Source organism: Paraburkholderia sp. BGA-UO-ETr-F21 (genome assembly GCF_059567925.1).
This window is the reverse complement of record NZ_JCAQOY010000040.1, coordinates 798,800-856,083: the sequence shown is the minus strand read 5'-3', so window position 1 is coordinate 856,083 and position 57,284 is coordinate 798,800. Positions and strand designations below refer to the sequence as shown.

General features: G+C 64.4%; 50 protein-coding genes and 2 tRNA genes (2 of these 52 running past the window's edge). 18 read left to right on the top strand and 34 right to left on the bottom strand.

Annotated elements, in window-relative coordinates:
- On the top strand, positions 1-727 hold the final stretch of the coding sequence (locus tag AC57B1_RS36300; protein ID WP_408347330.1) for a hypothetical protein. 2,492 nt of this gene lie to the left of the window's left edge; the window shows 727 of its 3,219 coding nt (coding positions 2,493-3,219); its start codon lies beyond the left edge, outside the window; the stop codon is at positions 725-727.
- On the opposite strand, the gene AC57B1_RS36295 is transcribed toward AC57B1_RS36300, so the two are convergent.
- Genes AC57B1_RS36295 through AC57B1_RS36285 form a run of 3 tightly spaced genes read right to left on the bottom strand, consistent with a single transcriptional unit; the run spans position 706 to position 5,260 of the window.
- Positions 706-2,127 (bottom strand): polysaccharide pyruvyl transferase family protein, encoded by a 1,422-nt coding sequence (locus AC57B1_RS36295; protein WP_496420097.1) that lies wholly within the window; start codon positions 2,125-2,127, stop codon positions 706-708. The two genes, AC57B1_RS36300 and AC57B1_RS36295, sit on opposite strands and share 22 nt — an antisense overlap.
- Positions 2,124-4,163: a thiamine pyrophosphate-binding protein gene (locus AC57B1_RS36290; protein ID WP_496420096.1), complete on the bottom strand. Its 2,040-nt coding sequence runs from the start codon at positions 4,161-4,163 to the stop codon at positions 2,124-2,126. The genes AC57B1_RS36295 and AC57B1_RS36290 overlap by 4 nt, the downstream gene beginning before the upstream one ends.
- A complete protein-coding gene (locus tag AC57B1_RS36285) occupies positions 4,163-5,260 on the bottom strand; it encodes an aromatic ring-hydroxylating dioxygenase subunit alpha (protein WP_496420095.1) in 1,098 nt (365 codons plus the stop codon). The genes AC57B1_RS36290 and AC57B1_RS36285 overlap by 1 nt, the downstream gene beginning before the upstream one ends.
- Positions 5,261-5,755: 495 nt before the next feature.
- Here AC57B1_RS36285 and AC57B1_RS36280 point away from each other — a divergent pair, with 495 nt between their 5' ends.
- Positions 5,756-6,814, top strand: coding sequence for a response regulator transcription factor (locus AC57B1_RS36280; protein ID WP_496420094.1), 1,059 nt, complete (start codon positions 5,756-5,758; stop codon positions 6,812-6,814).
- Positions 6,815-6,936: 122 nt separating this feature from the next.
- Here AC57B1_RS36280 and sctC read toward each other — a convergent pair whose 3' ends face one another.
- The 10 genes from sctC to AC57B1_RS36230 form a co-directional block, all read right to left on the bottom strand.
- On the bottom strand, positions 6,937-8,718 hold the full coding sequence (gene sctC / locus AC57B1_RS36275; protein ID WP_091792711.1) for a type III secretion system outer membrane ring subunit SctC: 1,782 nt from the start codon (positions 8,716-8,718) through the stop codon (positions 6,937-6,939).
- 86 nt (positions 8,719-8,804) lie between these two features.
- Positions 8,805-10,280, bottom strand: a complete 1,476-nt coding sequence (locus tag AC57B1_RS36270) for a helix-turn-helix transcriptional regulator (protein ID WP_408347314.1) — start codon at positions 10,278-10,280, stop codon at positions 8,805-8,807.
- A 188-nt stretch (positions 10,281-10,468) separates the two neighbouring features.
- Positions 10,469-11,404 carry a type III secretion system export apparatus subunit SctT gene (gene sctT, locus AC57B1_RS36265; RefSeq protein ID WP_496420093.1) on the bottom strand — a complete coding sequence of 312 codons (936 nt, stop codon included), beginning with the start codon at positions 11,402-11,404 and terminating at the stop codon, positions 10,469-10,471.
- Positions 11,401-11,907, bottom strand: a complete 507-nt coding sequence (locus tag AC57B1_RS36260; RefSeq protein WP_496420092.1) for a type III secretion protein HrpB7 — start codon at positions 11,905-11,907, stop codon at positions 11,401-11,403. Before AC57B1_RS36260 ends, sctT begins: the two co-directional genes overlap by 4 nt.
- 20 nt (positions 11,908-11,927) lie before the next feature.
- The gene (gene sctN / locus AC57B1_RS36255; protein ID WP_408347305.1) at positions 11,928-13,277 is read right to left on the bottom strand and encodes a type III secretion system ATPase SctN; all 1,350 of its coding nucleotides are present in this window, start codon (positions 13,275-13,277) and stop codon (positions 11,928-11,930) included.
- On the bottom strand, positions 13,274-14,095 hold the full coding sequence (gene sctL / locus AC57B1_RS36250; protein ID WP_496420091.1) for a type III secretion system stator protein SctL: 822 nt from the start codon (positions 14,093-14,095) through the stop codon (positions 13,274-13,276). Before sctL ends, sctN begins: the two co-directional genes overlap by 4 nt.
- Complete coding sequence (locus AC57B1_RS36245) at positions 14,080-14,865, bottom strand: type III secretion protein HrpB4 (protein ID WP_496420090.1); 786 nt, start codon at positions 14,863-14,865, stop codon at positions 14,080-14,082. Before AC57B1_RS36245 ends, sctL begins: the two co-directional genes overlap by 16 nt.
- Positions 14,866-14,883: 18 nt before the next feature.
- On the bottom strand, positions 14,884-15,750 hold the full coding sequence (gene sctJ, locus AC57B1_RS36240; protein ID WP_408347822.1) for a type III secretion system inner membrane ring lipoprotein SctJ: 867 nt from the start codon (positions 15,748-15,750) through the stop codon (positions 14,884-14,886).
- A 77-nt stretch (positions 15,751-15,827) separates the two neighbouring features.
- Entirely contained in the window at positions 15,828-16,226 is a 399-nt protein-coding gene (locus AC57B1_RS36235; protein WP_115778165.1) for a type III secretion protein HrpB2, read from the bottom strand.
- Between the two features lie 51 nt (positions 16,227-16,277).
- Positions 16,278-16,880, bottom strand: a complete 603-nt coding sequence (locus AC57B1_RS36230; protein ID WP_496420089.1) for an HrpB1 family type III secretion system apparatus protein — start codon at positions 16,878-16,880, stop codon at positions 16,278-16,280.
- Between the two features lie 303 nt (positions 16,881-17,183).
- On the opposite strand from AC57B1_RS36230, the gene sctU reads away from it, so the two are divergent.
- The 11 genes from sctU (at position 17,184) to AC57B1_RS36175 (ending at position 27,351) form a co-directional block, all read left to right on the top strand.
- Positions 17,184-18,314 carry a type III secretion system export apparatus subunit SctU gene (sctU, locus tag AC57B1_RS36225; RefSeq protein ID WP_496420088.1) on the top strand — a complete coding sequence of 377 codons (1,131 nt, stop codon included), beginning with the start codon at positions 17,184-17,186 and terminating at the stop codon, positions 18,312-18,314.
- A gap of 11 nt (positions 18,315-18,325) precedes the next feature.
- Positions 18,326-20,431: a type III secretion system export apparatus subunit SctV gene (sctV, locus tag AC57B1_RS36220; RefSeq protein ID WP_408300467.1), complete on the top strand. Its 2,106-nt coding sequence runs from the start codon at positions 18,326-18,328 to the stop codon at positions 20,429-20,431.
- A 10-nt stretch (positions 20,432-20,441) separates the two neighbouring features.
- On the top strand, positions 20,442-21,170 hold the full coding sequence (sctP, locus tag AC57B1_RS36215) for a type III secretion system protein SctP (protein WP_496420087.1): 729 nt from the start codon (positions 20,442-20,444) through the stop codon (positions 21,168-21,170).
- A complete protein-coding gene (sctQ, locus tag AC57B1_RS36210) occupies positions 21,167-22,654 on the top strand; it encodes a type III secretion system cytoplasmic ring protein SctQ (protein WP_496420086.1) in 1,488 nt (495 codons plus the stop codon). Before sctP ends, sctQ begins: the two co-directional genes overlap by 4 nt.
- On the top strand, positions 22,638-23,288 hold the full coding sequence (sctR, locus tag AC57B1_RS36205; protein ID WP_091792698.1) for a type III secretion system export apparatus subunit SctR: 651 nt from the start codon (positions 22,638-22,640) through the stop codon (positions 23,286-23,288). The genes sctQ and sctR overlap by 17 nt, the downstream gene beginning before the upstream one ends.
- Before the next feature lie 59 nt (positions 23,289-23,347).
- The gene (sctS, locus tag AC57B1_RS36200; RefSeq protein ID WP_091792697.1) at positions 23,348-23,611 is read left to right on the top strand and encodes a type III secretion system export apparatus subunit SctS; all 264 of its coding nucleotides are present in this window, start codon (positions 23,348-23,350) and stop codon (positions 23,609-23,611) included.
- Between the two features lie 38 nt (positions 23,612-23,649).
- Complete coding sequence (locus AC57B1_RS36195) at positions 23,650-24,681, top strand: hypothetical protein (protein WP_496420085.1); 1,032 nt, start codon at positions 23,650-23,652, stop codon at positions 24,679-24,681.
- A 153-nt stretch (positions 24,682-24,834) separates the two neighbouring features.
- On the top strand, positions 24,835-26,103 hold the full coding sequence (locus tag AC57B1_RS36190; protein WP_408347280.1) for a type III secretion protein: 1,269 nt from the start codon (positions 24,835-24,837) through the stop codon (positions 26,101-26,103).
- Positions 26,104-26,144: 41 nt separating this feature from the next.
- Positions 26,145-26,393, top strand: a complete 249-nt coding sequence (locus AC57B1_RS36185; protein ID WP_408347277.1) for a type III secretion protein — start codon at positions 26,145-26,147, stop codon at positions 26,391-26,393.
- A 160-nt stretch (positions 26,394-26,553) separates the two neighbouring features.
- Entirely contained in the window at positions 26,554-26,721 is a 168-nt protein-coding gene (locus AC57B1_RS36180; protein ID WP_177204927.1) for a hypothetical protein, read from the top strand.
- Between the two features lie 174 nt (positions 26,722-26,895).
- Positions 26,896-27,351 (top strand): CesT family type III secretion system chaperone, encoded by a 456-nt coding sequence (locus tag AC57B1_RS36175; RefSeq protein WP_091792693.1) that lies wholly within the window; start codon positions 26,896-26,898, stop codon positions 27,349-27,351.
- A gap of 7 nt (positions 27,352-27,358) precedes the next feature.
- Here the strand turns inward: AC57B1_RS36175 and AC57B1_RS36170 are convergent, their stop codons facing one another.
- The gene (locus AC57B1_RS36170) at positions 27,359-27,841 is read right to left on the bottom strand and encodes a hypothetical protein (RefSeq protein WP_496420084.1); all 483 of its coding nucleotides are present in this window, start codon (positions 27,839-27,841) and stop codon (positions 27,359-27,361) included.
- 244 nt (positions 27,842-28,085) lie between these two features.
- Between AC57B1_RS36170 and AC57B1_RS36165 the strand changes: the two genes are divergently transcribed.
- The 3 genes from AC57B1_RS36165 (at position 28,086) to AC57B1_RS36155 (ending at position 35,394) form a co-directional block, all read left to right on the top strand.
- The gene (locus tag AC57B1_RS36165) at positions 28,086-28,709 is read left to right on the top strand and encodes a GNAT family N-acetyltransferase (RefSeq protein ID WP_496420083.1); all 624 of its coding nucleotides are present in this window, start codon (positions 28,086-28,088) and stop codon (positions 28,707-28,709) included.
- A gap of 37 nt (positions 28,710-28,746) precedes the next feature.
- The gene (locus AC57B1_RS36160) at positions 28,747-32,028 is read left to right on the top strand and encodes an ATP-binding protein (protein WP_496420082.1); all 3,282 of its coding nucleotides are present in this window, start codon (positions 28,747-28,749) and stop codon (positions 32,026-32,028) included.
- A gap of 81 nt (positions 32,029-32,109) precedes the next feature.
- A complete protein-coding gene (locus AC57B1_RS36155) occupies positions 32,110-35,394 on the top strand; it encodes an autotransporter (RefSeq protein ID WP_496420081.1) in 3,285 nt (1,094 codons plus the stop codon).
- A 141-nt stretch (positions 35,395-35,535) separates the two neighbouring features.
- Here AC57B1_RS36155 and AC57B1_RS36150 read toward each other — a convergent pair.
- From AC57B1_RS36150 to AC57B1_RS36080, 15 genes are all read right to left on the bottom strand, one after another.
- A tRNA-Pro gene (locus AC57B1_RS36150) sits at positions 35,536-35,612 on the bottom strand.
- A 63-nt stretch (positions 35,613-35,675) separates the two neighbouring features.
- Positions 35,676-36,095 (bottom strand): MerR family transcriptional regulator, encoded by a 420-nt coding sequence (locus AC57B1_RS36145; protein ID WP_496420080.1) that lies wholly within the window; start codon positions 36,093-36,095, stop codon positions 35,676-35,678.
- Between the two features lie 46 nt (positions 36,096-36,141).
- A complete protein-coding gene (locus tag AC57B1_RS36140) occupies positions 36,142-36,552 on the bottom strand; it encodes an integration host factor subunit alpha (protein ID WP_091792687.1) in 411 nt (136 codons plus the stop codon).
- A gap of 69 nt (positions 36,553-36,621) precedes the next feature.
- Positions 36,622-39,057, bottom strand: a complete 2,436-nt coding sequence (pheT, locus tag AC57B1_RS36135; protein ID WP_496420079.1) for a phenylalanine--tRNA ligase subunit beta — start codon at positions 39,055-39,057, stop codon at positions 36,622-36,624.
- A gap of 155 nt (positions 39,058-39,212) precedes the next feature.
- Positions 39,213-40,226, bottom strand: coding sequence for a phenylalanine--tRNA ligase subunit alpha (gene pheS, locus AC57B1_RS36130; RefSeq protein WP_007181117.1), 1,014 nt, complete (start codon positions 40,224-40,226; stop codon positions 39,213-39,215).
- A 157-nt stretch (positions 40,227-40,383) separates the two neighbouring features.
- On the bottom strand, positions 40,384-40,743 hold the full coding sequence (gene rplT, locus AC57B1_RS36125) for a 50S ribosomal protein L20 (protein WP_006052502.1): 360 nt from the start codon (positions 40,741-40,743) through the stop codon (positions 40,384-40,386).
- 29 nt (positions 40,744-40,772) lie between these two features.
- Positions 40,773-40,970: a 50S ribosomal protein L35 gene (rpmI, locus tag AC57B1_RS36120; RefSeq protein WP_496420078.1), complete on the bottom strand. Its 198-nt coding sequence runs from the start codon at positions 40,968-40,970 to the stop codon at positions 40,773-40,775.
- Positions 40,971-41,222: 252 nt separating this feature from the next.
- The gene (gene infC / locus AC57B1_RS36115; RefSeq protein WP_074263967.1) at positions 41,223-41,747 is read right to left on the bottom strand and encodes a translation initiation factor IF-3; all 525 of its coding nucleotides are present in this window, start codon (positions 41,745-41,747) and stop codon (positions 41,223-41,225) included.
- A 49-nt stretch (positions 41,748-41,796) separates the two neighbouring features.
- Entirely contained in the window at positions 41,797-43,704 is a 1,908-nt protein-coding gene (gene thrS / locus AC57B1_RS36110; RefSeq protein WP_408347254.1) for a threonine--tRNA ligase, read from the bottom strand.
- Between the two features lie 253 nt (positions 43,705-43,957).
- A tRNA-Val gene (locus tag AC57B1_RS36105) sits at positions 43,958-44,034 on the bottom strand.
- A 131-nt stretch (positions 44,035-44,165) separates the two neighbouring features.
- The gene (locus AC57B1_RS36100) at positions 44,166-46,409 is read right to left on the bottom strand and encodes a RelA/SpoT family protein (protein WP_408347251.1); all 2,244 of its coding nucleotides are present in this window, start codon (positions 46,407-46,409) and stop codon (positions 44,166-44,168) included.
- A gap of 58 nt (positions 46,410-46,467) precedes the next feature.
- A complete protein-coding gene (locus tag AC57B1_RS36095; RefSeq protein WP_091792683.1) occupies positions 46,468-46,821 on the bottom strand; it encodes a RidA family protein in 354 nt (117 codons plus the stop codon).
- A gap of 84 nt (positions 46,822-46,905) precedes the next feature.
- Positions 46,906-47,820 (bottom strand): alpha/beta fold hydrolase, encoded by a 915-nt coding sequence (locus AC57B1_RS36090; RefSeq protein ID WP_496420077.1) that lies wholly within the window; start codon positions 47,818-47,820, stop codon positions 46,906-46,908.
- Positions 47,821-48,099: 279 nt separating this feature from the next.
- Complete coding sequence (locus tag AC57B1_RS36085; protein WP_007181111.1) at positions 48,100-48,741, bottom strand: CoA transferase subunit B; 642 nt, start codon at positions 48,739-48,741, stop codon at positions 48,100-48,102.
- 2 nt (positions 48,742-48,743) lie between these two features.
- Positions 48,744-49,448, bottom strand: a complete 705-nt coding sequence (locus AC57B1_RS36080; RefSeq protein ID WP_028200192.1) for a CoA transferase subunit A — start codon at positions 49,446-49,448, stop codon at positions 48,744-48,746.
- A gap of 244 nt (positions 49,449-49,692) precedes the next feature.
- Between AC57B1_RS36080 and AC57B1_RS36075 the strand changes: the two genes are divergently transcribed.
- Complete coding sequence (locus AC57B1_RS36075; RefSeq protein ID WP_408185789.1) at positions 49,693-50,238, top strand: LuxR C-terminal-related transcriptional regulator; 546 nt, start codon at positions 49,693-49,695, stop codon at positions 50,236-50,238.
- A gap of 45 nt (positions 50,239-50,283) precedes the next feature.
- On the opposite strand, the gene AC57B1_RS36070 is transcribed toward AC57B1_RS36075, so the two are convergent.
- Both AC57B1_RS36070 and AC57B1_RS36065 read right to left on the bottom strand, forming a co-directional pair.
- Complete coding sequence (locus tag AC57B1_RS36070) at positions 50,284-50,715, bottom strand: acyl-CoA thioesterase (RefSeq protein ID WP_091792679.1); 432 nt, start codon at positions 50,713-50,715, stop codon at positions 50,284-50,286.
- Positions 50,716-50,899: 184 nt separating this feature from the next.
- Positions 50,900-51,676 (bottom strand): SDR family oxidoreductase, encoded by a 777-nt coding sequence (locus AC57B1_RS36065; RefSeq protein ID WP_091792678.1) that lies wholly within the window; start codon positions 51,674-51,676, stop codon positions 50,900-50,902.
- A gap of 189 nt (positions 51,677-51,865) precedes the next feature.
- Between AC57B1_RS36065 and AC57B1_RS36060 the strand changes: the two genes are divergently transcribed.
- Positions 51,866-53,539 (top strand): electron transfer flavoprotein-ubiquinone oxidoreductase, encoded by a 1,674-nt coding sequence (locus AC57B1_RS36060; protein ID WP_496420076.1) that lies wholly within the window; start codon positions 51,866-51,868, stop codon positions 53,537-53,539.
- 64 nt (positions 53,540-53,603) lie between these two features.
- Here the strand turns inward: AC57B1_RS36060 and AC57B1_RS36055 are convergent, their stop codons facing one another.
- From AC57B1_RS36055 to AC57B1_RS36045, 3 genes are all read right to left on the bottom strand, one after another.
- A complete protein-coding gene (locus AC57B1_RS36055) occupies positions 53,604-55,082 on the bottom strand; it encodes a tetratricopeptide repeat protein (protein ID WP_496420075.1) in 1,479 nt (492 codons plus the stop codon).
- Positions 55,083-55,136: 54 nt separating this feature from the next.
- Complete coding sequence (gene aroC / locus AC57B1_RS36050; protein WP_091792675.1) at positions 55,137-56,237, bottom strand: chorismate synthase; 1,101 nt, start codon at positions 56,235-56,237, stop codon at positions 55,137-55,139.
- A gap of 280 nt (positions 56,238-56,517) precedes the next feature.
- Positions 56,518-57,284, bottom strand: partial view of an MFS transporter gene (locus AC57B1_RS36045; protein WP_496420074.1) — the 3' end only. 1,171 nt of this gene lie beyond the right edge of the window; 767 of the gene's 1,938 nt are visible here — the last part of the coding sequence; its start codon lies off the right edge, out of view; it ends in the stop codon at positions 56,518-56,520.

The window sequence follows — 57,284 nt, the reverse complement described above, 5'->3', positions numbered from 1 at the left end:
GCTCAGTTCGAGCAAGGCACATGCGACGGATCAGAGCGGCGCGCGCAACGTCGACAAATCGAGCAGCGGGCATCGCTTCGCGGTCAACGGCAGCGCCACGCTGGTGGCGAGCCCGCCGCCCGTGCCGATCGGCAACGTCGGGCCGTTCAACTCACTGTCGTTTTCGAGCGCGCCGCTGGTGGGCTTCGGCACGACCCTGATGCAGACCGGCACCGGTTCGACGCTGCGGCTCTATGAAGAAAGCGGCGACATCGTGCCCGAGCGCACCTATCGCGATACCGAGTTCACGAGCGTCGGCAACTACCTGCAATACATCGACAGTCGCAATGATGAATGGACTCATTCGATGAACGGCGACCAGGCGGCGTTGAACCTGTACCAGACCAAGGTCAAGCTCAACGCGACTCGCGGCAATCAGTACTACGGCGAGCGGCAGCGCATCGTGCCGCAGGCGGCCGCCGAGATCAACGCGTATCGCGGCACGCTGCGCATGTACGAGCAGGGCGGCCGCACGCCGAGCGCCGACGAGCAGAGGGAAATGCTGCGGATTCGCGGCGAGATCGCGCGTCTGCTCGAGTCGCCGGCAAGCTGGACGAATCACGTGCTGTACAGCTACGAGTCGAATTCGGCTTCGCGCACGTCGGGGCTTTCGTATGTCGGCACCGCGCAGGCGGTCAAGCAGGTCAGTGCGCAGCGGGAACTGAGCTATCTGTCGGCCCAGGTTTGATCGAGGCGCGCCGCGCCTTCGAGCACGGCACGCACCCGCTCACCCATCCCGTCAAAGCGGGCGCGTTGCAGGCGCGCATAGTCGCCGTATGCGCCCAGCAACGCGCCGCGCACACCTTCATCCCGCAGCGATGCAATGGCCGCGAGCGCGGCCTGCGCGCCGCCGACGTCATCGCAGGCCGCGCTCCATCGCGCGCAACCCGCCTCGCTCAGCAAGCGCTCGATGCGCGCGTCCATCGACAGCCCGAACACCGGCACGCCATGCGAGATCGCGAGCACTGCCGCGTGATAGCGTGTCGTCACCACACATGCGGCATGCGCGACCGTGGCGGCCACTTCGTCGAGCGTCTGCGGGCCGCGCGCGACGATCTCGATCGGGAACGGCACACGGGCCGCCAGATCGGCGCAGGCGCCGCGATCGAGTTGCTCCATGCCCACCAGCACCGGCGTGTACCCCTGCTCCCTCAAGCCGACAGCAATCCGCGCGAATCGATCCAGATAGGCGTGATAGGCCTCGGCGCGCGACGCGTCCCAGCAGTGGAAATGCAACGGCCCATAGCGCAGCGGCGATACTTCGCCACGCGCGTCGAGCTCACGCGCTCGCGCCGCGTCGGCATGCACCGGCCACCAGAACGGATTGTTGGGACAGAGCACCGCGCGCCGTGGGCCGTGCGGCCCATCGTGCACTGCAGAGTGTGCCCGATAGGTCCACGCGGTATCGGCGCCCGCTTGCGCGCTCACACCGAGCGACGCGAGCTGCGCGCGCGCCGCTTCGTTGCGGCAAATGACTTCTCCGGCCTGCGCGTGGCGTTCGACAAAGCGCGTGAGCGCTGCGCTCATCGTGCCGCTATCGACACCGTACGCAATCGCCGCCCGCCCGTGCGCATGCGCGAGCGCGATTCCGCCGATCAGCACGCCCGCCAACGAGTCGGAAAACTTCGACGTATAGGTCGAGCCCTCCACGTTCAGCACGAGATCGGCGTCGCGCACGGCGGCGTCGAGCGCATCGGGCAGATACGGCAGCGCGGGCATGAGACGCGGCGTGCCGGCAAGCAGCGGATGATCGAAGCAGTCGCCCAGCGCGAACAGCGTGATACGGGGCTCGCGCGGCGCGAGCAGACGACGCAACTGCGCGATCGTCTCGATCGTGCGCAGATCGGCACCGGTATTGCCCGCGCCGCTGTAGCCGAGCAACAGCACGCGCGGCGAGTCGCGCAATGTGTTGCGCGGCGCGTTCCGATTTTCGCCGGGATCGCTGCGCACGGGCGCACGCCGCGCCGCGTCGATGCGTCGCCGCATGTCGTCGAGAAATACCTCGTCTGGCGCGGGAGCGCCCGCATATCGGTTCAGCGCGGCGAGCGACCGCCGCAATGGGCTGTCGGCAAGGTCCCAATCCATCATGCCGCACCTAACGCTTGAGCGAGTTGCTGCATTTGCAGCGCACCGGAGTACGGATCGACCGCCACTTCGACGATCGTCACGCCGGCGTGATCACGCGCCTCCGCGAGCGCCTCGTCCAGCGTGTCTCGCGTCTCGACACGGCGATGCGCCAGCCCGAACGCCTGCGCCAGTGCGCCGATATTGAGCTGGTAAGGATTGCGGATCGTGCGCCGATAGGCCGGTGCTCGCGAGATCGGCAAGAAGTCGAAGATCGCGCCGCCGCCGTTGTCGAGCACGCATAGGCAGGCCGGCGTACTCACACGTTGCGCGCTCGCCAGCGAGGAGAGATCGTGAATCAACGCCTGATCGCCGAGCAGCAACAGACCCGCATCGCGGCGCGCGAGCGCTTCGCCGATGAACGTCGCCAGCGTGCCGTCGATGCCGCTCACGCCGCGGTTCACATAGATAGTCTGGCGCGCGGCACGCACGTCGTAGCCGATATCGGCGTGACGCATCGACATGGAATTGCCGAGATGGACGAAGGCAAAGCCGGGCGCAGCCAGCACGCGATGAACCGCCGACACTTCACCCCAGGGGAGCGCCGCAACGCACGCGCGCCGTTCGCGCGCACCGTAGGCGGCAACGCTCGCCCAGCGGTCACGCCAGGAAAAGGCGACGGGCGCGGCAGGTTTCGCCGCTGTGTTGGGCCAGGCACTGGCACTGGCACTGGCACTGGCACTGGTACTGGTACTGGTACTGGTACTGGAAGTCCGATGTAACGGCACGGGCACGGCCTCGCACAACGCCGCAGCCATCTCATCCAGCGTCGCTGGCGAAGCGGCGACCACCACATCGCGCGGATCCAGCGCCGGGTGCAGATAGTCATGCGCGACACGACAAGGCGCGATCTTGATGGTGGGCACGTCGGCATGCGTTTCGAGGTACGTGTGTAGTACCGGCATGACCGGCGCGAGGCCGAAGCGCACGATCAGTTCCGCACGCGCCGACGCGAGCCGCGCCGCGCCGCCGAATACATCGAATGCGTTGACGATCAATGCGCCCGCCGCGCCTTGCGCAGCCGCTTGCGGCGCCAATGCAAACGGCCCGGAGCGCAGCCCGCTGCCCGCATCGGCGAGCACGGGAAAGCCACTCGCCGCGGCCAGCGCGAAGATCGCCTCGGGTGGCACGCCCGGTTCCGGGCCGACCACGATCAACCCGTCGAGACCGTCACTGAGCGGTCGGCTGCCGCGCCTCGCGAGCACACGCGTCATGACGCGTTCGACGATCAGCGCGGCAGACCTGTCGGATAAGCGGGAGTCGGCGTATAGAGACGCGCTGCGCTCTTGCAAAGCAGTGGGCGCACATGCGCCGCCGTCGGCCTCGGCCCGCGCCGCGCGGACCGTCCCGAGCGACACCGGCTGCGTTTCGAGCGCGTCGTAGACACCGGCCAGCGGAACGTTCAGATGCACTGGACCACGCGTTGGCCGCATCGACGATGGATGCGCGTCGGCGCGTGACAGGCTGTCGCCGAGATCGGGCACGCCCTCGAACATGGCGGCCAGCACGGCCGCGATCTCGCCGCGCGCTCGCTCTACGGCTCGTGCGGAGTCCTCGGGATCGGCCAGGTCCGCCTGTGCGCGCACGAACGCGCGGGTCGCACCGAGATGGTCCGCCGTCTGTCCGAAGCCAGCGCCGCGCAGCCCACGCGGCCGGTCGCACGTCAGTACGACAAGCGCCACACCGCAGGCGTCCGCTTCGGTCAAGGCCGGCAAGACATTGGCAACCGCCGAGCCGGACGTCGTGACGATCGCGACCGGTGCGCCGCTCGCTTTCGCGATCCCGAGTGCGACGAACGCGCCGCTGCGCTCGTCCGTACTGATCATTTCGACGGCGATTCGTGGATGCGCGTCGAGGGCAAGACACATCGCGCTCGCGCGGCCACCGGGACACAACACCGCATGACGCACACCGGCCGCGCTCAACATCTCGACGATGAACTCCACCCATACCGTGTTGAGTGATTCACCGGGCGCCGCGGTGGCGGGAACGGCGCTCATCACACCAACGCTTGCGAAGTGTCCGCCACCGGCGTAATCGCGATCGTGCGCGCCTGCGCAGCGTTCGCCCCTTGCTCCGCCGCAATCAGCCGCTCCATCACGCGTCGTGCGCGAATCGCGCCGGCGTCGATGGGCAGCAGCGCCGGCTGCATCGCCCAGAAGTCGTTGTCGCCGAGATTCTTCTGCTGCGCTTCGAGCATCGGCAAGTCTTCGCACTCGAACGGCTTCATCAGACCTTCGACGGCATAGCGCACCAGACCGCGCGCCGCGTCGCCCATCTCACTGGGCAGACCGAACGCGAAGAAATAGTGTGTCGTGCACTCGGTTTCCGGCGTCAGCCAATGCGCGGACGGCGCGATCAGCCCCGCTTCGCGCGGCATGCCCGCCGCCGTTACGCCGACCACGATGGAGAGCAATCCGGGAGGCGTCCAGCGCACATCCATCCAGCGATCCACCCGCGTGCCGGGTGGAATCCCGAAGCCTTGCGCGACGAACGGCTGCAGCGCTTCGTCGTAAGTGCTGCGGCGAACCCAGACCGTATCTCCGAGACTGCCCGACTGCACGTCGCCGCGTGCAATTGCCTCGCTGCCGAGCGTATCGGGATGGAGGAACTGGAAGTGGCTCAGATCGAGCAGGTTATCGGCGCTCAGCTGATAGTGGGCGCGCGTATGCAGATAACCGTCGTGCGTGACGTTGGTCGCGGGATCGACGAAAGGAAACGACGGCACCAACGCCGCGTCGGCGTGGGCGGGGTCGCCCGGCCAGAACCAGATGGCGCCGTAACGTTCGATCGACGGGTAGGCACGCACCTTCGCGCCCGCCGGCACGCGGCCGTCGCCGTGCGGATTGTGCACGCACTGCCCGCTCGCGTTAAAGCGCAGACCGTGATACGGACATTCGAGCACGCCGTCGACGATACGGCCTTTCGAGAGCGGCGCGAAGCGATGCGCGCAGCGATCGTCGAGCGCGACGGCACGCTGTCCGGCATCGCGATACAGCACTACCGGCCGCCCGAGCAGCGTGCGCGTGAGCGGCAGGTCGGCGCGAACCTCGTGCGCAAAAGCGGCGACATGCCAGGCGTTTAACAGAAAGGACATGAGACCACTCGCAATGGAATCGGCAGAGGAAAAACACGGCGCGGTGCCGCATTGGGCGGCCGCCTCATGCGAGTGTAATTAGCCCGGTCATCCCACAGATTCAACAAAGCTCAGGCAAATGCGAAGCCGCATTCACAAAATGCGCATTCGAGATGCTCAACAAAGATAAATACGGCTTGCGAACCTGAAAGGTGCTGCGAACCTTGCTTCGCATGCGATTCCCGGCGGCCCGGGTCTCTTTTACCCGTTAAGGCAAGCGATAAGGTAATTGATGCCGAATTCGTATTTAGCCGTTCATCTCCCGGCTAATAGCCGCGATCTGTCCGGTTATTGACTGGATTGAAACGATGCGAAACAAATTCCGAATCTTTCATGCTGCTTCAGTGCATGTTAGGGCGAAACAATTCGTTACAGCCCTGATATTTTAAGGACCGTAATTTTCGGGACAAGCAACGCGGTTTGGGAAGCAAACTTATGCATCAATCCCCGGAGGGCATGTTGAAATTCGCCGTGATGACTACCAGCAGCAGCCTGTTCAATCTGATTTGCCAATGCTTTCGCGACGATACGATCGAATGCTGCCGCTTCCTCGATGACGTCGCGCTCTCACGGGCGATCTATCGGGAGGACTATCACGCCATTCTTGTGGACGCGGCAACGGGAATCGACGCGACGCGCGCGGTCTTCGCACGGCGAGCCTGCTATGGCGACCGCCGCGCGCCGTTGATCGTGATCGGCGCGTTTGCCGATCGCGACAGCATCGAGCGCGCTTTCGAAGTCGGCGCCGACGACGTCGTGCTCTCACCGATCGACCAGGGAGAGCTCGAAGTACGCACCTACCAGGCATTGCGCCGCTTTCAGTCGCCGCCACCGTTGCAATCCGAAGATCGGGCCGAACTCGGCCCTTACCGGCTGGACCGGCGTACCGGCACGGTGCTGGTGGACGAACGCGAAATCCGCCTGACGGTTCGTGAGTTCGCCATCGCCTGGCTGCTGTTCTCGCGCGCGGGTGAATATGTGAGCCGCCGGCAGATTGCCGGTGCGATCTGGAGCAGTACGGAAGATATCGTCGGACGCACGCTCGAACAGCACATCTACAAACTGCGCAAGAAGCTGGGGCTGAACGGCGCGTCAGGCGTTCAGCTACGCACGATGTATGCACACGGATATCGCGTCGAGTTGTGCGACGGCAAGCAGGATGCCGATGCCATCATGCCGGTGATCAGCGAGGCCGAGCGGGCCGTCAATGCGATCGAGGCGATCACAGAAGTCGTCGATATCGCTCGCGACGAAGGGAACAGACAAGGCATCCGGCAAACCGCGCGCGTTTCCCGAACGCTCGATGTCCACGAAAAAGACAGTGAAGCCGCTCGCAGCGCGCAACCATGGGCTCAGTATGCCGCCATGTGGCACAGCGGCACCGCGCATATCGTGAACCCGGTTGTGGGCATCGGCACGCGCGGTGCCGAATCGTCGGTAAGCGAGGCTTCGTCGGCCTTGACGTCGTTCCCGATTCCCGCCGCGCTGCTGGGCAGCAACGGGCGGCGGGGCTAATGCACGGGCAAAGGGACGCACACCACCGCTGAGGAAAGCGGGTGTGCCAATCGCAAGTGGGGGCACTTACGACGTCGAACTTGACGCCGCACGTGCCCCCGCGTTCAGCAGCGGCCTTCCGATTACAGATCCAGCACTCGCGGCGACAACAGAAAGACGCGTTCCATATGCGAGCGCTCATCGTTGTTGTAGCGGAACAGTGCGCCGATCAGCGGAATCTTCGATAAGCCCGGCACGCCGGTCACGCCGTTCGAGTTGTTGTCCACGCTATAGCCGGCGATCAACAGGCTCTCGCCCTGGCCGACAAAGGCCTGCGTATTGATCTCGCTGCTGGTGATGACCGGAATGTTGTCGACCTGCTGGCCGGTGAGCTGACCGTCTTCGATATGCACTTCGAGCTTGATGCGCATCTGGCCGTCCTCCTGCACGACCATCGGCAGCACACGCAGCGAGACGCCGGTCGACACGCTGTACAGATCCGCCGACGTATAACCGGACACACGCACGAAGAACTTGGTCTTGTTGTCCATTACGGCTTCGACGTTGTCGAGCGTGGCGACCTTCGGCGACGCATCGATCTTTGCCTTCGAGGTGGTCTGCAACGCGTTGACGCGCGCCATCAGATAACGCCCCGCATCGCCGAGCACGGCGGTAATCGAGGCGCCGACCGGTGTCGCTGAGACCACCGTGGTGCCGTCGGCGAGTGTCGTGGTGCCGAAGTTCGGGTTGATCGAGCCGTTCGCGTAGCTGTTCTGCTGATACGTTCCGGTACCGGTCTGGAAGTCGAGATGACTGTTATGCGCGCGCCAGTCCACGCCGATTTGCGCGAGCACGTCGTCGTCGATTTCTATGATGTGCGCTTCGATCTCGATCAGCTTGGGTCGCGTGTCGAGCTGATCGATCAGCGAAGCGTACTGGTCGATGCGCTGCGGCGTATCGCGGATCAGCACCGAGTTGGTTGTCGGATCGGGCTGCATGATCGGCAAGGTCAGATCGCCGCCGCTCGGTGGGCTCGTCTGCGAAGCGCCAGGCGCATTCGCGTAGCCGACGTTGCCGGTGCTGCCGTAGTTGGACGGCTGCGCATTACCGACCAGCCCGCCGAGCGCCCCACCCTGGCCGTCGGCCATATTGGGCGGCAACGGCGGGTTCAGCTGGCCGCCGCCGCTATTGCCTCCGCCCACGTCGTTCATGGCCGGCACGCGCTGCATGTTCGGCGCTACCGAGGTCTGCGACTGACCGCCGCCCTTCTCCTGCCTGGCGTGATACATGTTCGACAGCACGGTGGCCACACCCGGCACGGTGATCGTGTTGCCGTCGATCTGCACCTTGTGATCGGCGGCCCATGCGTGCTTGAGCTTGAACACGCGAATCACCGAGCCGCTGCGGCGGCTCGCATTGTCGTCGAGGCGTTTTGCGATCTCGCTCACCATCTGCACATACTGCGGCGGACCGTTGACGATCGCCGTGCCCGCGCTCTCGTCGTATACGACCGGGAAGCGCGCGTCGTCGACACTCATGGTATGCAACGCTGCTCGCAGATCGGAAGCGGATGCGTGATCGAGCTTGATCACCTGGTGCGTGACGTCGTTGGCGCTGCTGATCGACAGCACGCTGCCGTCATAGAACCAGACGAAACCGAACGTCGACGCCAGCGTGTCGAGAAAGCGCTGCGGCGACATGTCGAAGCGGCCCGTCACCGCGCCCTGAACATTGCCCGCGATCGACGCGGCCACGCCCTGGCTCGCGGTGAAATCGCGCAGCACGTCTTTGAGATCCTTGCCTTCGACGGCGATATGCACCGTCGTACCGCGCCACCGCACGGGCGCCGCACTGGCGGGTTGCAGCGTGCTCAACGTGAGGGACGCCGCGAGCCACGCGGCGCAGAACAGCGTCTTCGATTTCATGGAGTCGACTGTGTGAGGGTGATGGAAAAAGCCGCGAGCGCCGCAGCGCAACCGGAGCAGCAACCCGTGCCGCAAGCACGGCGGCGCTATCGCTCGAGCGTCTCGGACGGCGCTTCATGAAACTGCTTGCGATAACCGTTGACGAGCGTCGAGCGGTTTTGCACGCCCCATTTACTCGCGGCGCCCAACACGCCGCGATCGCTCGAATACGACCGGTCGGTGAGTTCCGCGCGAATCCGCTCCATGCGTTGACGCCGGATCAGTTCGGTCGGCGACAGGCCGAGGAAATTCTTGAACGCGCTTTGCAACGCGCGCTCGGTCACGCCGATCTCTGCCGCTACTTCGCGGACCGACAGATCACGCCGGTCGAGGTTGTCGAGCACGTAGCTGTACGCGCGGCGATACTTGGCAGGCAGACGCGCGCCGACATCGTCGAGCTGGGGCGAGGCCTTCGCGCCGCGCTGCAGGAACGGCGCGCGCGTTTGCGAATCTTCGCGCAGGCATTGCATGGCCACGAGCGCATAGCGGCTATAGAGTTGCAGCGACTCCTGCGCGCGGCCTTCGGCCTGGCGCGTTTTGGCGCTGCAGTAGAGATATTCGAGCTGACGGTGGCCGGTGGTGCCGTTGCGGCCGATCTGATGCAGCGGTTCGAGAATCGAGCAGGCCAGATGAGGCGCCGCGCCCGCCAGCGTCGCCAGCGCGATTTCAAGGCGCAGCGTGCGCTGATAGTCGCCGATTCCCTGCTCGCGCGACCAGTGCAGATGCTGCTGCAATGCGCCGATCGCGTCACGATCCGCGCAGGCGGCCAGACGCAGTTGCTGCAGGTAGTCGATGCGCGCGCGCAGCAGCGGCGAGCGCACGCCGAACACCGCGCGCGCGAGACTGTCCACGCTTGCATCGGCGCCCCGGCCCGGCCGTGGCACGCGTTCGCTCGACAAGCCCGATTGCCAGTAGACATGATCGCGCAACGCCGTCGCGTTGCGCACTTCCATCTGCACGGCGAGGTCGAAGCGCAGCGTGCCGAGCAATGCATGCCAATGACCCGCTGCATCGCCGAGATCGCGCTCCACCCGTTCGACGAGATCGTCGATGGCGTCGGCGGCTTCACTCGTGCGGCCCAGTTCGTAGAGCACGCAGACAATGCCGAAGTGCGCTTCCACGGCGCGCGCCGGTTCGATGCCGGGCTCATCGGCCACACGTGAAAAGCACGCCAGCGCAGTGCCGAGACGATGCCGGAAAAACGCCTGCCAGGCGGCGTTGCGGCACGACGCGGTACGAATGGCATGCTTGGACGAGCGACTCAGCTTTTGCGAACGACGGTAGTTCTCCTCGGCCTCGACTTCGATGCCGAGCATCAGTTGCATGTCGGCGTGCAGTTGCAGCGCATGCGGGGCGAATTCGGCGTGACCCGCTTCGTCGGCCCAGCGACTCGCGAGCTGACTCGCGGCGTTCAGCTTGCCGTCGAGCAACGTCTCGAGAAAACGGCTGGACAATGCCGGGTGAGCAGACGGTGCGGGCGTCGCGAGCGCGGATACCACGGGGAAGTAAAGCATCGAGAACATGGACGACTCCTCTGAGTGCGGGAACGCGTCGCAGGCGACATGCGCGATGCGTCGAGTGGAGTCAATGTAGCGAGCCGCCTGAAGCGAAGTTTCAATTAATCTGATATTTGCGGCGCATTTGAGAAGGTTTGAGTTTTGCATCGATGCGGCCGCGCAGCCGCGTTTCGCCACGCATTCTCAACGCAAGCTCAAGGCTTGCCTGACGGCGTCGCAAGGTTCGGCGTGCTCGATGCATTCGGTGCGTTCGGTGCGTTCGGTGCGTTCGGTGCGTTCGGTGCGTTCGGTGCGTTCGGTGTCGCCGAAGGAGCCGGCGTTTTCGTCATTTCGTTCAGTACGCGAAACTGCGCTTCGAGACCGCGCAAGGTCACCTGATCGCGCACCTGGTCGACAAAGATGCCGACGAATAGCGCCAGCATCAACACCGTCACCGCGCCCTTGACCGGCTGACTGAGTGTCATCAGATCGAGCTTCGAGGCGGACTTCGCGGCAAAGCCGAAGGCGAAATCGACCAGCAGCAGAATGAACATCATCGGCGCGGCGAGCTTGGCAATGGTTTGCATCAGCGTGTCGGTCTGCGTGAGCACGAACGATTCGAGTATGTTCGATACGTTCGGCCCCGCCGACACGATCGGCCACCAGTGATACGACTCGTACAGCGTGCCGAGCAGAAAGGTCATGCCGCCGAGCGCCCAGAACGCGACGGCGGCGATCTGTCCGAGCAGCGTGGCGGTCGGCGTCGATTGCTCCTGACGGGTGGGATTGGTGATCTGCACGTTGTTATAGCCGGTCAGGTCGTCGATATAGGTGCCCGCGCCCTCCGCGACCCAGAACACGACCGAGGCCGCAAAGCCGATCACGAGTCCGATCAGCGCTTCACGCAACCCCACTTCCAGCAGCATGACGCCGTGCAGCGATTGCATGAACGCGACGGGCTGACCGTAAGCGACATAGGCGCTGAACAGCACCACCACGGCATTGCGCACCACGCCTTGCAGCAAACCGTCCGCGGTAGGCGGGAAGATGAACATCACGATGAACAGGCGCAGCGAGCACACGCCGATCAACGTGATGTAGCCGACGAGCAGCGTGCCGAGTTGCGGCAGCGCGGAAAAGATGTCGTTCATGGGTGCGCTCCGCGCGCCTGAAAACGTCGCGCCAGCGCGGTTTCTTCAGCCTCCTCGTCGCTCGCGTCGCTGGCGGCATTGTCCTGAACGCGGCGAATGTCGCGAATCCGCTCGCCGCATAAATCGATGCGCCCTTGATTCAGCGCGATGTCACGTTGCGTCTGCGCGATCGCGGTGCTATTGGTCTTTACCGCGGCTTCGGCCTGCGCGAGTTCCGTTTCGAGTAGGCGCAACCGGTCGCTCACCACGCCGATATACAAACGGCAGTTGTTCAGATCGTCGAGCGAGAACGGCTCGCTGCCCGTCATCATGCCGTCCATGCGATGCTGGTAGAACTGCAGCACGCCAGCCTCGTGCGCGTGTTGCTCGGCCTTGGCATCACGCGCGGCTTCGAGTTGAAGTTGCACCTTGCGCTGCGCCGCGAGCGTCGCGCGCAAGGTTTCGTCAAGACGCCGGCGCCGCGTGCACGATCGCTCGAGCGCGACGATGCGCCGCTGCTGCATGCCCATCGATCCTGCGGCCATCAGCCGAGCCCGCTCAGTTCGTACAGCAGCGCTTCGGTATCGCCCGGCGCGGCGTAGTCGCCGGTGCGCTGCGACAGAAACGCCCTGATCGCATCGGCCTTGCCGATGGCTTCGTCGGCGAGCGGATTGGAGCCGGGCTGATACTCGCCGATCTGCAACAGCATCTCCACCTCGCGATGCTTCGCCATCAGTTCGCGAATCCGTGCCGCGGCCTGCACGTAGGCGTCCGGCACGACCTGCGGCATGACGCGCGACAAACTGCCGAGCACGTCGATCGCGGGGTACTGGTTCTTCGCCGCGATCTCGCGCGACAGAATCATGTGGCCGTCGAGAATGCCGCGCACTTCTTCGGCGATCGGGTCGCTGCCGCTGTCGTCTTCGGCGAGCACCGTGTAGAGCGCGGTGATCGAGCCGGTCTCGCCCATCCCCGCGCGTTCCAGCAAGCGCGGCAATTCGGCGAAGATGGACGGCGGGAAGCCGCGTCTTGCGGGCGGCTCGCCGGCCGCAAGACCGATCTCGCGGCCGGCGCGCGCGAAGCGCGTCAGCGAATCCATCATCAGCAGCACGCGCTGACCGCGGTCACGAAAGTACTCGGCAATCGCGGTCGCGACGTAGGCTGCTTTGGCGCGCTCCATCGACGAACGATCCGAGGTCGCGCATACCACGACCGAGCGCGCCATGCCCTCGGGTCCGAGAATCAGCTCGACGAACTCGCGCACTTCGCGACCGCGCTCGCCGATCAGCGCGATCACGTTGATGTCGCACGAAGCGCCGCGCGCGAACATGCCGAGCAAGGTACTCTTGCCCACGCCGGCCGGCGCAAAAATGCCCATACGCTGGCCCTCGGCGAGCGTCATCATCGCGTCGACGGCGCGCACGCCGGTCGGCAACGGCGCCTCGATCATGCGGCGGCTCATCGGATCGGGGGGCGCCGCGAAAATCGGCCGCAGCGTGTCGGAATGAATCGGGGGGCCGCCATCCACGGGTTCGCCGAGACTGTCGATCACGCGGCCGAGCAACATGTCGCCGACTTTCACGGCGAGCGAGCGGCCGAGACCGATTACCTGAGTCGAGCGCGAAATGTTTTCGAGGCGCGAGAACGGCGAGAGCAGCGCGACTTCGCGTGTGAAGCCGATCACCTCGGCATGCTGAAGCAACGTTCCGTTCGGCGCGCGCAATTCGCACAACTCGCCGAGCGACAGATCGAGACCGGCCACCTTGATCAGCGTGCCGATCACTTCCAGTACTTTACCGGTGCGCGTCACGCCCGGAACAGCAAGAATCTCGCGTTCGATCTCGTCGGTAAGCCGGTCGAAATCGATCGTCCGGGTGAGCCACGGCGTGCTCATGCGGCTTCCCCGTCAGCGAGACTGTCGTAGTCGTCGGCGTCGTTATCCGCATCGCCGCGCGCCCGCTCTTCGCCCTGCGCATCGGCTTCTTCGACCGAGCGTTTCAGCGCACGCGACACGGCGCTGCGCATGGCGCGCAATTGCGTATCGAGGCTCGCGTCGACGGTGCCGAAGTCGGACTCGCACACGCAACTGCCGGGCTCGAGCCGCTTGTCCGCCATCACCGAAAGCGGTATGGGCTGACCGAGATCGCGCCAGCGCGAGGCAAGCCGGTCGAAGGTGGCCTTGGCCTCGGCATAGTCGTCGGGGTGGACCGCGACACGCAGGTAGGTCGCGCCTTCCACGATGCGGTCGACGGTGGCGAGCGCCCGCTCGAACAATGCCTCGTGCCGCTCCACGCGCACGATCTGCTCGACCGCCGACGCGACGATCTGCGCGAGCCGCTCGCGCATGCGGATCTGCAACTGGCTCTGCGCGTCCGCGACGTCGGCGAGACGCTGCATCCAGTCGGCGAGCGCGCGGTCGCAGCCGTCGCGATAGCCCTGCTCGCTGGCGGTGTCGTATTCGCGCTGCGCCTGTTCGGCGATGGCCGCGGCCCGCGCATGCCCCGCGTCGACGATGCTCGCCGCCTCCTCGCGCGCGCTCGCAAGCAGCGCATCGCGATCGGCGGCGAGCGCCGCATACGCCGCATCGATCGAGACCAGTTCGCCGAAGGCCGCACGAGGAATCACGTCGGCGGCCGCGCCGACCCGGGCTGACGAACCGTAGGCGTCGATATCGCCCAGGGCGGAGCGCGCGTGCTTCAACCAAATAGCCATGCAAACTCCGGTAGCAGATCGGATAGACGCGCGAATAGCCTGGCTGAGCCGGGCGCGTCGAGCTCGTCGGGCACGCACGCAAGCCACGCCGGCGAGAGCAGCGCGCGCGGCAACGCGAGCCTCAGCAAGGGAAACGCCACACGCGTGCTGTCGTTCGCACTGCCTGCACCGTTTGCCGCGTTGACCCGGCCCAGGTCACGCACGAGCAACGCACAGCCTTCCGCCGCCAGCGTGCCGGCATCCAGTGCCGTCAACGGCGGCATCGCCGCCCGCGCGGCCAATCGGGCGATATCGGGCGCATCGGCGAGATGGGCGTCCTGAGCGAGGCGGTCGATGCCCACACCCGTCCATTCCGAGAGTTGCGATCGCGTGCGCTTGTCGATCAAACGGCGCACCTCGGCGCGCCGGAACGACAATGCGCGCATGCGCAGGACCTGGAGTGCGTGACCGACCGGCAGCACGTCGAGCAGCACCGCATTGGGCTGAGCCGTGCCCGCAGGCGAGGGCTTCAGCGCGGCATGAGTCAGCGAGGCGAACTTAGGCGGCCGGACTCCGGCGGCATCGGCAAGGGCATGGGAACAGGCTTCGACGGCTGCTGCGCCGGCACGCTCGAGCGCGCCCTGCCAGTGTTGCAACTGCACCGCATTGGCGCCGAGCAAGGCGGCGCTCCAGGACGGATCGGCCCAGCGCGCCACGCTCGCAAGGTTGCGGCGATAGCAGTCGAGCGCCGCGGCCACCCGCATGAAAGGCAAATCGGTCGGGGCGTTCATCGCAGCCGCTTCGCCGGATCAGTTCGCGGGGCGCAGACGGCGCAAACGCGCGAGCAATCCAGCCATGCGGCCGCTCGCGGGCTCGCCCGTTGCATGGCCCCCCGTCGCAGCACCGCCCGTTTTGCCGCCCGTTTCGCCGCCCGTCTTACCGCCGGGCCGCCCCGCCAGTACGCCACGGCGCGCGAGCACCAGCAGCGCGGTCGCGACGAGCACGACCACGCCGGCGAGCACACCCATCAACCACGCCGGCATGCCATTGCTCTGCGGCAGTTGCGAGTATTCGACCGGGTCCGCCGCGACCGCCGTCACGCTGACCTGATCGTAGGTGAGCCCTTCCACGCTATGCATGACGAGCGTCTTGATCTGCGGCACCAACGCGCCAATGTCCGAGTCGCGCCGATATTTGATGAACACCGCCGCCGACGAAGGCTTGATGGTCTGCGCCAGCGGGTCGTTGTTCGGCAACACGATCTGCACGCGTGCGACCAGCACGCCGTCGATCTTCGACAAGGTCGACGACAGCTCCTGCGAGGTGCCGTAGATAAAGCGCACGCGCTCCTCGGTCGGCGTCGAGACCAGACCGTCTTTCTTGAACAGCGCGCCGAGATCGTCGAACTTGTTGTGTGGCAGACCGCGCGCGCGCAGCACTTCCATCGCACGCACCATCTGCGCGTCGTCGACGTCGAGCGACCAGGTCTTGCCCGCATCCGACGTATCTTTCGACGCATCCACGCCGCGCTCCAGCAGCGCGACCACCATCTCGTTGACGTCCTGCTCGGACAGGTTGCCGTACAGCTCTTTCTTGCAGCCGCTCAGCAGCACGCATAACGCGAGCACGCAGACGAACGGTGTGGCGCGGCGGCGAATCGGCAGGCGGTCGAACATGGTGGCGGCGTCTCGCATCGAGTGCTCAGGGTTCGTGCAGGCGCTGCGCCACCGGCGGGGTGGCGTGCGCAGGTGCGCTACTGGTTCTTCATCAGCGTTTCGATCGCCGACTTCGACGAATCCACCACGCCCATCTTCGCTTCCAGGTCGAGTTGCGTGCTGGCGAGTTCGAGCGTCATGCGGATCGTGCCGGCGCTCATCTCGTTCATGGTCATGGTCGGCGCCTGCTGGGCGAGTTGCAGCGCATCGTTGACGGTGTGCTGCAACTCGGCGTCCTGCGACGCCACCAGCTTCGAGGCGACCGCGGTGCCGTCCTGCTGCGGCGTGGCGGGCGCGCTCATCGGCGCCTTCTGCATCAGCGACTGGAACTTGTCGGCCAGTTCGGGCGTGGTCTGCGCGGCCGGCGCGGCGCCCGCGCCTTGCGACATCTGCTCGAGCGAGGCCTGCAAGGCGGTCGTGGTGGCATTGACAGTCATGTGCGGCTCCGGAAACAGGTGGAAAAACCAGTCGCGGCTTGGCGGCGAAAATCAGGCGCGCAGGAAGGACTGGTGCGCGTAATCGGCAGTGACCGGCGCGGGCGAGACCGGCGCGGACTGAGCGCCCGGCTGGACTTCGGACTCGACATGCCCGGTCGTTTGCGCGTCGAACTCCGCCAGCGCCTCCACGGATTTCGGCGTGACGAACTGGCCGCCGGCGCGCTTCACCTTCATTGCGTTAAGCAGGTCTTCGCGCGCTTCGAGCGCGCGAACCAGCGATTGCGTGTCGCGTGTCGGATTGTTTTCCATGGCTTCGGTCGCGCATTGCTTCCAGTCGGGGTCGCCCTTCGCGGAGAGACAGAACGCGAGCAGCGCCTTGGCGTAGCCGAAGCGCGGCGCGTTCTCGCCGACCTGGCGCAGCACGTGGATAGCGTCGTCCCAGTGGCCGCGCACCATATGCAAAATGCCGTCGAGCGTGTCGATCTCGGCAACCCGCGGACGCAGCACACGCAGCGCGTCGAGCACGAGTTCGATGTCGTACGGGTCGGCCGACACCTTCGGGAAATTGCTGAGCAACGCGGTCGACACGGTTTCGATCAGGCCGCCGACGACATCGGGGCTGCAGTTCAGATATTCCGGCGTGCTGACGGTCATGGCGAGGGGCTCCTGACAGAAGCGTTGAGGTCGACCGGGCCGTTCGCAGCCGGTCGGAAGGGATGACGCAAACATAGCAACCGGCACGCGGCGGCAAGCCGCTGGATGCGAAGTGAGCGCATGCGATGCGAAGCCGGACGCCCGCTTCGTAATGCGCGCGCCCGCTTCGCTTCGACGGGCTCGCGCGAAGACAGCGGGCGCTATCGTCAGGCGGAATAAGCGGCGCCTGCCTCGCGCTCGATGCGTGAACCCGCCGCCTGCCCCGCCCGCCCACGCCCTTCCTCCCATTGCGCCCGAGCCGACATGAGCGACGAAAAGACCGAAGAGCCAACCCAGAAAAAGCTGCGGGACGCGCGTAAGGACGGTCAGGTGTCCCGCAGCAGCGACTTGACCGATTCGATCTCGATGTCGGCGGTCGTGTTGTTGCTGATGGCCGGCGCGAGCCACTTCAGCGATGCGATGCGCGAAGCGGTGCTGATCGCCACGGGCTTCGTGAACGGCGATCATTCTCTGACCAATCTGCAGACGCAGTTCTACAGGATCGGCGGCCTCGCGCTGTCGGCGATCGTGCCGTGCATCTGCATTGCGGCGCTCGCCGCGATCGCCGATTCGATCGGCCAGGTCGGCATGCAGATCGCCACCAAACCGATCACGCCCGATCCGAAGGCCGTCAGCCCGATGGCGGGCCTCAAGCGGATTTTCTCGGTTCGCACGCTGATCGAGTGCGCGAAGATGATCGTCAAGGCGGTGATCGTGTTCTGCGTGATGTGGCAAACCATCAAGTGGCTTTTTCCACTGATCGTCGGCTCGCTGTATCAACCCCTGCCGGAACTCGCGCGCATGTTCTGGGACCTGCTGATCAAGCTCTTCATGGTTGCCGCGGCCGTATTCGTGCTGGTCGGCGCCGCCGACGTCAAGCTGCAAAGCTTCATGTTCCTCAAGAAGATGAAGATGTCGAAAGACGAGGTCAAACGCGAGCACAAGAACCAGGAAGGCGATCCGCGCATCAAGGGCGAACGGCGGCGCCTCGCGCGCGAAATGCTGAATGCGCCGCCGCAATCGAAAGTCGGCATGGCCAACATGATGGTGGTCAATCCCACTCACTATTCGGTGGCCGTGCGCTACGCGCCCGACGAACATCCGCTGCCGCGCGTGATCGCCAAAGGCATGGACGAGCACGCCGCCGAGTTGCGCCGTGCGGCTCGCGACGCGGGCGTGCCGATCATCGGCAATCCGCCTGTTGCGCGGGCGCTCTACAAGGTCGGCGTCGATCAGCCGATTCCCGAGGAATTGTTCGAGACGGTCGCGGCGATTCTGCGCTGGGTCGATGCGATCGGCGCGCGCCGCGCGTCGGGCGAGCCGGCCGTTGACGCCGCAGCGCCTGCCGATCCCTCCCCCACGCACCTGCCCGGTCCGCCGCCCGCCCTCCACTGACGAGACCCACCATGCTGAAGACGCTGAAACTTCCTGCCGGCGGTGAAATCGGCATCGTGGCGCTGATCGTCGCGATCATTTCGCTGATGATCCTGCCCCTGCCGCCGACGCTGATCGACATTCTGCTCGGCGTGAACATCACGATCAGCGTGACCTTGCTGATGGTGACCATGTATGTGCCGGACGTGGTGTCGCTCTCGGCATTTCCTTCGCTGCTGCTGTTCACCACGCTGTACCGGCTGTCGCTGAACATCGCGTCGACCAAGTCGATTTTGTTGCATGCGGAGGCCGGCCATATCATCGAGAGCTTCGGCGAACTGGTGGTGGGCGGCAATCTGGTGGTCGGGCTGGTGGTATTCGTCATCATCACCACCGTGCAGTTCATCGTGATCGCGAAGGGTTCGGAGCGGGTCGCCGAAGTCGGCGCGCGCTTCACGCTCGACGCGCTGCCGGGCAAGCAGATGAGTATCGACGCCGACCTGCGCGCCAATCTGCTGACCGCGGAAGAAGCGCGCCGCAAACGCGCGACGCTCGCCGTCGAAAGCCAGTTGCACGGCGGCATGGACGGGGCGATGAAGTTCGTCAAAGGCGATGCGATCGCCGGATTGATCATCACGATGATCAATATCGTCGCGGGGATCGCGGTAGGTGTGGCCTATCACAACATGAGCGCGGGCGAAGCGGCGAATCGCTTTTCGATTCTCTCGGTCGGCGACGCGATGGTGTCGCAGATTCCGTCACTGTTGTTGTCGGTGGCGGCCGGCGTGATGATCACGCGCGTCGCGGATGAACGGCAGCTCAAGCCCGGTTCGCTCGGCGACGAGATCGGCCGCCAGCTCGGTTCCAGTTCACGCGCGCTGTATTTCGCCGCCGTACTGCTGCTGGGCTTTGCCGCGGTGCCCGGCTTTCCCGCCGCGCTCTTCCTGCTGCTCGCCGGCACACTCGCCTTCACCGCATGGCGCCTGAACGCAAAGAAGCCGCAGCAGCAGAACCACGAACGCGAATCGCTGCACGCCATGCAACGCTCGGGTTCGAAGATCGACGTGCCCGCGATTCTCGCGCGCGCACCGCAGTTCACCTGCCCGCTCGGCGTTCGCATCGCGCCGGACCTGGTCGCCCGGCTGACCATGCCGGCACTCGACAAGTCGTTCGAAACCGAACGCGCGCGCTTGCAGGAAGAACTCGGCCTGCCGTTTCCAGGCATCACCATGTGGACCTATGCCGCGCTGCCGCCCTCCACCTGCCAGATCCTCGTGCACGATGTGCCGCAACTCACGCTCGAACTCCCCGCCGGCAAAGTGATGTTGCCCGAAGCCAGCCTGCTCGCGCATTCGGCCGCACCCGTCACGCTCACGAGCGAAGAAAGCCGGGCCATGGACGCGCTCATCGCTCAAAGCGAACCGGGACCGCCGCTCGACACGAGCGGCACGCCGACGCGCTGGCTCGAAGAGCGCGCGGTGCCGCCCAAAACACCGGTATGGCGCGCGGAACAGGCCCTCGCGCATGCGTCGGTGGCACTGATGCGGCGCCACGCGCCGCTCTTTCTCGGCATTCAGGAAGTGCAGTGGATTCTCGATCAGCTGGCGGGCGACTATCCGGGCCTCGTTGCCGAAGTGCAGAAGGTACTGCCGCCGCAACGGATCGCCGACGTGCTGCGCCGCCTGCTCGAAGAGCAGATCTCGATCCGCAATGTCCGCACGATCATGGAAAGTCTGATCGCGTGGGGACCGAAAGAGAAGGACATGCTGATGCTCACAGAATACGTGCGCGGCGATCTCTCGCGCTTTCTCGCGCATCGTGCCGCGAGCGGCGCGCGAACCTTGTCGGCGGTGCTGTTCGACATGCCGGTGGAGCAGCATATCCGTCAGTCGATCAAGCAGACGCCGACCGGCAATTTCCTCGCCTTGCCGCCCGACGAAGCCACCTTGCTGATCGACAAGATCCAGTCCTTCGTCGGCGCCGCGCCGCGCGAAGGGGTGGCGCTGGTGACGTCGATGGATATCCGCCGTTACGTGCGGCGCATGATCGAGGCGCGGCTCGGCTGGCTCGCGGTGTATTCGTATCAGGAACTCGGCGAGCACGTCGAATTACGGCCGCTCGGCCGCGTGTCGATCTGAGGCCGTCGCAATGACGCATATCGTTTCGCGCCACGTGCGCGTGATTCCCGGCGAGGCGGACAGTGAGACACCCGATGAAACCGACGCATCCATGGGATCGCGTCGGCTGGGTGGACGGGGTTTCGACTATGCGTCGCTGCTCGGACGGCGGCGTGCATTGCAGCGGCTCACCGGCAATGCGAATACCGATGCGCATGCCGGCTCGCAAGGCGGTGACGACGATGCCCTGGAAGTCGTCGCGCAGGCGACTGCTCCGCCCGCACCGCGCCCGTTCGCGCACAGCGGCGGCGCTGCGGGCGCGGACGCTTCCGCGAACGTCGCCTGCGGCGCTCACGCGGATTCTTCAGGCGCGGCTGGCATGCCCTCGCCCGAGCGTCTGGCGATCGGCGCGCGCGTCACCGATGCCGCGGCGCCGGTCGTGACCGCCGTCTACCGGCAGCAGCAGCGCTTCGTGCATCTGCTCGGCTCGCTTGCGCGGGAGATCGGCGCGTTCTGCGGCGATCCTTCGATTGCCGAAGCCGGCAACTGGGAAGTGCAGTTGCCGCTCGATCAGACACTGCTGCCGCAGACCACGCTGTATCTGACGCTTTCGCGTTTCAGTCTGCAGCTTCGGTTCGACACGCCGGATACGGCGACGAGGCAACTACTCTTGGAACACAGCGCACTGCTCGAACGAGAACTCGACACGTTGCTGCGCGCGTGGGGTGAAGCCCGCGAAATCGAACTCACGGTCTGGTGACAGATTCCCTACGCATGGCCTATCCGCTCGACGAGCCGACAACCGAAGACGAAACCGCGACCGATCCGCATGCCGCGCGTGCGCGGCGAGCGGACATGGCACGTATTGCGGGCGACGTGGGGGTTGCCGGAGCGCCGGTTGCATCGGTTGCATCGGTTGCATCGGTCGCTTTTGTGGCGCCGGTCGCTTCGGTCGCACCCATCGCATCTGTCGCGCCAGTCGCGCCAATCGCGCCGCTGCGTTTGCCTGCGGTCACGCCCGCCGCCGCTCGCGTGACACGCACGCTCTGCGATGCGCGCGTCACAGGATATCTGCATGCGGCGCTCGGCGTCACCGAATGGCAAGCGGCCTTGGTCGATACACACAGCGTCGATGCGGCTTATGCGGACCCCGGCGTCATCGAACTGACGTTCGCGCCTCAGAACGCCATATCCGCCGTCGCCGTGCGCGTGGCCCTCGACCTGCACGCCTATCCGGCGCTCGCCATCGCCGCGTGGCCGGACAGCGACGCACATGCAGAGAAGCCGCCCACCGACGTCGCGTTGCGCCACGCGGTCGCCGGCGTCGTGCTGGAACCGCTGTTCGAGCGATTGATCCGCGTGGGCTTCAAGGATCCACGCGTCATAGCGGTTCGCCGTGGCCGCCTGAGCGACGCGATTTCGACGCGCAGGCCAACGGGCGAGGCTTCGGACGTTTCGCCTGTCGTGGCGCTTTCATTCGCACTCGATGAACGCCGCCATCGGATCGCGCTCAGCGCCGATCCCGCGTGCTACGACCTGCTCGACCGGCTATTGCGTGCCGAACCCACTGCTTTGGCGCCATCCGCCGTGGTGCCCGCCGCGGATGTTTCGGGCGCGTCATGCACATCGGTCGAAACCTCCGCATCCTTCGCTCAGGCAACCCGAACCGCCTTCGACCTCGCCGTCCCCGGCTGCCTGATTCTCGGGCTCAAGCGCTTGCCCGTCGACACGCTGAACGCGCTGGAACCGGGCGACGTGCTGCTGCGCGCCACCTTCCCTTCGCTCGATGCAACGCTGCTCGATGCCTCGAACGACTTATCTGCTTCCCGTGCGCGGCCGCGTGCCGTCGCCGCGTGGGGAACCCCTGGGCTCACCCGTTTGTGTGCCGCTGTGGAAATCGACGGGCCGTCGCTCGTCATCGTCAAGGAGCCGAACATGTCAGAAGAGCTGGACCCGGCGAGCGCCGACGCCGGGCTCGCCATCGACGACCCCGCCGATCCCATCCGGATCGGCGAACTCGAGCTGCCGGTGCAGTTCGAGATCGACACGGTGGCGCTACCGCTCGCCCAATTGTCGACGCTCGGCCCCGGCTATGTGCTCGAGCTGCCCGTGCCCGTGGCGGACGCCCAGTTGCGGCTCGTCGCGCACGGACAGACCATCGGCTATGGCGAGCTGGTGACGGTCGGCGAGCATCTCGGTATCCGCATCATTCGCATGGCGCACAGGCATGGTCCAATTCAGTGATATCACCGGGCTGCTGCTGGTCGTCGTCGCGATCAGCCTGCTGCCCTTCGTTGCCATGGTCGTCACGTCTTACGCGAAGATCGTCGTGGTGCTGGGGCTGTTGCGCAATGCGCTCGGCGTGCAGCAAGTGCCGCCGAACATGGTGCTCAACGGCATTGCGATCCTGGTCTCCATCTACGTGATGGCACCGATCGGCATGCTCGCCGAAAAATCGCTCGAAGGCCAGCAGCTCGCGGCGCAACCTTCGCAAGCGCTGATCCAGGCGTTCGGCGCGGCACGCGAGCCGTTCCGCGCGTTCCTCGTCAAGCACACGAACGAGCGCGAAAAACGCTTCTTCCTGCGCTCCGCTTCCGTAGTGTGGCCGAAGGACGAAGCCGCGCAGATCAAGGAAGACGATCTGATCGTGCTCGCGCCCGCCTTCACGCTGACGGAAATGACCGACGCGTTCAAGATCGGCTTTCTGTTGTACATCGCGTTTATCGTCATCGATCTGATCATTGCCAACGTGCTGCTCGCGATGGGCCTCAATCAGGTCACGCCAACCAACGTCGCGATTCCATTCAAGCTGCTGCTGTTCGTCGTGATGGACGGCTGGTCGACGTTGATCCACGGTCTCGTGATGTCCTACAGGTAGCGCAGTTTCCGAAGTCACGCATCAGGTCAATCAGCCGGAAAACCCGCAGGAAAACTCACATGGAAATCGATTCGCTGATCCGCTTCACCACCGAGGGCATGCTGCTGTGCCTGACCGTTTCGCTGCCGGCGGTGATCGTCGCGGCGGTGGTCGGGCTAGGCGTGTCGTTCCTGCAGGCGATCACGTCGATGCAGGACCAGACGCTGTCGCACGCGGTCAAGCTGATCGCGGTGACGGTGGCGATCGTGGTCGCCGCACCGCTGTCGTGCGCGGCGATTCTGCATTTCGCCAACGAAATGATGCAGGCGGCCGTGCCGCTGTAAAGCGGCGCACTGCCTGACCCACCCGCGAGGCGATCGACATGAGCCGCATCTCTCATCAAGGCAGCGAGACGGCCGCGGCCCAGGCGCAGCACGTCGCCCAGGCGCAGCAGAAAGCCGCCAACACGCAAGGTGCGCGCAACGGTGCGCAGTTCGCGGCGCTGTATCGCGGCACCACCAATTTCACTTATGGCAGCGACGCCCAGCGTGGTCCGTCGGTGAGCTCGGTCCGCGCAAAGAGAATGGCGGATCAGCTGGCGCGCAAGCGGCGCGCCGCGAAGAAGCAGCGCGGCAACAGCGCCGCGCTCGACGACGACGGCCCGGACGACGCCGAAGCGCATCATGCCGAGGGCCAGAAGGTCAACCGCGACGGCGGCGGACGTGGCGGCGGCGGAAATCACTCACAAGGCGATCACGGCGACGAGCATGATGTCGGCGCGGCGCCGGCGATCAAGGCGCGCGGCGATCGCGGCGCAGTGCCGCCTCCGCCGCCCGGCCGCCTCGACGCGATCGCTGCGCAGTACGCGCAGCCGGGCCAGGAAATCGCGCGCGCCGCGGCGGTGCGCGACGCATGGCGCACCGATATGTTGAACCTGCGCGAGCAGTTGGCCGGCAATCCACAGATACCGCTAGACGCGCGCGTGCTGGAACAGGCGATCGACCTGCTTGGCGTGCAGCAGAGAATCGGCAGCATTGCGGCGTCACCGCCGGGGGCCGGGTGCGGTGTGGCCGCGTTGCGTGAGCGCGCCGGCGGCCCGGTATCCGAGGGTGCTCGCCAGAGTGTTACCCGACTGCCGGCGCCGGAACGGGTGCAGCGTTTCAACCTGCTGTTTCCGTTGTTATGGCTGCATGCCGACAAACCGTCCAATGCGCCGCAACTCGCCCGCTCGATCGACACGTTATGCGCGCTGCGGGGTGGCGCGCTCGGTCGGTCGGCGGGGCCAGGCACGGCGCAGACGCCTGGAACCTCCCCGGGTGCGCTCGATTCCGGCACGGCACAGCCGTATTCGACCTCGACCTCGCCATCGTCACCACCAGCCGCGCGCCGCGCCTTTCCCGGCGGCAGCCGCTAGGCGTTTTGCGGTGCGGCTTCGCATCCCATGCGGCGCCTTCGCATCCGCTGCGGGACATGCCATGACGGGCAGCTACATTAAGGTCGATCGGGCCGCTTGCGCCGTGCGCCGCGCGCGACCCGGCGGTCCACCCACCCACCTTGTGCGAGCACGATGAAACTGCTGCGGATACTGACGGGCGTTCACGCGGGAGCGCATTTGCAGCTCACGCCGGGCACGCACCGTGTCGGCGCCGACGACGACGCCGACATCCGCCTCACCGACTGGCGGGGCGCGGATGCGCTGCTGCACGTCGACGCGAGCGGCGTGGTCAGCGCGCAGCGCGTGGCCTTGGCGCAGGCGCCGGGCACGGCGGACGCGCAGCCGGCCGGCGCCGAAGAAGTGGTGCTGCTGGTGGACTTCGTGCCGATGCAATTCGACGACATGATCCTGTGCGTCGGGGCGGACGATGCCGTGTGGCCGTCCGATCTCGATCTGCTGTCGATGCTGCTGACCCGCCCAGCCGAAGCGCGCTTCGCGGCCGAGCGCAAAAAACGCCGCCGTTATGTGGGCGCCGTGGTGGCGTGCTTCGTGCTCGGCATCGTGATCATCGCCGGTTCGCTGCTGACCACCACGCAGATGAGCCGCGCCGCCCTGCCGCGCAATGCCGACGACCGCGCGCAGCGCGTCAGCGAGGCATTGGCCGCGGCCCATGTGAGCGGTTTGCAGGCGCACGCCGTCGGCAGCACCGTGGTGGTGACCGGCATGGTCACGAGCCCCGCGGACGACGACGCCGTACGCAACCTGCTCGCGCGCATTTCGACGACGGGCATCTCGCGCAATTACGACGTCGCGCAGAACGACGCGCGCAGCATCGAGGATTCGCTCGGCGTTGCCGGCGCTCACGTTCGCTATCTCGGCGACGGCAACTTCGCGGTGACCGGCGCCGTCAGCAGCCGCGCCGATCTCGACGCCGCGCTGGCGCGCGTGCGCGCGGATCTCGACGCAAACGTGAAGAACGTGGTGGTCGAGGCCGCCGAGAACGCTAACGTCGCCGCGGGCAATACGACCCCAGCGTCGTACTCCGAAATGATTTCCTCCGACGACGTCCGGTACGCGCAGACGCCGGACGGCGTCAAGCATATCTACGCGGTCGATCCGCCGGCATCGGAAAGCGATGCGGCGAACGCGGCTTCGGCTACGGGGGGCGCAAGCGGCGCGGCGCTTGCCAATGGCAATGGCAATGGCAACGGCAATACAGACGCGAACGGCAACCCGCAAGCCGCGCATGCGGCGGCCGCGGCGACCCCATCGCATCGAATCAGCCCGGCCAACCCCTCGGTCGTCGACAACGACACCGTCACCCGCAGCGCGGCCGGCGTCGTGCCGCTACCCGACCCCGCCACGCTGCCACCTGCGCAGCCGCGCGGTCCGTCCAGCTGACTCAACATCCGCACACCGCCCCGTTCAATCTGGAGATCGACATGTACGAGCAACTCGAAGCCCACGCCAGCGAATTCAACGACTTGCAGAAGACGCTCGGCGATCCGGACGGCGCGCCGAAGGTGGAAGCGATCCGTCAGGCGCTCGACGCAACCGCGCAGCGCATCAGCGAAACCCAGGGCGCAACCGACCTCGATCGCAACAATCTGGCGAAGCTCTACCGCGGCTTTCTCGCTGCGTCGCGGGTGATCGCGCGGCTGCAGGAAAAACAGGCCGGCGCGCACGCCTGATCAGGCGACGCGACCGCTCACCGCGAATCTCGTGCTCATCACGCACCGGGCTCCGCGGGCAACGCGCTTGCCGCGGCGGCCTGCTCTCACGAGCAACCGGCGCGGCGGCAGGTCTCGATATAGGCCACTCACTCTCTACCCATAGTCACTGGAGGTTTTTATGTCAGTAGGAAGCGCAGGCGGAATGATGGCTGGTCTCACGCAGGAAATGGACCAGATGACGATGATGTCCGCCCAGATGCAAGTCGAGCAAAGCATGTATGCATCGGTGGCGAACGTCGCAAAGAGCGGCGCAAACAACGTCAAGGATGCTTCGCGCGGCAGCTAGGCGTCACAGCTACGGGCCGCTCGCCGTTGGCGGCGGTCCGCACACGGCCGGTCCCGCTTCGCGCGGGGTACGGCCGTCCTATTTGCAACGTCCCCGGCATTCGCCGCAGGCGGCACGCGGCTCGCGTCCGCGGCGCGCCGAACCCCGCGCGCATCGCCCAGTCAAGGTACGAGGATGAGCAGCGAGCGATACACCAGTCTGATCATGGACCTGTGCGCGACCGTCGGTCTCGGCGACGCGGAGCATGTGCTGCGCACACGGTCGATCGAGGTCGAAGGCTTCGACGTGCGGCTCGACTATTTCGAGCGCGACCTCGACGCGATGTATGCGAATTTTCATTTCGGCACGGTGACGGCCGGGCGCACGCTCGTCATCTTCCGGCTCATGCTCGAAGCCAACCTGCTGATCTATGCGCAGGACCAGGCGCAATTGGGGCTGGATACGGACACGGGCGGCGTGGTGCTGGTCCTGCGCCTGCCGTTCGCCGACGGTCTGAACGGCGAAGGGCTCGCCGATCTGCTCGCCCACTACGCGGAGCATGGCCGCTACTGGCGGCAGAACATCGTCGAATCGAGCGACGAGATGTTTGAAGGCATCGCTTCCGGGGAGTTTTTCTGGCTGCGGGCCTAAGCCCGCTTTAGCCCTTCGACGCTTGTTCGATATTGCGCGCGCCCTGCTTCAACAGCTCCGCGATCTGGTTGACCGCCGCCTGCTCCAGTTGCATCACGCCGCCCAGCACGTTCAACCCTGCCGAGGCCAGACCGGTGGTGTTGGTCGCCACATTCGCCGCGCCCTGCGCCAGCCCGCCCTGCGCCAACGCGCCAAAGCGGCCGGGGCTGCCCGGCCCGACGCCCGGCATCGCGCCGACACCTTGCTGAGGCACCGCAGGCCGGGCCGCCGCTGAAGAGCTGTTCGCCGCGAAAGAAGCGCCCTTGCGCTTGCCGCTTGCCGCGCCGCTGCCGTTCGCGGCCAGCTGGCTGAGACTCGCATCCGCCTGCTGACTGGCATGCGCCTGCCCATCCACAGGTGGGCGGCCGCCGCTGTCAGGCGACGACTGGGTGCCGACATTGGAGAGCGGCAGCGTGCTGCTCGAGCGTGAAATCGACGGGGAATCCGGCATGGTGCGAGGCTCCTGATAGCAATGCGCGCTGCGGTGACGAAGCGCGGGACGGGACGTCGAACAGGCATTCTGTTCGACCTTACAGCCGGCGTACGACACTCGCGGCCACGGTGCGAACCGGTGTGCACCGAAGCGAAGCCGGAGACAGCTTCGCCCCCCCTTACGCCGGTTCGCGGCCCGTCGTGCGCAAGTCACACGCTGGTCGCACACTGCGCGGGTTCGTCGCTCATTCGGAGTCCGACTCATGCGCTTCATCCCGCTCGACAGCATGGAAACGCCTTATCTGCGGCTACGCCCGCTCACCCTCGCCGATGCCCCCGCCCTGTTCGACCAGATGCTCGGCGACACCGGCACGATGCGCGACCTGCCGGTGCTGCGCCATACCGGCGTGGCGCAGACCGTCGAATTCGTCGACGAGGCGCTACGCGGCTGGGAGGACGGCAGCCTGATCCGCTACGCGCTCGAATGCAAGGAAACCGGTCGGCTGACCGCGCTGATCGAATTGAAGCCGACGCTGCCGCGCGTGGAAATCGGTGTGATCATCAGCCGGCATGGCGGCGCCCGACGCCGCCGGGCAGGCATACTCGCGTTGCAGGAACTGATCGACTGGCTGATCGAACAACCCGGCGTGTACCGCGTCTTCGCGTGCTGCGCCGTGGATGGCGCCGCGCATAGCTCGATGGAGCGCCTCGGTTTCGTTCAGGAAGCGATATTGACCAATCACGAGCCGCGGCCGAACCGCGGCCTCGCCGCCGCTCATAGCTATCTTTACGCCTTGACGCGCCCCGCAGCGGTGCCGCCGGAGCCACCCAGCGAAGGCGTCGCGTGGCTGCGCAACACGATGCAGTGGGATCTCGTGGACGCCTGACGGAGTCGATCCGCGCCGGCGTGCAGCCCGAACCGGAATGAAGAAGTGTCCGCTACACAAGCTATTGTTCACTTCCCGAGCGATAATACAAAGGTCTGACGAATACCGCACCGCGGTCTTTCGTTATGCGTGCCTCGCGAGTACCCCTCGCCGGTGGACCGAAACACAACTACGCCGGAGACCCATCATGTCGCTACCGCGACTCACCGGTCAGGTGATCGCCTTTTCGCGATTCTGGCTCGCGCGAGAAGTGGGCCTGCTGATTTCGGACGGCGCCCTCATCGAACTCGGCGCGCGCCCGTTCGCGATGCTCGCTGCCCTGCTCGAGGCGCGCGGCCGCGTGGTGTCGACCGCCGAGTTGCGCGAAATCGTCTGGCCGGGCAGCAATGTCGACGCGAACACGGTGCAGGCGCAAATCTCCGCGATCCGCCGCGCGCTCGACGACGACCGCGATCTGATCGTGACCGTGGCCGGCCGCGGTTACCGCTTTGCGGGTGAAATCCGCGTACTCGAAACGCCCGACGCCGGACTCGATCTTCCGGTGGCGAATGCTGGCAGCATTGCCGCGTCGCTCGCCACCGCGTTCGCGGCGACCGCCGCGGCCAGCCCGCCGATCTCGGCGGAACTCACGTTCGGTTCGCCGCACGTGGCGCCCTATAGCGCGACGTGGCGTGGCGCCAGTTCTGCCTCCGCGCGTCCCGGCTATGCCAAAGCCGCTACCTCCGCGCGGCTCACGCCGGTCACCGCCGCATCGAGCCTGGCCGCCGCAGCCGCACCAACTGCTTCCGCATTTCCGGCGTTGCTGCCGACCAGCGCCGTCACGTCGCTGCGCTCGCAGATCATCGACCCGTCGCCGTTTATCGGCCGTCATGCCGAGTTGTCCGAATTGCTCGCACTGGTGCCCACGCGCCGCATCGTCACCCTGACCGGGGCGTCTGGTGTCGGCAAAACGCGCCTCGCGATCGAAGCGGCGAGCCGCCTCGCGCCACATTTTCCGGACGGTGATTTTTGTGCGGCGCTTGCCTCGCTCGCACAGCCCGACCGCATTGCGAACGCGATCGGTGCGGCCGTCGGCCTGGAGCCGGATAGCGAGTTGTCGATGCCGGCCAACCTGGCCGCACAGATCGGTGAACGCCGCATGCTCCTGATCGTCGATCACTGCGACCATCTGAGCGAAGCGGCGGCCGAGCTCATCGATACTCTGGTGGCAAACACAGGCGGCTTGCATGTGATCGCCACCTGCGAGTCGCCGCTTTTCATCGGCGGGGAAACGGCCGTGCCGGTGGCCGCGTTGCGCGCGCCGCCCGAGCAGATCGACGGCACGCCCGCCACGCTCGACTACGACGCGCTGCGTTTGCTCTTCACGCGGCTCGCGCACTGTCTGAAGCCGGCCGCTTTGCACGCACCGCTGCCCGAAGCGGACAGCATCGCGCCGGCCACCTTGGCGGCGGCCGCGCTGATTTGCCGGCGGGTCGATGGCGTGCCGTTCGCGCTCGAACTCGCTGCGGCGACGATCGCCGGACAGGTGCGCGCAGGCGTGCCGCCGGAAGACGCGATCATGGCGTTCGCGCGCGAACTCGATACGGTGATGACGCATCGCAGCGGCGGCCGCCGCATCGTGCTGCCGCGCGCAGCGATCGTTCACGTCATGCTCGACCTGTCGTATGCCGCGCTCGACGCCCCGACCCGCACCATGCTGCGCCGGCTCGGTATTTTCGCCACCGCGTTCTCGCACGACGCCGCCTGCGAAATGCTCGGCGCGTTCGGCAGCGACTACGGCTTCGGGCCTCCCGAGCCGCGCCTGCTGGAACGTCAGCTTCACACACTGATGGATGCGGGTCTCGTGAATACGGTCGACTGCGACGGTGCCTTGCGGCTGCGCCTGCCGCCCGCCGTGCGCCGCTTTGCGCTCGACGCTCTCGAGCGGAACCGCGAAAGCGCCGAGGCCGATCTGCACCACGCGCAGTTCGTCGCCCGTGACATGGCGCGCCGCTTCGGCGCGGGTGTCGCGATGGCCAGCGCGCATAGCCGCCACGATATCGACGCGCTGCGCGCGGCGCTCGAATGGGCCGTCTCGGTCGACAAGGTGGAACTGTGCATCGAGTTGCTCGACAACACGGCGCCGATGTGGGGCGCGCTCGCGCTCGTCGACGAATATATCGGCTGGGTGCGCGCGGTGCTGGCGCGCGTGGACAGTGTGTCGATGCGCCGTATCCGCGACGAGATGCGCCTGCGCGCCGTGCTCGCGCGCGCGCTGATGCTCAAGCGCAGCGCGTCGAACGAGATCGTCGAGAGTTGGCAGCGCACCTACGAGCTCGCCAATATCTGCGCCGACACGCCGTACCGCCTGCGTGCGCTGTTCTGCCTCGTGATGTGCGCGCTCGACGCCGGCGAAGTCGAACATTGCCGGCGCCTCTCCGGCGAATTCAGCGAAATTGCGCCGGTGACACACAGCCAGGCGGTGAGCATCAACGCGCAGCGCATCGAAGGCATCGTCAAGGCATATGCGGGTGAGTTCGATACCGCGATCCGCCTGCTCGCGCCGGTTGTCGGGCTCAACGACGAAGCCGCCGCCGAGATCGACGAAGACGTCAGCCGCGAGGCCAATGCGGTGGCCACCAGTTATGGGCTGTCGCTGCATCTCGTGGCGCGGGCGATTCACGCCGTCGCGCTGTGGCTGGTCGGTCAACCGCATATGGCAGCGCCCCTGCGCGTCACGATCCGCGATCCCGCCGACGAGAGCGAACCGCTCGCGGGCTGCATCGCGCTCGCGCTCGCCTGCGCGCTTGCCGCACTCGACGACGACATTGCGCTCACCGAGTCCTGCGCGGCGGCGCTGGTGACGCGAGCGCGAGCAGCCGGCGTCAAACGCTGGCTGCGTCTCGGCCTCGACTTTCAACTTTGGCTCGACGCCCGGCGCGGCGATCAGGACGCCTCGCGGCGGCTGATTACCGGCGCGATGAAGCGGATTGCGCGCGAACGCATCTATGTGCCCGACATCGCCTTTATCGCCACACTGCTGCCGCGCATCGCGCTGCAAGACGAACCTGAATTGGCGGCATCCCTCGGCGCGACGCTCGGTGAAGCGGTCAGCCGCAGCGAGCGCACCGGCGAGCTCTGGTACGTGCCGGAACTGCTGCGTCTGATTGCGATGGTGCGTCTGCGCGGCGGCGAAAATCCACGGGTGGTCAGGCCGCTGCTCGAAGACGCGCTGCGGCGCGCCCGGCACCACGGCGCACGACGGCTCGAACTGCGCATCACCGTCGATCTCGAAGCGCTCGATGCATCCGCGCCCGAGGGGCTGCTTCGCGCAAGATGACTTCGCTTCGCTCCCTGCCTGGGGGTGTCACATGCGCTTCGTACCGTGAGTTCAACTGCCGCTCGTTGAACCTCACGCGCCATGTCCGACATCCACGCAGTACCGCCGCACACGATCCCCTCGCCCGATGCCGAAGCGAATGAAGCGCCCGTTCATCAGCATGGCGGCGCATCCGCCTTGCCAGACATGGGTGCGCCTCAGGGGCGGCCACTAGTCGACGAAACGCTGCTGGGCAGGTTCAGCAACAAGCTCTCGCGTGCCGGCGCGCGGCTGCGCGCGAGCAAGTTCGATATCAGCACGGCGCTCTCGCAATCGAGCCAGCACGGCAAGCCATTTGCGCCGGCCGATTTCACCGCGAATGGCGCGCGCTATTCGGCCAAACCGGTGGTGGCGTCGAACGCGGCCGGGACTCCGCTGGCCAGGAGCGAACGGGAAATGCGCCAGGCGCTTGGCAAGACCGCGCGGTCTTCGTCATCCCCGGCGGCGAGCCTCGCTGCGGAGCATGCCAACGCAAACGCCGCAGCCACGATCCCGCTCGACGCGATGGGCGGCGCGGCCGCGCTGAGCGACTACGTGCGCCGTCAATTGCCGGGCCCTGACCACGACCTGCTCGCGCAGGGCGAGCTTGCGCATCGGCTGGCCGCGTTGAGCGGCCCCCATGCCGCCACACAGACGCAACGCGGCGCATTGCTCGCGCAAGCGTTACACGGCGCGCAGATCGGCGATGCGCACAGCGCCACCGCGGTGCTCGATGCACTCGAACAGCTCGACTTCGCGCAGATGCACACGGCCCGCTCGACCACGCCGGCCGAAGCCGGCGCATGGCGAGTCGCGCGCACGCTGGCGCGCACCGACGCCGGTTTCGACGCGCTGAACCAGTTGCGCCATCACGGACAGGCGCAGCCCGGCGATGGATCGACACAACTCGCCCAGCGGATGATGCTGCAAGCCGCCGACGCGCTCGATCCACCTCTATACGGCGCAGGCCCGGCGCAGGACCCCGCACCCGCCGCGGTCGCCGCGCGCGCGGCGCCCGTGGCCGGCACGCTGACGCATGACACCCCGCTCGCGTGGCAGGCTTACGACGCAGCGTCCACACTGGCCACGCACGGCCGCGGCGCGCTGAGCGCGGACCAGAAAGGCGCGTTCTTCGCATGGCGTCAGAATTTTCGGGAAGACGGACGCGGCAGCGAGCTGTCACAGGCGCGCGAACGTCTGAACAAATTCTCAGCGAAGACGATCGAGCGCGTCGGCGACAACCGTTGGAAGACGTTCTTGCCGCGGCTCGCCGGCAAACGCAGCTCGCCATTGTCGGCACTGCGCTTCGGCACGCAAGGCGTGCCGCGCAAGACCATCGGCACCGAGCAGGGCAAGTTCGAAGAGGCCTTGCGTGAGTCGTTGCCGCCGCTGTGCGAGCGGCCCGAGATGCGCGCCGCGGCCGCGCTTTCGCACGCGCGCCCGGAACAGTCGATTGCCGAACTCGCGGCGCTGCATGTCTGGCTCGAAGCGGGCGGCTTTCCGAATGGGAAGCTCGACGCCGATCAGTTGCACGAGGTCACCGAACGCGCGCAACAGCTGTGCGCCGAATTGCAAGCGCGCGACGTCGCCTCGCCCGCCACGCTCGCGCGCCTGCAAAGCGAGACGACGCGCTGGGCCAACGCAGATCCGCATACGCTGGCGCGCAGCAAGCCGTTCCGGTCGATCGCGAAACAACCGTTCACTCTGGAGCGGCTCGCCGCGTGGGGCAAGGTCGCGAAGGTACCTGCCGATTCGCCGTTCTGGGCCCACGTATCGAAGCTGAAGGACCAGGCGCGGCCGCCTGCGCCGGCCGCCGATGCGGACAGCGTCGCCGCGGTCCGGCAAACGCTGAAGGACGTGGCGCACGATCTGCAATCGAGCTCGCGTCTGCGTCTTACCGACGGCCGCCGTATCGGTGTGAGCACGCGCGGGTTGTCGGCGAATCTCAGCAAGGTGCTGCACACCGGCGGCGTGCCGATCGCACCACGTGTCGATCTGCGCGCGTCGAAGAGCCGTGAAGCGGTGGTCGAGTTGAGCCGTGGCACGCACGGCGTCGAAATGTTCGTCGGCACCGCGAAAACGCAGCTGCGGCATGCCGGGGTCGGCGTGCTGGTGGGCTACGACATGGACGTCGGCTTGACCCAGTTGCGCGCCGGACTGACCACCCAGGCCGTGCTGCACTCGCAGGAATTGTCTGAGCCGAGCGGCGTGTCGCTGCGTGTCGCACGTCGCGTCAATCCGAACGGCACCGGCTACGATGACAATGCAATGCGCGAAAAACTCGAAGGCATCATCGATCATGTCTTCGACGAAGCGATCCAGGCGCACGGCGCCAACTCGGGTGGCTCGCGCGGCACCTGGGCCCGGCTCGCCGAACGCTATTTCGATGATCCCGATGTGTCGATCAGTTGGACCGACACGGTGGCGCGCACCGTCAAACGTGGCGCGTCCGCCGATCTTGGCCTCTCCGTCAGCGTGCCGAAGACCGGTTCGCCGTTTCGCGCCGGCGCCAACGTCGGTATCGGTTACGAGAAAACCGCACGACAGACGCTCGATTCGAACGAGCGAAGCGGGCGCGTGCAGGTCGAGCAACATCGCGTCGGCGCCGGCTCGCGTCTGATCGGACGGCTGAGCGGGACCGTCAGCGCGACGCAGCCCGTCGGTACGAAAGAGTCGAGCGTGGGCGTCGGCATCGTCTCGCTCGACGCGCCGTCCGCGACCATGACGTTCAACGACGACAGCCGGCTCGCCAAAGTGCAACTGGTTCGCGAAGACGGTTCGCTGATGCATCGCGCGTGCTTACTGGACACCGAATACTCGAGCGCCGAAACCTACACGCGTGCGCTCGATGCGAGCCGTGACCAGTGGGTCGATCTGTTCACCGAGCAGGTGGACGCCGAACAGGAAGGCGAACGACAGGAGGCGCGATTGAATGGCAGACCCGAGCCGCAGCAACCGCCGGCGCGCACGCTGGCGGAACAACGGCTCGACCGGCATCTTGGCGATGTGAAGGCGAACCGGCGACCAAACCAGACTTACTTTCACCGCTACCGATTGCGGCGTAGCGCGGCGAAACAACTCGACATGCTGGCGGCGATGTCGAAGCAATTACCGCCGGGCGAGGCGGTTGCAGGACGTGCGGAGATCGATGAAAAGGTGAACGGCATTCTGAACGAGCCAGCTTCGTGGATGCCCATTGAGCTTAAGGTCAAGGAGCGCACCACCAGCACGCGGAGTCCCGGTTTGAATTTCGCGCTGCAGTTGAATACGCAAACGAGCGCGACGGGAGACCGTGAGTTGTTTGCTGAGAGTATTCCGTTTGCGCTGGTGGATCGACTGGATAGTTGAGGTGCCGATGGCTTGCTTCACGTTGCGCGAGCTCATGCGGCGCGGAGCCGCCTGGGGATCGTTTGACTGGACGTTTGACTTTTTTTAGGCGGCGGCCAATGAAAAAGCCGCAGTGCCTTACGGCACTGCGGCTTTGATCTTTGGTCGGGGCGAGAGGATTTGAACCTCCGACCACCTGCACCCCATGCAGGTACGCTACCAGGCTGCGCTACGCCCCGAACAGCAAGAAATTATAACAGACACTTCATTCGATTAGAACCGCCTTCTGCTAACAAAGGCGATTAGTGGCTCAGCAAATCGATCACGTGCAGCAATTCTTTACGCAACTGCTCGACATCCACCGAGGCCGTGGCAGCACCCGTGGTTGCCGCGGGCAACGTTGCGCCCTCGCCTTGCTCGAATACACTGGCCGGCGCAGCGTGCGCGCCACCGCCATGTGACTCGAGCCGGTTGCGCGCCCCGTTGATCGTAAAGCCCTGCTCGTACAACAACTCACGAATCCGCCGGATCAACAGCACCTCATGATGCTGATAGTACCGGCGATTGCCCCGCCGCTTGACCGGCCTCAACTGCGTGAACTCCTGTTCCCAGTAGCGCAACACATGCGGTTTCACACCGCATAGTTCGCTGACCTCACCAATCGTGAAGTAGCGCTTCGCCGGAATCGGAGGCAAGACGACTTTTTCGATCGTCGCTGTCATCGTCAGTTAGCCGTCGTGGTGGGTTGCGCGGGAACGCGCTAATCGATCAGCGCGTGAAGCTCGCTTCAGCGCCGTTCTCGACCAGCGCTTTCAGCTTTTGACTTGCGTGGAACGTCACAACGCGGCGCGCAGCGATCGGAATCGCCTCGCCGGTCTTCGGGTTTCTGCCGGGACGCTGAGGTTTGTCACGCAACTGAAAGTTGCCGAACCCCGACAGCTTTACGCTGTCGCCGCTCTCCAACGCATCACGGATCACCTCGAAAAACGCTTCGACCATGTCTTTCGCTTCCCGCTTGTTGAGCCCGACATTGTCGAACAGCAACTCCGCGAGTTCCGCCTTGGTGAGTGTCGGCGTTTCAGCAGAAGCGACGGCGGGTGATGTCGGAATATCGCGAATCATGGCGCTGCGTTGCGCCGTAAGAAGGGCTTCGAAATCACTCGAGTTCATTTCATTCATATCTATCAAATGGCGCGCCAAGCAGAAAACAATGGATGCGGAAACAGCCGTGCAATTGTTAAATGCGGGTTATCCGCGCAACCGTGCGCCATATACTCGAGCAAGACGTTCCACCAGAGTTTGAATAGCCAGATCGACCGTTTCATCCTGAAGGGTTCCGCCAGTATCTTGCAAGGTCACACGGAACGCAAGGCTTTTCTCGTGAGCAGCCAAGCCACCGGAAGTGTTTGATTTTGGACGGAATTCGTCGAAAAGCGCAACCTTCTGAACCGTCTTGCAGGCGGGCTCGGACTGAGCATTCTGAAGCTCGTCCAGCAGTGCCTGAACCTCGATTTTCTGATCGACAACCACGGCAATATCACGACGCACCGGCGGGAATTTAGACACTTCCGACGGAGTGGGCAATACGCGCTGCATTAACGCCTCTGCTTCGATTTCAAACAGAATCGGCGCATGCGGCAAATCATATTTCTGCATCCAGCGCGGATGCAATTCGCCAATCCAGCCGACTGCGCGGCCATTCAATTCAATTCGCGCGCTGCGTCCCGGATGCAATGCCGGATGTTCCGCTTTGACGAAACGCGCGACCGCCGGCGCCAGCACGGCTTCCAGATCGCCCTTCACGTCGAAGTAATCGACCGTGCGCGTCGGCGCGCCCCATTGCTCGTCGAGCGCAGGACCGTACGCGAGGCCGCCGATCATCTTGGGCTGCGCAAAGCCTTCAACCGTCAACTCACCGGCCTTGATCGACGGATCATGCAGGAACACGCGGCCGGCTTCGAACACGCGGACGCGATCCGCTGCGCGACGGTTCAGGTTCGTGCGCAGCACGTGGATCAAGCTGCCGAAGAGCGTAGTGCGCATCACCGACAACTGGCTTGCAATCGGATTCAGCAGACGTACCGGCTTGTCATTGCCGGCGAAGTCCTGCTCCCACTCGGCGTCGACGAAACTGAAGTTCACCGTCTCCGCGTAATCGCGGGCGGCGAGCGCGTGACGGATTACGTGGATCGACCGCTGCGTTTCGTTGGTCGCGCGCATTTCGCTAGTCGCGACCGGCGGACGCGCCGGAATTTTCTCGAAGCCGTAAATACGCGCGACTTCTTCGATCAGGTCTTCTTCGATCTCGATATCGAAACGGTACGACGGCGGCATCACCGAGAATGTATCGTCACCTTGCTCGAACGACAGGCCGAGACGCGTGAAAATCTGCGCGATTTCGTCCGCGCCGATTTTGATGCCGATGATGCGGTTCGCGCGCGAGACGCGCATTGTGACGGGCTCGCGCTTCGGCACGTTGACGATCTGATCGTCGACCGGGCCGGCTTCGCCGCCGCAGATGTCGAGAATCAGTTGCGTGATGCGTTCGATATGATCGACGGTAGTCGCGTAGTCCACGCCGCGCTCGAAGCGATGGCCGGCGTCGGTCGAGAAATTGTATTTGCGCGAGCGCCCGCGAATGCTGTCGGGCCACCAGAACGCGGCTTCGAGATAGATATTGGTGGTGTCGAGCGTGACGGCGGTGCTGTCGCCGCCCATGATGCCCGCGAGACTTTCGATGTGCTGCTCGTCCGCGATCACGCCGACGGTTTCATCGAGCTCCACCGTGTTGCCGTTCAGCAGCTTGAGCGTTTCGCCCTTGCGGCCCCAACGTACATCCATGCCGCCGTGGATCTTGTCGAGGTCGAACACATGCGACGGACGGCCCAACTCGAGCATCACGTAGTTCGAGATATCCACGAGTGCGGAAATGCTGCGCTGACCCGAACGCTCGAGTCGCTCCACCATCCATTGCGGCGACTTTTCACGGGCATTCACGCCGCGAATGACTCGCCCCGAGAAACGGCCGCACAGATCGGGCGCCGAGATTTTGACGGGCAGCGTCTCGTTGAGTTTCACTTCAACCGGCTTGATGTCGAGCGGGCGCAGCGGCGCGCCGGTAATCGCCGAGGTCTCGCGCGCCACGCCGAATACCGAGAGGCAATCCGCCTTGTTCGGTGTCAGCTTGATCTCAAAAACGGTGTCGTCGAGATTGAGGGTTTCACGGATGTCCTGGCCGATCGGCGTATCTTCCGGCAGGATCATCAGGCCGCTATGATCTTCCGAGAGCTTGAGTTCGCGTGCCGAGCACAGCATGCCCTGGCTTTCCACGCCGCGCAGCTTCGAGAGCTTGATCGCGAACGGCGCGCCGCCCTCTTCAGCGGGCGGCAGTTGCGCGCCGACCAGCGCGACCGGCACCTTGATGCCCGGCGCCACATTCGGCGCACCGCACACGATGTTCAGCGTCGCGCCCGTGCCGGCGTCGACCTGACACACGTTGAGCTTGTCCGCGTCAGGGTGTTTGACCACTTCCAGCACCCGGCCGACGACGATCTTCGAGGTCGGCGGCGCTGCCGGCCGCAGGTCTTCGACTTCGAGACCCGCCATCGTCAACGCGTGCGACAGTTCGTCGGTCGTCAGTTGCGGATCGACAAAGGTTCTCAGCCAGGATTCCGGGAATTGCATGGTTCTGTGTACGTTCTAATCAGGTTAGGTCCACATCCGGCAGCAGCTGGCGTGACTCGGTGTTCTGAGATTCATCGGGCCCTGCCGGGGACGCTGTGGCGGCTTGCACTGCATGCGTTGCCGCGCTCTATGCTTGTCGCGTTCGACCGGGCGGTTCAGGCGAATTGCCGCAGGAAACGCAGGTCGTTTTCGAAGAATAGACGCAGGTCTTGCACGCCGTAACGCAACATGGTGAGCCGCTCGAGGCCGCTTCCGAAAGCAAAGCCGATGTAACGCTCCGGGTCGAGGCCCATGTTGCGGATCACCGTGGGGTGAACCTGGCCCGAGCCCGAAATTTCGAGCCACTTGCCGGCGTTCTTGCCCGTTTCGAACAACATGTCGATCTCGGCCGACGGTTCGGTGAACGGAAAATACGACGGACGGAAGCGCACGAGAATGTCGTCGCGCTCGAAGAATTTCTTGAGAAAGTCGGTGTAGACGCCCTTCAGATCCGCGAAGCTGATGTTCTCGTCGATCCACAGGCCTTCGACCTGGTTGAACATGGGCGAATGCGTTGCGTCGCTGTCCACACGGTACGTGCGGCCCGGCACGATCACCTTGATAGGCGGCGTGTTGGTGCGCGCGTAGCGAACCTGCATCGGGCTGGTGTGCGTGCGCAACAGCAGTTGGCGGCCGTCGGCATCTTTGCCGTCGACGTAGAAGGTGTCCTGCATGGAACGCGCCGGATGATTTTCCGGGCTGTTCAGCGAGGTGAAGTTGTACCAGTCGGTTTCGATTTCGGGGCCGTCGGCCACGTCGAAGCCAATAGTACGGAAAATCTGTTCGACGCGCTCCCACGTGCGCATCACCGGGTGCAGACTGCCTGCGCCGGTGCCGCGACCCGGCAGCGTGACGTCGATGGCTTCAGCGGCAAGGCGCTGATTCAGCAGCGCGTCGGCCAGCGCCTGACGGCGGGCCGTCAACGCGGCTTCCACTTGTTGCTTGACGAGGTTGATCCGTGCGCCTTCGGTCTTGCGCGTTTCGGGATCGAGTTTGCCAAGGCCCTTCAATAGCTCGGTCAGCGCACCCGATTTTCCGAGAAAGCGAGCTTTCTCGTTCTCGAGGGTGGTGACGTCGGAGGCTTCTGCGAAGGCTTTTTGCGCGTCGGCGACAATCTGGTCCAGATCCATTGATCCCATCATTTCAACGTCAGTGTTCTATCGAAGCAAATCCGGTTCTACCAACAAAAACGGGGCTCGGTGAGGAGCCCCGTTTTTGCTGCAGCGTCACCGAGACTACCGGATGTTCGCTGCAACAAACCACGCAGTTTAATTGCCCAAAGCGCAATCAGGCTGCAACGGCGGCTTTCACCTGCTGAACGATCGCAGCAAAAGCAGCCTTGTCGAACACAGCCATGTCGGCCAGCACCTTGCGGTCGAGTTCGATCGAAGCCTTCTTCAGGCCGTTGATGAACACGCTGTACGTCATGTCGTGCTGACGCACCGCCGCGTTGATACGCGTGATCCACAATGCACGGAACACACGCTTCTTGTTGCGGCGATCGCGGTAGGCGTATTGGCCTGCGCGCATGACCGCCTGCTTGGCGATGCGATAGACGTTATTGCGACGGCCGCGGTAACCCTTGGCCAGCTTGATGATCTTCTTGTGACGGGCCCGTGCGGTAACCCCACGTTTTACTCGAGGCATGTTTCGCTCCTATGAGTTTCGGTTAAGGGTTAAGCGAACGGCAGCATTGCGCACACGGAGTTCAGATCGGAATCATGAACTGCCGTCGAACCGCGCAGATGGCGTTTGTTCTTGGTGGTTTTCTTGGTAAGAATGTGGCGCTTGAAGGCTTGACCGCGCTTGACGGTACCGCCCGGACGCACCACGAAGCGCTTTGCAGCACTCTTCTTGGTCTTCATCTTCGGCATGACAACTCCATTATTAGATGGATATGGGTGTGCGGTCGGCCAGTTGGCCATTACCCGCCCTTCGAAACCCACTCCACTTGGTATGCAGACCGCCTGAACAGCCGGCAGCCGCTTTTCAGGAAGCGGCGCGCGTTGATTTGCACACGCGCCGTTCCGAAACCTGCCGATACCGCACCGGACACCCGGTGCCGCACCGTTTGAATCTTTCACAACCGAAGCGCACGCCACATGGCGTGCCGCTGCTTCAGCCGGTTACTTCTTTTTCTTCGGAGCGAGCACCATGATCATCTGGCGCCCTTCCATTTTCGGCATCTGCTCGACCTGACCGACTTCGTCGAGGTCCGTGCGCAGGCGCTCGAGCATGCGCATACCGATTTCCTGGTGAGCCATTTCGCGGCCACGGAAACGCAACGTGATTTTCGTCTTGTCGCCGTCGTCGAGGAAGCGGATGAGGTTGCGCAGCTTGACGTTGTAATCGCCGTCGTCCGTACCCGGGCGGAATTTAACTTCCTTGACCTGGACGATCTTCTGCTTCAGCTTGGCCTCGTGTTGCTTCTTCGCTTCCGAGTACTTGAACTTGCCGTAGTCCATCAAGCGGCAAACCGGCGGGACCGCTTGCGGAGCGATTTCGACCAGATCCACGTCTTGCTGTTCCGACATGCGGAACGCATCGGCGAGTTTCACGATGCCGAGCGGTTCGTTCTCGACGCCGACCAGACGCACCTCGGGTGCCGTAATTTCACCGTTGATGCGGTGCGCAGACTTATCAGTAGCGATGTTACGTTTCCTCTAAAAATTAAAAAAACGAGCCGGGCTGCCAAGTGGCTCAGTTGAACGACTGCACGTCCTGGCGCAGACGCTCAATGAAAGTGTCGAGGGGCATCACGCCCATATCCACACCACCACGGGCACGCACGGCTACCGTTTGGGCTTCACGCTCTTTGTCGCCGACCACAAGCAGGTACGGCACCTTTTCCAGCGTGTGCTCGCGTATTTTATAGCTAATCTTCTCGTTGCGCAAATCGGCCTCTACTCTAACCCCTTGTTTTTGCAACGATTGGGCTAGAGCTTGCGCATATTCGGTCTGACTTTCGGCAATATTCATCACCACGACCTGCATTGGCGCCAGCCACGCAGGCATTGCCCCAGCGTGGTGCTCGATCAGAATGCCGAGGAAACGCTCCATTGATCCGACAATTGCCCGATGCAGCATGATCGGACGGCGGCGGCTGTTGTCTTCAGCAACGTATTCCGCACCCAGACGCTCCGGCAGAACCATATCGAGCTGCAGCGTGCCGCATTGCCACGAGCGGCCGAGCGCGTCCTTGATGTGGTATTCGACCTTCGGGCCGTAGAACGCGCCCTCGCCGGGCAACTCTTCCCACGTTACACCGCAGGCCGTCAACGCTTCGCGCAAACCCTGCTCCGCGCGATCCCACGTTTCGTCCGTGCCAGCGCGCGCGTCCGGGCGCAGCGACAACTTGATCTCGACATTGTCGAAGCCAAAGTCTTTGTAGACGCTCATCGCCAGCGTATTGAACGCGATCGATTCGCTGATGAACTGGTCTTCGGTACAGAAAATGTGTGCGTCGTCCTGCACGAAACCGCGCACGCGCATCAGACCATGCAGCGCACCCGACGATTCATTGCGATGGCACGAGCCGAATTCCGCGTAACGCAGCGGCAGATCGCGATACGAACGCAGACCGTGGTTGAACACCTGCACGTGACCCGGGCAGTTCATCGGCTTGATTGCGTAGTCACGCTTCTCAGATTCCGTCGTGAACATGTTTTCACGATAGTTCTGCCAGTGGCCCGACGCCTCCCAGAGCGAGCGGTCCATGATCATCGGCGTCTTGATTTCGAGGTAGCCCGCGTCGTTTACGCGACGTCGCATGTACTGCTCGACCTGCTGCCACAACGTCCAGCCGCGCGGATGCCAGAACACCATGCCCGGCGACTCGTCCTGCATGTGGAACAGGTCGAGTTGCTTGCCGAGCTTGCGGTGGTCGCGCTTCTCCGCCTCTTCGAGCATGTGCAGGTACGCTTCCTGGTCTTCCTTCTTTGTCCAGGCCGTACCGTAGATGCGCTGCAACTGTTCGTTCTTCGAATCGCCGCGCCAGTAGGCGCCCGCCACCTTCATCAGCTTGAAAACTTTCAGCTTGCCGGTGGACGGCACGTGCGGGCCGCGGCACAGATCCGTGAAGCCGCCATGCGAGTAAAGCTTGATTTCGTCGGTCGAGGGAATCGATTCGATAATCTCGGCCTTGTACTTTTCACCAATGCTCTTGAAGTAGTCCACCGCTTCGTCGCGCGACACCACGCGGCGCGAAACCGGCTCGTCTTTCTTCGCGAGTTCCTGCATGCGCTTTTCGATCTTCTCGAGATCTTCCGGCGTGAAGGGGCGGTTGTACGCGAAGTCGTAGTAAAAGCCGTTGTCGATCACCGGACCGATCGTGACTTGCGCTTCCGGGTACAGATCCTTCACCGCGTACGCAAGCAAATGCGCCGCGGAGTGACGGATGATATCGAGTCCGTCTGCGTCTTTCTCGGTGACGATGGCGAGCGCCACGTCGTGATCGATCAGCGCGGACGTATCGACCAACTCACCGTCGATCTTGCCGCCGAGCGCGGCCTTCGCGAGGCCGGGGCCGATCGAGGCGGCCACTTCGGCGACGGTCACCGGATGCTCGTACTGTCGAACAGAACCGTCAGGCAGACGTATCGAAACCATTGCGTTCTCCGTGGTGCCGACCGGCGGCGGCACATACAACCAGGTGAAAAAGCCCAAAAAAAATGCGGCCCCGCTTTCGAGGGGCCGCATTCACATTTCCTGCAAACTACATTGGCGAAAGTGGTCCTCGACTAGCGTCGCTCCGAAGTGGTTTCGGTCAACGTTCGCGGTGTCATAACCGTATTCGCCTTTTGCGCCAAAGGCGCTTACTGCAGCTTGCGAAACCCCGGCAAAACCGGAATTTCTCTTTCGTTGGTAGGCTCGATTGGACTCGAACCAACGACCCCCACCATGTCAAGGTGGTGCTCTAACCAGCTGAGCTACGAGCCTGAAGAAACGAGATTATATGGAGCCCCACACCGCTTGGCAAGTACTTTTATGCGCCGACTTTAAATATTGACTCACGAACTCGAACGCGTCCACGGTATGCCTCCACCAAGATGCACCGTCTCGCACATGTATCAACTCTTGCGCGATGCGCGCACCACACCCGTCACTTCACCGAGCAGCGTACAGGCGCGCTGAATCTGCGCGGCGCTCGACACCTCGACGGTGAATTGCATGAACGCAGCGTTACGGCGCGTCTGCGTCTTCACGCCGATCACGTTCATCTTTTCGCGCGCGAACACTTCGGAAATATCGCGCAGCAAGCCCTGCCGATCCGTCGCGTCGATCGAGAGATCGACCGGATAGACCGACTGGCCACGCCCGCTCATCACCTCGGCCGACCACGCCGTTTGCAACACGCGCTCGGGCGCGCGCTCGGCCATGCGCAGGAACGTCGCGCAATCGCTGCGGTGAATCGACATGCCTTTGCCGCGCGTGACAAAGCCGCAGATATCGTCGGGCGGAGCCGGCCGGCAACAGCGCGCGAGTTGCGTGAGCAACGCGTCGACACCGACCACCAGCACGCCGGTGGACGCGCCGCGCGCCACGCTCGCGCCGCTACTGCGCTTTTCGAACTGCTCGGGCGCCTCGACCACGGGCTCCGGCGGAGGCGCATCGTGCAGCGCCTGCTCGACGAGCCGCAAACTGAATTCTTCTTTGCCCACGACCGAGAACAGGTCGTCGGTGGTCTTGAATCCGAGCTTGGCCGCGAGCTGATCGAGATTGACCGACGTTTTGCCCTCGCGCTGCAAGGTCTTTTCGACCATCGCCCGGCCGCTCGCGATGTGCTCCTGCACTTCCACCGCGTTGAACCACGCACGCACTTTTTGCCGCGCGCGCGGACTTTGCAGATAGCCGAGTTGCGGGTTCAGCCAGTCGCGCGACGGACCGCCCTCCTTGACCGCAACGATCTCGACCGTCTGACCGTTCTGCAGCGCCGTGTTGAGCGGCACCATGGCGCCATCGACGCGTGCGCCACGGCACCGATGCCCCAGTTCGCTATGCAGGTGATACGCGAAGTCGACGGGCGTTGCGCCGTGCGGCAACGGAATCACCCGCGCCTGAGGCGTCAGCACGTAGATGTGGTCGTCGTCGAGCGTGGCCTGACGCAGTTGCTCCCACGGCTGCGCCGCGCGCTTCTCGCCGTGCTCGCCTTCGGAGACTTCGTCTTTCCACGCGAGCAATTGGCGCAGCCATGCAATCTTCTCGTCGTACTTCTCGTTGGCGGCGAACTGGCCGGCGTATCCGCGCGTGCCCGCTTCCTTGTAACGCCAGTGCGCGGCCACGCCGTATTCGGCGAACTGATGCATTTCCTGCGTACGTATCTGCACTTCGAAAGCGCGACCGTCGTCGCCGATCACGACCGTGTGCAGCGACTTGTAGCCGTTCGGCTTCGGCCGCGAGATGTAGTCGTCGAACTCTTTGGGCACCGGCTGCCACAGGTTGTGCACGATGCCGAGCACCGTGTAGCAATCCTTGATGTCCGGCACGATCACGCGAAATGCGCGCACGTCGTACAGCTCGGCGAAGTCCAGTTCCTTGCCGCGCATCTTGCGCCAGATGCTGTAGATGTGTTTCGGCCTGCCGCTCACCTCTGCGCGAATATGCGCAGCGGCCAATTCCCTTTGCAGGCGTTCGATAGCCTGCGCGACATAGCTTTCGCGTTCGACGCGTTTTTCGTCGAGCAGCTTGGCGATGCGCTTATAGGTAACCGGCTCTTCGAAGCGCAGCGCGAGATCCTCGAGCTCCCACTTCAGTTGCCAGATGCCCAGACGGTTGGCGAGCGGCGCGTAGATATCGAGCGTCTCGCGCGCCACGTCCGGCGAGGGGGTGATCTTCGCCGCCGCGTAGTAACGCAACGATTGCAGGCGCGACGCAAGCCGGATCAGCACCACCCGGATATCCTGCGCGAACGCGAGCAGCATCTTGCGCAGCGCCTCGACCTGCGCGCGCCGTGCGGCCTGGGCGTCGCGCCCGGCTTCGGGCATGGCATTCTGAGCGGCGCGCAAGCTCACCGTGCCAAGGCGCAGCAGCTTGCGCACGTCGCCGACCAGTTGCGCGACTTCTTCGCCGAAGTTGTCGGCGATCACGCGCTCCGGGTCTTGCAGATGCGGCGTCAGCGCAAACAGAGCCGCCGCCAGCACCGCCGGCGGATCGACGTTGAGCTTGCGCATGATCGACGCCGTACCGGCCGCGTGATCCGCCAGCATTTCGCCCGATGAGAGCCGCACCTCGCCCGCATGTTCACGCACGAACGCCATCGCCTCGTCGAAAGAAGGGAGGGGGTTCGGCGTGCTCGTAACGATTTCGGTATTCATGGTGCGATGGCCCACCGGGCCAAACGAATCAACGGAATTTCAACAACACATGACTGGCTTAGCTACGCTGCGCAGCAACCGCGACGACTTCGACGAGGCACTTCGGATTGGCGAGCTTCGCTTCGACGGTAGCGCGCGGCGGCGTGGCGCCTTGTGCGACCCACTCATCCCACACGGCGTTCATGCCGGCAAAATGCGCCATGTCCGAGATGAAGATCTGCACCGACAGCAAATGCGACTTGTCGCTGTTCACTTCGCCCAGCAAGCGGTCGATGTGGCCAAGCACTTCGCGCGTCTGGCCCGTGATGTCCTGATCCGCGTCTTCGGCGATCTGACCCGCGAGGTACACCGTACCGTTGTGAACGGCGATTTCCGAGAGGCGCTTGCCGACGTGGTGACGAATGACTGCCATGTAGGATCCTGAAGTTGGTTGAAAGTTGATCGGAGATGCGTTCCGCATCGCGCCCCGTCTCGGGACGCCGGGCGGAACTGCATATTATGACGCGTCAGCGGCCGGTCCGATAAAGAACTGCCTCGCAATGTCGATCTGATCGGCCGACAGGAACGCTGGCGCATGCCCGACGCCCGCAATCTCCACGCTCGACACAGCGCGTCCGGTCTCGACCGTCTTCGCGACGGTTTCACGCGAGAGCAAATCAGATTGCTCGCCGCGCACCACCAGCACGGGCCCCTGGAAAGCGGCCAGCGAATGCCAGAGCGCGGCCTCGCCGAGTTTGGCGGCTTCCTCAGTGGTTGCGGTGAAAGGCTGCGCGATACGCGGGTCGTAACGGAACAGCCACTTGCCGTCCTGTTCGTGCAGAAGCGGCGTGTTGATCTCGCGCCATTCTTCCGGCGTGAGTGGGCCGAAAGTCTGCGCGAGCAACGCGGCGTAGTCGATGCCTTGCTGCAGCGTTTCAAACTGCACGGGCTTGCCGAGATAGTCGCCGATGCGCTTCACCGCAGCCGGCTCCAGATGCGGACCGACGTCGTTCAACAACATCTTGCGAATCGGCGTTTCCGGCAGGCCGGCCAGCGCGAGTCCGATCAGGCCGCCCATCGAGGTGCCGAACCAATCGACCGTTTCGACATTCAGGCGGGCGATCAACGTGACCATGTCGGCGACGTATTGCGGCACGACATAGAAGTTGGGGTTGGCGAGCCACGATGACAAGCCCCGCCCGGCGACATCCGGACAAACCACGCGGTAAGTGCCGGCAAACTCTTCGGCCAGGCGGTCGAAATCGCGCCCTGAACGGGTCAGGCCGTGTACGCACAGCAGCACCCGCGGATTGGCCGGGTCGCCCCACTCCGTATAGGCGATGCGGTGCAAGCCGCCGGCGCTCGCGCACTGCACATAGCGTTGACGCGGCGCGGGCCGCCCGGCGGTGGAAACGGACGTGGTTGCGGTCATCTGGGTTCCTTGCAAAAGCGCTGCGGGTTCGGCCTGTGCGTAGCAGGATCGATAAGCATCCAATCTTCAAACGATTGTAAACCGCTTTGCCGCGCGGCAAGAGTCGGCGGGACGGCATAGGACAACTCAGAGCGGCTACGGGCCAGACAAACAAAAGCGGGCGAGACTCACGCCTCGCCCGCCTGGGAACCACTGTGCCGCCTCCTGCCGCGAGGGCAAGCCCAACGGCCTATCCAACAGCTGCAGACCGCTTCAGACGGCCTGACAACAGCCAGCCTTTCAGCTCACCGCGCTTACATCGAGCGGCGCACCCGTCTTCGCCTTGATTTCCTCGACGCTCACGCCCGGCGCCAGTTCCGTCACCTTCAGACCGTCTTCCGTGATTTCGATCACGCCGAGGTCGGTGATGATCTGATCCACCACACCCACGCCCGTGAGCGGCAGCGTGCATTCTTCGAGAATCTTGTGCTGGTCGCCCTTCGCGACGTGCTCCATCAGCACGACCACGCGCTTGACGCCCGCGACCAGATCCATCGCGCCGCCCATGCCCTTGATCATCTTGCCCGGGATCATCCAGTTGGCCAGATCGCCCTTCTTGCTGATCTGCATCGCGCCCAGAATCGCCAGGTTGATGTGGCCGCCGCGAATCATCGCGAACGAATCCGCCGACGAGAAAATCGACGAGCCCGGCAGCGTGGTCACCGTCTGCTTGCCGGCGTTGATGAGGTCGGCGTCCACTTCCTCTTCGGTCGGCGACGGGCCGATGCCGAGCAGGCCGTTTTCCGACTGCAGCCACACTTCGACGCCCGCCGGCACGTGATTGGCCACCAAAGTCGGCAAGCCGATGCCGAGGTTCACATAAAAGCCATCCTGCAATTCCTTCGCCGCGCGCGCGGCCATTTCGTCACGAGTCCATGCCATGATCAGTCTCCTTTCGCGCGGACGACGCGTTGTTCGATGCGTTTTTCCGGATGCGCATTGAGCACGATGCGCTGCACGAAGATGCCTGGCGTATGGATCGCGTCCGGATCGAGTTCGCCCACTTCGACGATTTCTTCCACTTCCGCGACGGTGATCTTGCCGGCCATCGCGCACATCGGGTTGAAGTTGCGCGCGGTGCGGCGGTAGATCAGGTTGCCCGACTTGTCGGCCTTCCACGCCTTGACCAGCGCGACGTCGGCCGTCAGCGAGTGTTCGAGCACGTAGTGGTTTTCGCCGAACTGGCGGGTTTCCTTGCCTTCGGCGATCAGCGTGCCGTAGCCGGTATTGGTGAAGAACGCCGGAATGCCCGAACCGCCCGCGCGCAGCTTCTCGGCGAGCGTGCCTTGCGGCGTGAATTCGAGCTCGAGTTCGCCGGCCAGATACTGGCGTTCGAACTCCTTGTTCTCGCCGACATACGAAGAGATCATCTTCTTGACCTGACGCGTTTCGAGCAGCAGACCGAGGCCGAAACCGTCGACGCCCGCGTTGTTGCTGATGCAGGTGATGCCCTGCACCTTCGAATCGCGCAGCGCGCCGATCAGCGCCTCAGGAATGCCGCACAGCCCAAAGCCGCCGACGGCAAACGTCTGCCCGTCCTTGACGATGTCTTTCAGCGCCTCGGCGGCGCCTGGATAGACTTTGTTCATCAGTTTGTCCCTTCCTTTATGGAAACCCGAATCCGGATCTTTACAGCCCGTATGACGTTCCGCGGGCTCGAGCCCGACACGTCATTCTAGTCATCCCCGGCGGCCTGTGCGGTCAGGTTTCCCTGCACGCCGCGCAAACGCCCGCCGCGGACGGCTTGGCCGCGTTATCGTGTGGTCCAAAGAGTACGCTGCGCGCGCCATGCGGCACAATACGCAAAAATACATAAGTACTTGCCGCCAGCCCATGCCCGCACTGGATTACCAAACCGCGTTCCACCTCGCTCCGATCGGACTCGTGCTGTCGCGCGAACGGACTATCGAAGACTGCAATGACGAACTCGCGTCGATTTTCGGCTGCACGCGCGAGTCGCTGCTCGGCCAGTCGTTCCAGGTGCTGTATCCGTCCACAGATGAATTCGAGCGGATCGGCGCGCGGATTCCGCCGATCATGACTGCACAAGGCAGTTATGCGGACGACCGCATCATGAAGCGGGCCAACGGCGAACTGTTCTGGTGCCACGTGACGGGCCGCGCGCAGGAACGCGCCGACGCGCACGCCGCGGGCGTCTGGACCTTCGAGGACTTGAGCGCGACGCGGCGCGTGGCGGTCGAACTGACACCGCGCGAGCGCGAAATCGCCGCGCAACTGGTGACGGGGAAAACCAGCAAGCAGATCGGCCGCGTGCTGGATATCAGCCCGCGCACGGTGGATGTCTACCGGGCGCGGCTGATGCGTAAATACGATACGGGTAACGCGACGGAGCTATTGCAGCGCCTGCTCGGGCATTGAAAAGAGGCGCTGACGGATGCGCGCCGGGATTCGCGCTATCGCCGCTCAGGCCGCCTTGACCAAAACAGCGCGCTCGATGGTCGCACGCAGCAGATCAGGCACGGGCACCGACTTGCCGGCCGCGTAATCGATCCATACGCAGCGCGCTGCGCCGCGGGCATACACGGTGTTCGGGTCATCCGCTCGCACGAGTTCGAACCCCGTGTCGAAGCTGCTGCGGCCGGGCGTGGCCACGGTCATCCGGCCGATCACGTCGCCGGGATAATGCAGTTGCTTGAGAAACTCCATCGACGCATTGACGATCACCGGCCCCTGTCCGTCGGCATTGCTGCCGGCCAGACCCAACTGCTCGAACCAGGAAATCCGCACCTGCTCCATGTAGCGGAAATAGACCGTGTTGTTCACATGGCCGAAGGCGTCCATGTCGCCCCAGCGGATCGGCATCGACATCTCAAAAACAGCGTGAAAATCGCTCATCGTACTTCTTTATCGGGTTGAAACGAGGTTGAAGCCGGTACGCAGGCCGGCACAGAGAGAAACAGCAACATAGCGTGCGCGCTCATGAGGCGCCAAGGCCAGAGCGCGTAAAACAGTTTCTTCGAACGGGCGCTAATCCGGCCCGCGCGGCTAGCACTGCGTGGGCGGCAGCGCCGGTTTGCGCTCAGGAGAGCCCGAATCCATCATCGGCCGCAATCACCGAGCCGTTGATGAACTGCGATTCGTCGGCCGCCAGCAGCAGCAGGAGCCCGTCCAGGTCGTCCGGCTTGCCGACACGATGGCGCGGCAGCATCGACACGAGCTTTTGCCCTTGCTCCGTCGACCAGTGGTGATGGTTGATCTCGGTGTCGATATAGCCCGGGCAGATCGCGTTCACGTTGATGCCGTGCTTGCCCCACTCCAGCGCCATGGCTTTGGTCATATGCACGACGGCCGCCTTGCTGATCGCGTACAGGCCGATCTGCGGCAATACGCGCAAGCCCGCCATAGACGCGATATTGATGATCCGGTACGACGGTTTCTGCGCGCTGTTGCCGCGCATGATCATGCGTTTGGCGACTTCCTGCGCGACGAAAAACGCGCCGCGTGTGTTGGTATCGAACACATATTCGAAGTCGGCGGGCGTGACCTCGGAGAGCTTTTGCGTGGTGGACACGCCCGAATTGTTCACCAGGATGTCGATCGTGCCAGCCTCGGTTTCCGCATGCGCGACGGCCGACTTGATGCTCTGATAATCGGTCACGTCGAGTGACACGACGTGGGCCGCGCCACCGGACGCCTCGATCTCGGCGCGCAATTCCTTCAGACGCTCGGTTCGCCGGCTCGCCAGCACGACCTTGGCGCCCGCTTGCGACAACACTTGAGCAAAGCGCTTTCCCAACCCGCTCGAGGCGCCTGTGATTAGCGCAACCTTGCCTTCCAGATTAATCGAACGGCCCATTGTCGTTCCTTGTTCGGTTGTTATTACAGATGCGGTTGACAGGTGCGGTAAGACCGTCAAAAGCAGGCCGATACCGTATCACGTAAATAGAACGATCGTGCTAATGTCTGCTCATCTGGTTGCAGTGCGGGAGTGCATCGCCCACAATACGAACCCGAAAAAAGCATTCTAACGGTAAGAGGAGCATCAATGACCCCCGCAAGTCTCATTGAGCAGTACGGCCCGCGCGAGTCGATGGAATACGACGTCGTGATCGTCGGCGGCGGCCCGGCCGGCCTGTCCGCGGCGATTCGCCTGAAGCAGCTGGCGGCGGAAAAAGGCGTCGAGATTGGCGTGTGCGTACTGGAAAAAGGCTCGGAGATCGGGGCGCATATTCTCTCGGGCGCGGTCATGGATCCACGCGCCATGACCGAGCTGATTCCGGACTGGAAAGAAAAAGGCGCACCGCTGACCGTGGATGTGACCGAAGACAAGTTCCTGTTCCTGACCGAAACCGGTTCGAAGAGCGTGCCGGTCTGGGCGCTGCCGGATAATTTCAAGAATCACGGCAATTACGTGATCAGCCTCGCGAATGTGACGCGCTGGCTGGGTCAGCAGGCCGAGGCGCTGGGCGTGGAGATTTTCCCGGGCTTTCCTGCGGCTGAGATCCTTTATAACGACGACGGTTCGGTCAAAGGCGTCGCGACCGGCAACCTGGGCATCGGCAAGGATGGTGAACCGACCGAGAACTTCCAGCTCGGCATGGAGCTGCACGCGAAGTACACGCTGTTCTGTGAGGGCGCGCGTGGGCATCTTGGCCGTCAACTGAACGATAAATTCAAGCTGCGCGAAGGCGTCGATCCGCAGGTCTACGGTATCGGCATCAAGGAACTGTGGGAGATCGATCCGTCGAAGCACAAGCCGGGTCTCGTGATGCACACCGCCGGCTGGCCGCTGGAGAACGACACGTACGGTGGCTCGTTCCTCTATCACATGGACAACAACCAGGTGGTGGTGGGTTTTGTGGTCGGACTTGGTTACACGAATCCGTACCTGTCGCCGTTCGAGGAATTCCAGCGCTACAAGACACATCCGGCAATCCGCGCGGTGCTCGAAGGTGGCAAGCGGGTGTCGTACGGCGCACGGGCGATCACGGCCGGTGGCCTCATGTCGCTGCCGAAATTGGTGTTCCCGGGCGGTGCAATGGTCGGCGACGACGCGGGCTTCCTGAACGCATCGCGGATCAAGGGCTCGCATGCAGCGATCAAGACCGGCATGCTGGCCGCCGACGCCGCATTTGAAGCCGTGCAGGCCGGACGCACCAGCGATGAACTCACCGCCTATCCGGAGAGCTTCAAGACCTCGTGGCTGCATACCGAACTGCATCGTGCGCGCAACTTCAAGCAGTGGATGAGCAAGGGCCTCTACCTCGGCACGCTGATGGTGGGCATCGAGCAGAAGCTGCTGGGCGGCAATGTGCCGTGGACGCTGCATCACCAGCACTCGGATCACGAGATGCTGAAGCCGGCTTCGCAATGCAAGCCGATCGTCTATCCGAAGCCCGATGGCAAGCTGACGTTTGACCGGCTCTCTTCAGTGTTCATCTCGAACACGAACCACGAAGAGAACCAGCCCGCTCACCTGACACTGAAAGACCCTTCGGTGCCAGTGAACGTGAACTGGCAGACCTACGCCGGCCCGGAGTCACGTTACTGTCCGGCAGCAGTGTATGAGTTTGTGAAGAACGACGACAACACCGAGCGCCTGGTGATCAACGCGCAGAACTGCGTGCACTGCAAGACCTGCGATATCAAGGACCCGACGCAGAACATCGTGTGGGTGACGCCCGAAGGCGGCGGCGGTCCGAACTATCCGAACATGTAATTCATGCTTCACCTGCCTTCGCAACGCCGGATTCTTAATGACGGCGCTGTGAAGGCAGAACCAGTCAGCTCCGCCCCACCGCTTCAATCCGCTCCCGCACTTTCGCCACGACCGGCGCCCAGTCGCCAACGCGCGGTTGTCGAACCAGTTCAATCGAATCGTACCAGGCCGTCAGCGGCGACTCATCGCCCCAGAACCACGCGGAAACGTGATCGATCATCAGGCAGGTCGGCACACCGAGCGCCCCCGCCAGATGCGCGGGCCCGCTATCGATCGTAACGACCAGATCCAGATTCGCCAGCAACGCAGCGACATCGTCGAAGCCGGACTGAAAATGATGCGTCAGATCGACGACGTCGAGACCCTTGGCGCGCCACTGTGCAACCGTCTCTCCGCGCCCCGGCGACAAAGCAAAATAGCTCACGTCCGGCACGTTCAACAGAGGTTCGATTTGCTCGACGGGCACTGAACGCCGCATGTCGCGGATATGGTCCGGATTGCCGTTCCACACCAGCCCGACCTTGCGACTGCCGCGCCGCGCCGCCGTGTGCGCTTCGACTTGTTCGCGCCACGCCTGCTCACGCGCAGGGTCAGCGCTCAGATACGGTGCGCCCCATCCCGCTGCGTCGACAATGCCGAGCCGCAGCGGCAAGCTCATCAGTCCGCAGTGAAAATCGGGCTGCGTTTCCAGACTCGTTTCGAGCGGCAAATCCACTGGCAACATGCGTTCGAACAAATGCCGCAACGGACCGTCGTGACCGAAAATCACCCGGCCGCCCTCGCGTCGCGCCCGTTCGGCCAGCATTGGCAGAAAGCGCACTGCCCAGAGACAATCGCCATTGCCCTGCTCGCCATAAACCACCAACCCCTTGCCGGCAAGCGATTCACCCTGCCAGGGCGCGCTGATGGCGGCGAGCGCCTGCTGGGCGTTGTTCAGTTCGCTGCCAGCAAACACGACGCGCGATTCGTAACGCGTCCAACCCTCCGCAAATCGCCCGCTGCGGATCTCGAGTTCCGATAGATCGAACAACGCATGGGCGTTCTGCGGCGAGAGCATCAGGACTTGCCGGAGCAACGCCTCGGCCTCGGCAAAGCGCGCCTGCTCCTTGATACACAACGCCAGCTTATGCAGCGCGACTGGATTGCCGGGCACGACGCGCACGGCTTCGCGCAACAGCGCCTCGGCGGTGGCGAAGTCGTCGCGCTGCTGCACGGCCGCCGCGCGCCAGATCAGCGCGTTGGCGTCTTCGGCATGGTGCGAGAGGAGCAGCCCGGTGGCGGACTCGACCAGCGCCCAATCGCGCAGCACGAAGGCGGTCTGCGCAATCGTATGCAGCAGCGTGGGTTCGCAGGAAGAATCGAGTTGGTATGCGCGCACCAGCGCAGCAAGCGCCTCGCGCTGACTCGCCTTGTCGCCCCCGGCGTGTTGCAGCAGTGCCTGGCCGAACGTGAAGCAGTCAACGGCCACGGCGTTGGGCGCGGCGGCACGCGCGCGTAGATCCGCGAGACGGCTTGCTGCCGGCTCGGCGCTGAAATCAGTCATGAGAGACGACACTGCCCGCGTAGAACCAATACAGATACGTTCGACGCAGACGCGTTACGGCGCGCTCGCCGCGATCTTCGGCGTGCTGACGGATACGTCGCCGCATTGCGCGCGATGGCGCAGCGCATGATCGATCAGCACCAGCGCGAGCATCGATTCGGCAATCGGCGTGGCGCGAATCCCGACGCACGGGTCATGCCGCCCGAACGTTTCGACGACAACCGGTTGCCCCGCCTTGTCGATCGAGCGGCGCGGCGTGCGAATGCTCGAAGTCGGCTTGATCGCAATCGACACCGTGATGTCCTGCCCGGTCGAAATGCCGCCGAGCACGCCGCCCGCATGATTGCCGACGAAGCCCTCCGGCGTCAATTCGTCGCCATGCACTGAGCCGCGCTGCGCCACGCTCGCAAAGCCCGCGCCGATCTCGACGCCCTTCACCGCGTTGATGCCCATCATGGCGTGCGCAATGTCGGCGTCGAGACGGTCGAACAGCGGCTCGCCGAGACCGACCGGCACGCCGGACGCCACGACATTGATGCGCGCGCCGATCGAGTCGCCATCTTTGCGCAGCGCGTCCATATACGCCTCAAGTTGCGGCACGATCTCCGCATTGGGCACGAAGAACGGGTTCTCGCGCACCTGCGCCCAGTCGACGAACGGCACGTCGATTTCACCGAGCGCGGCCATATAGCCGCGAATCTCGGTGCCGAACTTCTCGCGCAGCCACTTCTTGGCGACCGCGCCCGCGGCCACCGTGGGCGCCGTGAGGCGAGCCGACGAACGGCCACCGCCGCGATAGTCGCGGATGCCGTATTTCTGCCAGTAGGTGTAGTCGGCGTGGCCCGGCCGGAAAGTGTCGGCAATGTTGCCGTAGTCTTTGCTGCGCTGGTCCGTGTTGCGGATCAGGAGCGCGATAGGCGCGCCGGTGGTCTGGCCTTCGAACACGCCCGACAGGATCTCGACCTTGTCTTCTTCCTGACGCTGCGTGACGTGTCGCGACGTGCCGGGCTTGCGACGGTCGAGCTCCAGTTGAATGTCGGCTTCGTTGAGCGCCATGCCCGGCGGGCAGCCGTCGATCACGCAGCCGATAGCGGGACCGTGCGATTCGCCGAAGGTCGTGACAGTGAAAAGCGTACCGAGCGTGTTGCCGGACATGGGCGTCGTCCAAAGAAATGCGGGGAAAACGCTATTATGCCAGCCCCGTGGCAAGCGGACCGCGTCGTGCAACGGTTCTGGCCGATCGGCCAGGGTACGTCTGGTCCCGCTGCGTCGCTCACCTTGTCGGCGCACACCTTTGGCGCGACTGGGGATTCATCCGCGATACCGCGCGCCGATTAGCCGTTCACCCAACTAGGCGGCGCGCAAAACGCCGCCATGCGGAAATGTCTGCTTCGGGAGCGCACACCGCCTGCCCGGCAAGCAGTGCCTGTTCCTACTACTTCCGCGCCCCGCGCAATTCGGTGACGATCTGCTGCAGGTTCTCCGGCGTCGCCTGCGCCGGATCGAGCGGCTCACCCACTGCCAGCGTCAGACGGCTCATGACGCCCTTCTGGATCGGCCGCGGCCAGCGCGCGTCGTCCGCGCGCGAAAACACGCTGCCCCACAATCCGCGCAGCGCCATGGGGATGACCGGCGCCGGCGTGCGCCGGATGATCTCGGTCAGGCCATGCCGGAACGGATTCATCTCGCCGGTTTTGGTGAGCTTGCCTTCCGGAAAGATGCAAACCAGATCGCCCTCGGCCAGCGCCTGCGCGCAGCGCTCGTAGGCTCGCGTCAGCAACTGCGCGTCCTGATGCGCCGGCGCGATCGGAATCGCTTTCGCGTGACGGAACACCCAGCCGGCGAACGGCGTCCTGAAGATCTGATGGTCCATCACGAAACGGATCGGGCGCGGACTCTCGGCCATGATGACGATCGCGTCAACGAAGCTCACGTGGTTGCACACGAGTACGGCCGCTCCCTCCTCCGGAATCCGCTCGGCATGCACGAGGCGAATTCGGTAGAACGTGTGCACCAGCACCCACGCGATAAAGCGCAGCAGGAACTCGGGCACGAGCGAATAGATGTAGGTCGCCACCACGATGTTCAGCAGCGCGGTAACGAGAAAAATCGCCGGAATGCCGAAGCCTGCCGCGGTCAACGCCATGGCCATCAGCGACGAAACGATCATGAACAGCGAATTCAGAATGTTGTTCGCGGCAA

Bases quoted from the DNA above. Each gene is read 5' to 3' on its own strand.
- AC57B1_RS36295 (WP_496420097.1), bottom strand. From the start codon at position 2,127: ATGATGGATTGGGACCTTGCCGACAGCCCATTGCGGCGGTCGCTCGCC.
- AC57B1_RS36290 (WP_496420096.1), bottom strand. From the start codon at position 4,163: ATGAGCGCCGTTCCCGCCACCGCGGCGCCCGGTGAATCACTCAACACG.
- AC57B1_RS36285 (WP_496420095.1), bottom strand. From the start codon at position 5,260: ATGTCCTTTCTGTTAAACGCCTGGCATGTCGCCGCTTTTGCGCACGAG.
- AC57B1_RS36280 (WP_496420094.1), top strand. From the start codon at position 5,756: ATGTTGAAATTCGCCGTGATGACTACCAGCAGCAGCCTGTTCAATCTG.
- sctC (WP_091792711.1), bottom strand. From the start codon at position 8,718: ATGAAATCGAAGACGCTGTTCTGCGCCGCGTGGCTCGCGGCGTCCCTC.
- AC57B1_RS36270 (WP_408347314.1), bottom strand. From the start codon at position 10,280: ATGTTCTCGATGCTTTACTTCCCCGTGGTATCCGCGCTCGCGACGCCC.
- sctT (WP_496420093.1), bottom strand. From the start codon at position 11,404: ATGAACGACATCTTTTCCGCGCTGCCGCAACTCGGCACGCTGCTCGTC.
- AC57B1_RS36260 (WP_496420092.1), bottom strand. From the start codon at position 11,907: ATGCAGCAGCGGCGCATCGTCGCGCTCGAGCGATCGTGCACGCGGCGC.
- sctN (WP_408347305.1), bottom strand. From the start codon at position 13,277: ATGAGCACGCCGTGGCTCACCCGGACGATCGATTTCGACCGGCTTACC.
- sctL (WP_496420091.1), bottom strand. From the start codon at position 14,095: ATGGCTATTTGGTTGAAGCACGCGCGCTCCGCCCTGGGCGATATCGAC.
- AC57B1_RS36245 (WP_496420090.1), bottom strand. From the start codon at position 14,865: ATGAACGCCCCGACCGATTTGCCTTTCATGCGGGTGGCCGCGGCGCTC.
- sctJ (WP_408347822.1), bottom strand. From the start codon at position 15,750: ATGTTCGACCGCCTGCCGATTCGCCGCCGCGCCACACCGTTCGTCTGC.
- AC57B1_RS36235 (WP_115778165.1), bottom strand. From the start codon at position 16,226: ATGACTGTCAATGCCACCACGACCGCCTTGCAGGCCTCGCTCGAGCAG.
- AC57B1_RS36230 (WP_496420089.1), bottom strand. From the start codon at position 16,880: ATGACCGTCAGCACGCCGGAATATCTGAACTGCAGCCCCGATGTCGTC.
- sctU (WP_496420088.1), top strand. From the start codon at position 17,184: ATGAGCGACGAAAAGACCGAAGAGCCAACCCAGAAAAAGCTGCGGGAC.
- sctV (WP_408300467.1), top strand. From the start codon at position 18,326: ATGCTGAAGACGCTGAAACTTCCTGCCGGCGGTGAAATCGGCATCGTG.
- sctP (WP_496420087.1), top strand. From the start codon at position 20,442: ATGACGCATATCGTTTCGCGCCACGTGCGCGTGATTCCCGGCGAGGCG.
- sctR (WP_091792698.1), top strand. From the start codon at position 22,638: ATGGTCCAATTCAGTGATATCACCGGGCTGCTGCTGGTCGTCGTCGCG.
- sctS (WP_091792697.1), top strand. From the start codon at position 23,348: ATGGAAATCGATTCGCTGATCCGCTTCACCACCGAGGGCATGCTGCTG.
- AC57B1_RS36195 (WP_496420085.1), top strand. From the start codon at position 23,650: ATGAGCCGCATCTCTCATCAAGGCAGCGAGACGGCCGCGGCCCAGGCG.
- AC57B1_RS36190 (WP_408347280.1), top strand. From the start codon at position 24,835: ATGAAACTGCTGCGGATACTGACGGGCGTTCACGCGGGAGCGCATTTG.
- AC57B1_RS36185 (WP_408347277.1), top strand. From the start codon at position 26,145: ATGTACGAGCAACTCGAAGCCCACGCCAGCGAATTCAACGACTTGCAG.
- AC57B1_RS36180 (WP_177204927.1), top strand. From the start codon at position 26,554: ATGTCAGTAGGAAGCGCAGGCGGAATGATGGCTGGTCTCACGCAGGAA.
- AC57B1_RS36175 (WP_091792693.1), top strand. From the start codon at position 26,896: ATGAGCAGCGAGCGATACACCAGTCTGATCATGGACCTGTGCGCGACC.
- AC57B1_RS36170 (WP_496420084.1), bottom strand. From the start codon at position 27,841: ATGCCGGATTCCCCGTCGATTTCACGCTCGAGCAGCACGCTGCCGCTC.
- AC57B1_RS36165 (WP_496420083.1), top strand. From the start codon at position 28,086: ATGCGCTTCATCCCGCTCGACAGCATGGAAACGCCTTATCTGCGGCTA.
- AC57B1_RS36160 (WP_496420082.1), top strand. From the start codon at position 28,747: ATGAAGAAGTGTCCGCTACACAAGCTATTGTTCACTTCCCGAGCGATA.
- AC57B1_RS36155 (WP_496420081.1), top strand. From the start codon at position 32,110: ATGTCCGACATCCACGCAGTACCGCCGCACACGATCCCCTCGCCCGAT.
- AC57B1_RS36145 (WP_496420080.1), bottom strand. From the start codon at position 36,095: ATGACAGCGACGATCGAAAAAGTCGTCTTGCCTCCGATTCCGGCGAAG.
- AC57B1_RS36140 (WP_091792687.1), bottom strand. From the start codon at position 36,552: ATGAATGAAATGAACTCGAGTGATTTCGAAGCCCTTCTTACGGCGCAA.
- pheT (WP_496420079.1), bottom strand. From the start codon at position 39,057: ATGCAATTCCCGGAATCCTGGCTGAGAACCTTTGTCGATCCGCAACTG.
- pheS (WP_007181117.1), bottom strand. From the start codon at position 40,226: ATGGATCTGGACCAGATTGTCGCCGACGCGCAAAAAGCCTTCGCAGAA.
- rplT (WP_006052502.1), bottom strand. From the start codon at position 40,743: ATGCCTCGAGTAAAACGTGGGGTTACCGCACGGGCCCGTCACAAGAAG.
- rpmI (WP_496420078.1), bottom strand. From the start codon at position 40,970: ATGCCGAAGATGAAGACCAAGAAGAGTGCTGCAAAGCGCTTCGTGGTG.
- thrS (WP_408347254.1), bottom strand. From the start codon at position 43,704: ATGGTTTCGATACGTCTGCCTGACGGTTCTGTTCGACAGTACGAGCAT.
- AC57B1_RS36100 (WP_408347251.1), bottom strand. From the start codon at position 46,409: ATGAATACCGAAATCGTTACGAGCACGCCGAACCCCCTCCCTTCTTTC.
- AC57B1_RS36095 (WP_091792683.1), bottom strand. From the start codon at position 46,821: ATGGCAGTCATTCGTCACCACGTCGGCAAGCGCCTCTCGGAAATCGCC.
- AC57B1_RS36090 (WP_496420077.1), bottom strand. From the start codon at position 47,820: ATGACCGCAACCACGTCCGTTTCCACCGCCGGGCGGCCCGCGCCGCGT.
- AC57B1_RS36085 (WP_007181111.1), bottom strand. From the start codon at position 48,741: ATGGCATGGACTCGTGACGAAATGGCCGCGCGCGCGGCGAAGGAATTG.
- AC57B1_RS36080 (WP_028200192.1), bottom strand. From the start codon at position 49,448: ATGAACAAAGTCTATCCAGGCGCCGCCGAGGCGCTGAAAGACATCGTC.
- AC57B1_RS36075 (WP_408185789.1), top strand. From the start codon at position 49,693: ATGCCCGCACTGGATTACCAAACCGCGTTCCACCTCGCTCCGATCGGA.
- AC57B1_RS36070 (WP_091792679.1), bottom strand. From the start codon at position 50,715: ATGAGCGATTTTCACGCTGTTTTTGAGATGTCGATGCCGATCCGCTGG.
- AC57B1_RS36065 (WP_091792678.1), bottom strand. From the start codon at position 51,676: ATGGGCCGTTCGATTAATCTGGAAGGCAAGGTTGCGCTAATCACAGGC.
- AC57B1_RS36060 (WP_496420076.1), top strand. From the start codon at position 51,866: ATGACCCCCGCAAGTCTCATTGAGCAGTACGGCCCGCGCGAGTCGATG.
- AC57B1_RS36055 (WP_496420075.1), bottom strand. From the start codon at position 55,082: ATGACTGATTTCAGCGCCGAGCCGGCAGCAAGCCGTCTCGCGGATCTA.
- aroC (WP_091792675.1), bottom strand. From the start codon at position 56,237: ATGTCCGGCAACACGCTCGGTACGCTTTTCACTGTCACGACCTTCGGC.